Raw genomic sequence first — 57,671 nt, 5'->3', positions numbered from 1 at the left:
GCCGGAGTCGACCATATTTCCACCTTCCGTAAACTGCATGTTTTTCATCAAAGTGATGAACGCGTGCTGGTGATCCAGAGCGCCGGAAATCTGGCGACCACACAAAGCATTATCAGCCTGCTGCATCGCCGCTGCTTAGACGATGAGCGGGAAAACCTGCTGAACGTGAAGTCGCTGTACGATGCCGCCAGCCTGCTGGGTGAAACGGTACGTGAAGTGATTGCACGGGACAGCGGCGCGAATCAGGGCGGCAACACGGATTTCAGCTGCAACCTGCTGCTCGGTGGCCAGATTAAGGGCGAAGGCCTGCGGCTGTTCCACATTTATCCGCAGGGGAATTTCATCGAAGCCACACACGACACGCCGTATTTCCAGATTGGTGAAAGTAAGTACGGCAAGCCGATTATCGATCGGGTGCTGAGCTACGACACCGCGCTGGATCAGGCGATGCAATGTGCGCTGATTTCGATGGATTCGACGCTGCGCAGTAATCTTTCCGTCGGCCTGCCGCTGGATGTGATGACCTATCCGACCGACAGCTTCAGTGCCGCGCAACAGCACCGCATCACCGAAACGCACCCGTATTTCGACATGATCCGCAAAGGCTGGGGCGAAGGCCTGCTGAGCATTTTTGGTCAGTTACCGCCGCTGAAACTAGACGAGTAAATCCGCTTCTGGCGGAGTGATATCTCACTCCGCTGCTTTATTTTCATCCATCTTCTGAACTATCTTCTTCTCGACCTCGAACGGGTCGATACCGCGCAGTTGCAGGCGGCGGAAGCGGATGATGTTAAAGCCGTTCATGACCAGAAAACTGCCTTCGATAAGCGATCCGCCAATCGAACCGAGCCAGATGTTGTGCACTACCCAGCAGCAGGTTGAGCACCACATAATGCAGCGCGTGGTCAGCCCGCTGGTGCGAAACAGCGCCCAGGTACTGACTACTGTCGCGCCGACCGGCAATAATTCTACCCAGTGATGGGCGCGGCTAAGCCCTAACACCAGCGTGAGCACAATGAAAACTACCATGATCCACTGGTTACGGGTGCGCAGTGAAATCAGCGTGCGCAGGGAATTCAGTAAGGCGCTCATGCCTGCGGGAGCTGCGCCCATCATCAGGAAATGCACGCCGATAATGGCGCTGTAGGCAGAAAGCTGTTGTTTGAAGCGACGGTCGCTGCGGTTGAAAAACATCGTGATGCCGACCACGAAGGCCACAACACCAATTGACTGGGCAAACCAGTAATACGTCATTTGTCAGGAGTCTCATACGTGGAGGTCTTGCGCTGCAAAAGCAAACGGCGCTTCATAACTGAAACGCCGTTTCATCCTAACGATAAACCTGAGCGGTTACAATGTGACACCGCTTTTAAAGATGGCTAATTCACGGAAATCATTGAGTTCGTTTTTGGCTTTGCGGCCATCGGCGATCGCCACGATCAGATCCACAAATTCACCCAGCAGCTGATCCATACTTACATCGTGGATCAGTTGTCCGGCATCGAAATCGATCCAGTGCGGTTTTTTCGCCGCCAGTTCGCTGTTGGTTGCCAGTTTCACCGTCGGCACAAAACCACCGTATGGCGTACCGCGGCCGGTACTGAACAGCACCATATGGCAACCGGCACCCGCCAGCGCACTGGTGGCGACGGCATCGTTACCCGGCGCACTCAGCAGGTTCAGCCCCGGCGTGGTGAGACGTTCGCCGTATTTCAGCACGTCCATCACCGGGCTCTGACCGGCTTTCTGCGTACAGCCCAGCGATTTTTCTTCCAGCGTGGTGATACCACCTGCTTTGTTGCCCGGAGACGGATTCTCGTAAATTGGCTGATTATGTTCGATGAAGTACTGTTTGAAATCATTCACCATGTGAACGGTTTTCTCAAACGTGCCTTCATCGCGGCAACGGCTCATCAGAATGCGTTCCGCACCAAACATTTCAGGCACTTCTGTCAGCACGGAAGTCCCGCCGTTGGCGATCACGTAATCAGAGAAACGCCCCAGCAGCGGGTTAGCGGTGATGCCTGACAAGCCGTCAGAACCGCCGCATTCCAGGCCAAATTTCAGCTCGCTGAGTTTGCCCGGCTCGCGTTTATCGTCACGCATCACGGCATACAGCTCGCGCAGACGTTCCAGTCCTGCTTCCACTTCGTCGTCGAATTTTTGCAGCGTCATGAAACGCACACGCTCTTCGTCAACGTCGCCAAGCGTTTCACGGAATACATCCACCTGATTGTTTTCACAACCGAGGCCGATCACCAGCACTGCGCCCGCATTCGGGTGGCGCACCATGTTTTGCAGCATGGTGCGGGTGTTCACATGGTCATCACCCAGTTGCGAGCAACCAAACGGATGCGTAAACAGGTAAACACCGTCGGTGCCTTCCGCATCATTGGTTTCTTTCAGGAAACGTGTCTGGATCTGACGGGCGATCCCGTTGACGCAACCAACGGTCGGGATCAGCCACAGTTCATTACGGATCCCGACCTGACCGTTTTTACGGCGGTAGATTTGCACATCACGATCCGCCATCTGTTCAGGTACAGTGGCGAAATCAGGCTGATACTGGTATTCGTCCAGATCGCTGAGATTGGTTTTGCCATTTTGCGAGTGAATATGCACACCCGCCCCGATGTCCGCCAGCGCATGCCCGATCGGCAAACCGTATTTAACAATGTTTTCCCCGGCCGCAATCGGGCGCAGGGCAAACTTGTGACCACGCGCCACAGGCTGAGCCAGAACAACGGAATACCCGCCCGCTTCAACCTGCTCGCCCGCGTCGATATCGCGCAAGGCCACAGCGACATTATCAGCGGTATGAATTTGAATGATACTTTGCATAGTTGCTCTCTTAGCTGTAAGCCGCCAACGCATCACGCATGCCGCGATCATCAATCGCCTGCAATTGCTCGGTCACTTTCGCCGTCAGACCCGGCACGGTATTCAGGTCACGTCCCCAGTGTTCTTCATCAGCCAGCACAGTTTCGACCAGCCCGATTAACGGCAGGCTGCCGTTACGCACATCACTCCACAGGCCGGAGAAACGGCTCAGCCAGTGTGCATCGTCCTGCAGCGGATAAACTTCTCCGTTACGCTCACCACGGTAAAACGCCAGCAACGCCGCCAGTGCAAAGGTCAGACGCGGAGGCAGAAGCTGATTCTTCGCCTGGCTCGCCAGCAGTTGCGGCAAAATACGGGTGCGGTATTTGGTCATGCCATTCAGGGCAATCGACAGCAACTGATGCTGAATGAACGGATTGCGGAAACGACTGAGCACCGCCTGCGCAAACGACGTCAGTTCATCCTGCGGCAGGTCCAGCACCGGCGAGATTTCCTCGGCGATCGCCAGTTCGACGAAGCGGCTGATTTGCGCGTCATTCATCGACTCGCCCACAGTATTCAGTCCTGCCAGGAAGGCTACCGGCACCAGCGCGGTGTGCGCGCCGTTGAGGATTGCCACTTTGCGTTCTTTGTACGGTTTGATGTCATCAACCAGACGGATGTTCAGCGGCAGTTTGTCCAGACGCAGTTCCTGAGCCAAACTTTTTGGCCCCTGGATCACGAACAGGTAGAAGTGCTCCGCGCTGTCAAAGAAGCTGTCCTGATAGCCCAGTTCTTCCTGCAGGCTGTCGACCTCACTGCGCGGATAACCGGTGACGATACGGTCAACCAGCGTTGAGCAGAATGTATTGCTGTTTTCCAGCCACTGGGTGAATGCCGCCGGAAGCGCCCATTGTTGCGCGTAACGCAGCACCAGTTCCTGCAATGCCTCGCCGTTGTAGTCGATCAGTTCGCAAGGCAGCAGAACCCAGCCTTTATCAGCCGCACCGGAGAAATGCGTGAAACGTTCGAACAGCAAACGGGTCAGCTTGGCCGGGAAACTTGCCGGAGGCGCGTCTTCCAGACGATCGCTCTCGACATAGCTGATACCGGCTTCGGTGGTGTTGGAGAACACGAAGCGGATATTCGGGTCGCGGGCCAGCGCCAGATATTCATCAAACTGATGGTAGATATTAATTTCACGGTTAACAGAACGGATGATGCGGGTATCACGCACCGTTTCACCCTGCTCGTTCAGACCGCTGATGATGGTCGTATACAGACCATCCTGAGTGCTCAGTGAAGGCGGAAAATCAGTATCAATCGGGCGCACCACTACGATACCGGCATCGAGATCAGTATGTTCATTCAGCAGGTCGATTTGCCAGTCAACAAACGCACGTAAGAAGTTACCTTCACCAAATTGAATAATTTTGTCCGGGTGCTGACGGCCAGGGAAGTCACGGCGATTTAACCTTTGCATCTCACATTCACCTTAATTTGCTCAGACTCCGGTCTTTGAGGGCGGAAAAATTGCCCCGTGGCCGTCGTTCTTTGTTGGGATAATTATTTGTTATTTATGATTTTGTTTCAGGAGCGCAGGGATCTGCGCTCCGTTACTGTTTAGTGATGACTGCTTAGTTCATGCAGATCAGTTCAGTTCGATCTGGAAATACTGTTTGGCGTTGTCGAAGCAGATGTTTTTCACCATATTGCCCAGCAGTTCGATGTCTGCCGGTGCTTCGCCATCTTCCACCCAGCGACCGATCATCTGGCACAGGATGCGACGGAAATATTCATGACGCGTATAGGACAGGAAGCTGCGGCTGTCGGTCAGCATGCCGACAAAGCGGCTCAGTAAGCCCAGGTTGGCAAGCTGTGTCATCTGACGTTGCATGCCGTCTTTCTGATCGTTAAACCACCAGCCGGAACCGAATTGCATTTTGCCCGGCATCCCTTCGCCCTGGAAGTTACCGACCATGGTGCCGATCACTTCGTTATCACGCGGGTTCAGACAGTACAGAATGGTTTTAGGCAGGCCACCGGCCAGACCCTGCGCGCCCAGCAGTTTTGACAGCGGTTCTGCCAGCGGCTGGTCGTTAATGGAGTCGAAACCGACATCTGCGCCAATCAGCTGGAACATACGGGTGTTGTTATTGCGCAGCGCGCCAATGTGATACTGCTGTACCCATTCACGACGCTGATATTCAGAAGCCAGATACAGCAGAACACCGGTTTTGAACTGAGCAATTTCTTGCGCTGTCGGCGTTTCACCGTTCAGACGACGGGACAAAATACCGTCCAGCGTCGCGTCATCCGCTTCGCCGTAAACGACCACGTCCAGCGCATGGTCAGAGACTTTGCAACCGTGCGCCGCAAAGTGATCCATACGCTTTTTCAGGGCATCACGCAGATCGCTGAAACGGGTAATGGAGACATCTGCCGCCGCTTCCAGTTTCTTCATGTAATCGACGAACGTGTCCGCTTCAATGTTGAAAGCTTTGTCCGGGCGCCAGCTTGGCAGCACTTTGACATCAAAGCTGGGATCTTGTGCCACCGCTTTATGATGTTCCAGAGAATCGATCGGGTCATCGGTAGTGCCGACCATTTTCACGTTCATCTGTTTCATGATGCCGCGGGCAGAGAAGTCATCCTGCGCCAGCAGTTCGTTACCGCGTTCCCAGATTTCGCCCGCAGTAGACGGGGAAAGCAGTTTACCGGTGATACCAAACGGACGGCGCAATTCAAGGTGCGTCCAGTGGTAAAGCGGGTTACCGATAGTGTGAGGAACCGTTGCAGCCCAGGCGTCAAATTTCTCGCGATCGCTGGCATCACCTGTACACATACGCTCAGGCACACCGTTGGTACGCATCGCGCGCCATTTGTAGTGATCGCCTTTCAGCCAAATGTCATACAGGTTTTTAAATTTGTAGTCCTGTGCAATCAGCTCAGGCGGCAAATGGCAGTGGTAGTCGAAAATTGGCTCATCTTTCGCATAGTCGTGATACAGGCGACGTGCGAATTCTGTGTCGAGAAGGAAGTCTTCCGTTAAAAACTGCGCCATCTTAGGTTCCTCATCATGAATTCTGTAGAGTTATCACTCAATGGTGCGAAGTTATCACACCAATTTAGATTGTCGTCCAGCTCTTTTTAGGGGGTTAACCCTGCCGAAGCGGGCGATCCGAGACTATAAAAACCCACTAACTCTCTGTAAAATAATAGCGTTAAAGCTATAAACCGCTGTGACCTATTATCCTCACAATCAGAGTGTCATTTTGTGATGTCACTCAAACTTTAAATCTGTATGACAAGTTAATTCGTACCAGATATGACAAAACAGCGTTTTGCCCCTTACTCATTTACCGCCTGCGCTTCATATCGCGCCAGAAGCCTGCTTCTCAGGGCTTTGTTAATGCATTTTTACACTTACCGACAACTTATCAGTCATTTTGGAAAAACAATCCTGTTCATTAACTGTTCAGATTAAATGTGATCATTCGGTAAAGTTGTTACACCAATTACGTTTCGATAATTTCGTTATCTTTGTTAATCACTTTCTGAAAAATGTGAAGCGCATCATGTTAAATGCACTTTTCATTGTAAAATCAAGTAAATAACTCTGTAGTTAAAAAAGTTAAGTAACCACACAATATAAATGTGGTTTTGTGATGTCATTCAAATTTTAAATCTGTATGACAAGTTATCTTTGCTTCGCCCGGACAAGAGCGTCAGAGATTACCTGCCACGTCCTTTCGCTGTTGCCCGGGCAAATCACTTCCCGGGCTCAATCAGACCATGGCGAAGCATTCTTTCTGGTGTCCAGGACGTTCATCGGATCCAAACGCACAAATAACAATAAAGCAGTGCGTCAAGCATCGGGCAGCTCCCAGTGAAATCTTCTGGCGGCGTGGTACCCGGAAAACGTTAAGGAAAGCCAGAACCCCACGCTTATTCAGGTGGTGCGAAAAACGCCCTGACAGCCTGTCGCTGTCATCGCCGGATTATTTACTGGGAGAGAGTTAAATGGCTAAGATTAAAGGGTTACGCTGGTACATGATCGCGCTGGTTACCTGCGGCACGATACTGGGTTATCTGACACGTAACGCTATTGCCGCCGCAGCACCTACGCTGATGAGCCAGTTGAACATCAGCACACAGCAATATTCTTACATTATCGCCGCCTATTCCGCCTGTTATACCCTGATGCAGCCGGTGGCGGGTTACGTGCTCGACGTAATGGGCACCAAAGTCGGTTACGCGATGTTCGCTATCATGTGGGCCATCTTCTGTATGGCAACGGCGCTGGCAAGCAGCTGGGGTGGCCTGGCTATCGCCCGTGGTGCGGTCGGTATGGCCGAAGCCGCCATGATCCCTGCCGGTCTGAAAGCCAGCAGCGAATGGTTCCCGGCCAAAGAGCGTTCAATTGCCGTCGGTTACTTCAACGTCGGTTCCTCTATCGGCGGGATGATTGCGCCACCACTGGTCGTCTGGTGTATCGTGATGCACAGCTGGCAGCTGGCCTTCATCATTACCGGCGCGTTAAGTCTGGTCTGGGCACTGGGCTGGCTGGTGTTTTATAAGCATCCTAAAGATCAGAAGAAACTCAGCACAGAAGAACGTGATTACATTCTGGAAGGTCAGGAAGCACAGCATCAGACTGACAACGGCAAGAAAATGTCTGCCATGCAGATCCTGCGTAACCGTCAGTTCTGGGGCATCGCGCTGCCACGTTTCCTGGCTGAACCCGCCTGGGGGACATTCAATGCCTGGATCCCGCTGTTCATGTTCAAAGTGTATGGCTTCAACCTGAAAGAAATCGCGATGTTTGCCTGGATGCCGATGCTGTTTGCTGACCTCGGCTGTATCCTGGGCGGCTATCTGCCACCGTTATTCCAGAAATACTTCAAAGTTAACCTGATCGTTTCCCGTAAAATGGTGGTCACCATGGGTGCGGTTCTGATGATTGGCCCTGGCATGATCGGCCTGTTCACCAGCCCTTACGCAGCCATCGCTTTACTGTGTATCGGTGGCTTTGCTCACCAGTCACTGTCCGGTGCGCTGATCACATTGTCTTCTGACGTGTTCGGTCGTAATGAAGTGGCGACAGCCAACGGCCTGACCGGGATGGCGGCCTGGATGGCAAGTACCATGTTTGCTCTGGTGGTGGGTGCGCTGGCCGATACCATTGGTTTCAGCCCGCTGTTTGCAGCGCTCGCGGTCTTTGACCTGCTCGGTGCAATCATCATCTGGACTGTTCTGCAAAACCGCTCAGCAGCAGAAGTGGCTCCGGCTCAGCTCAAAACCGCAAAAGCCTGATCCATCGTATTAAAGCCCGGTAATGCTTTTACCGGGCTTTGCTATTTTCTGACATTTCTCCAAAGCCTTTCTGCCCAATGCACGGTGCAACAGCCTTTCGTAAATCGTATACTGGCACTTGTATAATAAGTTCACAGGTCTGTCCGACACTTACTTCTTACAGGTTTCACTACTTTAAAGAGCACTCATATGGAATCCACAGACACCAGACGTCTATACCAACAACTGGCTGCTACGCTCAAGGAACGCATCGAAACAGGTTTGTACCCGGTTGGTGAGAAGTTACCGGCCGAACGTCTGATTTCCGATGAAATGGATGTCAGCCGCACCGTGGTGCGTGAAGCGATTATCATGCTCGAAGTTGAAGGTTACGTGGAAGTGCGTAAAGGGTCGGGCATTCATGTCATGTCAAACCAGCAGCGCCATCTGGTGGTGCCGGATTGTGGTAGTGAGTTTGGAACCTCCGGTCCGTTTGAGCTTTTACAGGCACGTCAGCTGATAGAAAGTAACATCGCTGAATTCGCCGCGACTCAGGTGACGAAACAGGACATCATGCGTCTGATGGAGATTCAGGAACATGCGCGGCAGGAAGACCGTTTCCGTGATTCCGAGTGGGATTTAAAATTCCACGTGCAGGTTGCACAGGCGACGCAAAACAGCGCACTGGCGACCATTGTTGAGAAGATGTGGAGCCAGCGGTTACACAATCCTTACTGGCGCAAACTGCATGAGCATATCGATGAGAAGTCGATTGAAAGCTGGTGCGAAGATCATGACCTGATCCTGAAAGCGCTGATCCGCCGTGATCCGCACGCAGCAAAACTGGCGATGTGGCAGCATCTGGAAAACACCAAGCAAATGCTTTTCCGCGCCACAAGTGATGATTTCGAGTTCAACGTAGACCGTTATCTGTACTCAGAAAACCCGGTCGTGCATCTCGATCCTCCTGCGCTTAACACCAAATAATTCCCTTTAAGGCAGGTTAATTCCCCCAACCTGCCGTTTTACACTTTCTCCTCTCTCGCCCGCAGAACCTGTCAGACACTGTCGAGTAGTGTCAGCCAATGTAAAACCCTTTCCCAAACGCGCTTCAGACTTAAATGATCGGCCTCAACGCGCTATATTTACCTGTCTGAGCTATTGGTATTTTGTTACAGTTAGACCACTTTTTTTACCCGTTTGAGCTGCGTTTCAGAAAGCAAAATGACGCGTAAATACAATGCCATTAAAATTAATTGGATCTGAAACAACGGCATCAGAACAAAGAACCCGCCAGGGATTTGGCTCCCCTATCAGCCAGGCAGGCAGCGTCGAGACAATTTCTCCGCTGATGCTTTTGCTGACTCACTGAAAATGATGGAGTTTCACAAGACAGATGGAAATTATCACCTCGCTCATCGATGCCCTCTGGCAACAGGATTATAAAACCCTCGCAGACCCTTCACTGGTCTGGGCGCTGTACCTGATTTTATTCATGATCATTTTTTTGGAAAACGGCCTGCTTCCTGCGGCTTTTTTGCCCGGTGACAGCCTGCTGATCCTGGTCGGTGTTCTGATAGCCAAAGACGCGATGAATTTCCCGTTAACGTTGTTCCTGCTCACCAGTGCGGCGAGCCTGGGTTGCTGGCTCAGTTACGCGCAGGGAAAATGGCTGGGGAATACGCGAATAGTACAAAGCTGGCTGGCACATCTCCCCGTGCATTATCACGAACGCGCGCATGCTCTTTTCCATAAACACGGCCTTTCGGCGCTGTTAGTTGGCCGTTTTCTGGCCTTTGTCCGGACACTCTTGCCAACGATTGCCGGCCTGTCAGGACTGAGCAACAGTCGTTTTCAGTTTTTCAACTGGGTCAGCGGCTTGTTGTGGATCCTGATCCTTACCTCGCTCGGATATTTCCTCGGTAAAACGCCGCTGTTCCTCAAGTATGAGGATCAGGTCATGAATTGCCTGATGCTGTTACCAGTGCTGTTGTTAATCGGCGGACTGGTGGGATCAATCGTCGTGTTGTGGCGCAAAAAACATGCAGATCGTCAGAACAAAGGTAAGAGCGCATCATGAGCCAGAGGCTGAAAAGCCGGTCATTCATCTGGCCGGGGATGCTGATGCTGGTCGCGATTGTGGCCATGTTCGGACTGGCATTATGGCACCTGCCGGTGCCTGCCAGCGCACTGCAAATTCGCCCGGCCAGAACCGGGACGTCACTGCCTGACGGATTTTATGTTTACCAGAGCCTCAGTCAGCGGGGCATCCATATCAAAAGTATTACGCCGCTCAATGACGGGCTGGTGGTTCAGCTTGATTCTTCATCTGAGCGCAAACTGGCAGAAGAAGCCTTGCAGGATATTCTGCCGCCGGGATTTATGATTCAGTACTACGAACAGCCGACCGCAAAAGCGTGGATCCATAAACTGGATCGCGACCGTCTGAAATTTGGGTAATTCCCTTAGCGACAAAAGGGGATTCATCTGATATCGCCGCTCATTCGGCGGTGATATCATTCAAAGCGAGTTATTCACTCAACTAATCATTTGGGAAATTAAGTGCCACACTCACTTAATCATTAAAAGGAAGCTACAAGATGAAACTGACATTAACCGCCCTCGTTTTCGCCCCTGCCCTGTTGTTCACCACGGCCAGCTTTGCGGCATCGCAGCCAGAAACCTGCGCCACTAAGCAAAACGAAATCCAGAAGCAAATCGACGAAGCTCGTGCGCACAACAATCAGAACCGTGTAGACGGACTGGAAAAAGCGCTGCGCGAGAATAAAGAACATTGCACCGAAGCCGGTCTGCAAGCTGAAAAGCAGAAAAAAATTGAAGAAAAACGTGAAAAAGTCGCAGAACGTGAACAGGAGCTGAAAGAAGCTCAGGCGAAAGGCGATCACGACAAAGTCACCAAAAAACAGCATAAACTGGACGAAGCGAAGTCTGAACTGAAAGAAGCTGAGGCGAAGTAATCCTTTCTGCCAGAGTCGATTTCCGTAGTTCGATTTACCGCGATATAGCGGATTTTTCAGGGTTTCTGTGGGTGTTAACAGATAATTCGTATTTGCGATAACCTGAATATCCGCTATGTTAAAAGTTCGAATCAGTTAACGTATGGAGTGACTTACACATGGCTAGTAATACATCAGAACAACTGCGCGCTGAACTCAAGTCATTGGCAGATACGCTGGAAGAAGTTCTTCAGACCTCTACCGATAAGCCGAAAGCTGAACTCGATAAACTGCGTGGCAAAGCAGAATCCCTGCTTAAAGATACCCGCGAACGTCTGAGCGATACGGGCGATAAGATTGCCTATCAGACTAAAGAAATTGCCGGTAAAGCCGACGATTACGTACATGAAAAACCCTGGACTGGCGTTGGTATTGGTGCCGCAGTCGGCGTTGTCATCGGCGTTCTGTTAGCCCGCCGCTAATTATGGCCGAGCCAATTAAACCTGCACCACAAGGACCAGGAAAAGGGGTGTTTGACATCGTTTCACGCATCGCTACTGTTATGGTGAGCATTGTTGAATCACGTGTCAGACTGGCCGTTATCGAGCTGGAAGAGGAAAAGGCCAATATTTTCCAATTACTGCTCATGGTCGGCATTACCCTGATACTTACCGCTTTTGGTCTTATGAGTTTGCTGGTGGTTTTATTCTGGGCCATCGATCCGGCCTATCGTCTTACGGCGATAGCCACGACGACGGGCGTATTGCTGCTTCTGGCAGTGATCCTTGGCGCAATGACGCTGGCGAAAGCCAAACGCTCCACGCTGCTCAGCCTCACCCGCAAGCAACTGGACGTTGATCGCGCCCTGCTGGAAAAGGATGATGAGCAATGAGTATTCCGGACCGCGCTATCGAAAAAGTCAGACTGCTGCGCAAAATTGAGCGTCAGCGTGGCGAGCTTTCTCAGGCCGGTTCTGACTGGCTGGAGGCCACCGCGAAAGTAGATCATTACTGGGTAAAACTGGTGGATATGCGTAAATATCTGGTCGTGGGCTCAAGCCTGCTGGCTGTTTATGGTATCCGCCATCCCAGTGCGGTTGTCCGCTGGTCACGGCGTGCTTTTGGCATCTGGGGCACCGTCAGGTTGTTCCGTAAAACTATCGGCAACAAATAGCCTCAACCTCCTTCTGTTAAAAGGGCTGATTGGAAAACAATCAGCCCTTTTCTTTTTGAATAACAATCTCTCAGCTGTTCAATTTATTTGAAGCATTCCAACAGTTTTACTTGCTAACAAAGCGTAACCATCCGACTTATTATCTCGTCATCAACTGATGCGGTAACGGCATGAAACATTTTCTGACCGGACCGGTAACATTTTAGCCCGCCTTGGGCATATTAATCTGGAGTAGAAAATGAATAAGTTACAAGACACTGCTTTGCTGGTTGCCCGTATTCTGATGCCAATCCTGTTCATCGTTGCAGGCTGGGGCAAAATCAACGGTTACACCGCGACTGCGGGTTACATGACGTCTATGGGCGTGCCAAGCTTCTTCCTGCCACTGACTATCCTGCTTGAATTCGGCGGCGGTCTGGCGATTCTGTTTGGTTTCTTCACCCGTACTACGGCGCTGATCACTGCAATCTTCACCATTCTGACTGCACTGATTTTCCACACTGATTTCGCACAGGGCGTGAACCAGATGATGTTCATGAAAAACCTGTCCATTGCCGGTGGTTTCTTCGTACTGTTTGCTTCCGGCCCGGGCGCATTCAGCATCGACCGCCTGATCAAGAAAAACTGGTAATTGCCCCGGCACCAGGGAGCAACATCCACGCTATAATTAAATAAGACAAAAGAGTGACCTGCAGGGCGATGTGATTTATCACCTCGCCCTTTTTTATTAGTTATCTGTAAATCTCGCCTGAATCATTCGGGTTACGGCTCGAAGGATGACGGGGAAGGAGGAAATATGGGACAACTCGTCAATGGCGTTTGGCAGGACACCTGGTACGACACCAAGTCGACCGGCGGTCATTTCAAACGTTCAGCAGCACAGTTTCGCAACTGGATAACGCCGGATGGCTCGCCGGGCGAGCACGGCGTGGGCGGTTTTGCCGCTGAGCGTGACCGCTACCATTTGTATGTTTCACTGGCCTGTCCGTGGGCGCACCGCACATTATTGATGCGTACGCTGAAAGGGCTGGAAGAGTTTATTCCGGTTTCTGTCGTGCATCCGCTGATGCTGGAACATGGCTGGACTTTCGGCACTGATTTCCCGGCGGCAACCGGCGATGATTTGTATCATCTCAACTACGCCTATGAGATCTATCTGCGGGCGCAGAATGATTATACGGGTCGCGTTACCGTGCCGATCCTGTGGGATAAAAAACAGCAAACCATCGTCAGCAATGAATCCGCCGATATCATCCGCATGTTCAACAGCGCGTTTGATGCTGCGGGCGCAAAAGCCGGAGATTATTATCCCGGGGCGTTACGTCCGGCGATTGATGAGATTAATGAGTGGGTCTATCCGCAGATCAACAATGGTGTGTATAAGGCGGGTTTTGCGACGTCTCAGGACGCTTACGATGAAGCGGTTGACGGTGTTTTTGCCGCGCTGGAACGGGCCGAAGAACTGCTGAGTAAGCACCGTTATCTCACCGGAAATCAGCTGACTGAAGCCGATCTCCGTTTGTGGACCACGCTGGTGCGGTTTGATCCGGTGTACGTTACGCACTTCAAGTGTGACCGCTACCGGATCAGCGATTACCCGAATCTGTACGGTTTCCTGCGCGATATCTATCAGATGCCGGGCATTCGTGACACGGTGGATTTTGCCCATATCCGTAATCACTATTACCGCAGTCACGCAACCATCAACCCTTACGGCATTATCTCGACCGGACCGGCACAGGATTTAGAGTCTGAACACGGCCGCGATACGCGTTTTTGATTGAGTTCTGCGCCTTCCCCTTTCATAAGGGGAAGGACAGTTTACTTTACTTCCCGCGTCGCCAGTAACTTTGGAATTTCACGCAGGAACCAGGCTTTTGCCTCGCCCATGCTGTCACGGCGCCACGCCATGATGATGTCCGTCTCGCGGTTATATTCCGCACTGACCACCCGCAGACGCCCTTCCTCGATATCTTTCTCGACCATTGGATAAGGCATCGTCGCCACGCCTAATCCTGCCAGCAACGCTTTGCGTTTCTCTTCAATGGTACTGACGGTCAGGCGCTGCTGTTTATCCAGCAACTGAACGGTGAGCACCGGACGCTCACGGGCGGTATCCGCCACGGCAATGCCACGGTATTTCACCCGGCTGACGTCAGATAAAGGCTCAGCTTCCAGATGGATGGGATGGTCCGGCGCAGCAACATACACGCTGACCAGTTTGTAGAGCTTGCGGCTGTTAATTTCGGTGGAAGAGCGGAAATGCATATCGGGCGCGATGACGATATCCGCACGCCCCTGCTCGAGACGCTCCCACGCACCGGCCAGCACTTCCGTTATCAATGACACCTGCGTATTGGCTTTCAGCGCCAGCTTTTCAATCAGCGGGAACAATTGCGCAGCCGGCGATAAAGCCTCACACACGATAGTGATGTGGGTTTCCCAGCCGCGCGCTAAGGCTTCGGCATCGACGGTCAGCTTATCGGCTGCTTCCAGTAACACACGTCCGCGTTCGAGCAGCATCCGGCCTACGTTGGTGAATTTTGTCCGATGACCTGAACGGTCAAACAGCACCACATCCAGCTCCTCTTCCAGCTTCTGCATGGTATAGCTCAATGCAGACGGGACGCGGCCCAGCTCGTCGGCGGCAGCTGCAAAACTGCCCCGGCGGTCAATGGCATCCATGACCCGTAAGGCTTCCAGTGTGAGTGCGCGATCCTTAGCCATTCTTTTCTCTTTCAGGAAATTTGAATATAGCGACCAGATTAACTGGCTAACAATCACACGTCCAGACGCTTACCATTTATACATCGAAATTTTTAAGAGAGGCGACCGCCATGATCACCAGCAGAACGGCAAAAGAGTGCGGTACCGCTGACTTTGGCTGGCTCCAGGCACGGTATACATTTTCCTTTGGCCACTACTTTGATCCGAAGCTCATGGGCTATGCGTCACTGCGCGTCCTGAATCAGGAAGTGCTGGCGCCGGGTGCCAGTTTCCAGCCACGTACCTATCCGCGAGTTGATGTTCTGAATATCATCCTGCAGGGCGCAGCGGAATATCGCGACAGCGCAGGCAACAGCATCCGGGCGCAAGCCGGTGAAGCGGCATTATTATCGGCACAGCCCAATGTCAGTTACAGCGAACTGAACACCAGTGCCAGTCAGCCGCTAACGCGGATGCAGTTGTGGCTGGATGCTTGTCCCGAGCATGAAAATGCACTCACCCAGAAAATGACGCTGCAGGACACCACGCATTTTCTGCTGGCCTCACCGGACGGTGAAAAGGGCAGCCTGCAACTGCGGCAAAACGTGTGGATCCATCACCTTGATTTAGGGGCGGGTGAGCAAATCACGCTGCCAGTGCGCGGACCTCGCGCCTATTTGCAATCGATTCACGGACAGATAGATGCACAGGGTTCGGCCAGCCGCGAGCTACAAAAACTGGCCTGTGGTGATGGCGCATTTATCCTTCAGGAAAACAGTCTGACGGTTTCCGCCATTACACCGTTACGCGCACTGCTAATTGATATGCCTGTGTGACGTTTCAGGAATACGGGGAAAATAAAACGCCGCGCAGGGTAATCTGCCCGGCGTTTTTAAATGCTTAAATAACATTATTTCGTAAAAAGAGTTACGAAAATCCGTAATAAATGACGCATCTCACAGCAGTCGTTACCCGATAGAATCACTCGAAAAAACGGGTTGAGAGATCGAATTTAAACCCACCTATATTATTGATAATCCTGTACAAAACCTTCATTACCTCATAGAAAAGCCAACCCAGAATGATCACTCAAATTTATATTTACAAGTCAGGCAATGACTATATTTATAATATTCATCAAAATGATCATAATATTAACACACCCCAACAGCTCATATAGATTGCATTTAATTCGTTTGATCCGATTTATTATATGTACGCATTCTTTTTTTTGCTCTATGATTTCCAGCGCTGGTTAACGGGATTGATTTTTTATAAAGGGAATGGCCATGAACTACTGCCTTTAAAACGTTAGTAATAACATTAAGACGTTAGTCTATATATTTCTTATTTATAAGAATCTTGCTCTATCCCAGCGGGATCGTATTACTACGTGATTTATAAAATTTATTTCAAGCCTAAGGATTAAGGTATGAAAAATGCAATTACTGCATTAAAGCGTAAAGCAAATCAGTATCAGGAACTTAAAAAACAGCGTGGTGTTACCTTACTGGAAATCATCATAGTTCTGGGCATTATCGGTATTATTGCAGCCGGTGTAGTTGTGTTGGCTCAACGTGCGTTCTTCACTCAGGATATTACCGACCTGAGTGATAACACCAATACCATCCATGTATCCGTCGTCGATGCGTTTGGGAAAGATGGGGTTTATCCAGTAGGTGGCGCAGCTGCTTTAGGTTTTGCGAATGAAAACGCACTGAAGACTGATGCTACAGGCGATATTCTTTCTACACTCTATAAGTTGGGTAAAATTTCGAATGGCGAAGCCCGAAATGGTATTTCTGGTGACTATTTCGAAATCCGCGGCGTAGCAACATCCACTACTACTGGAGCGCCTTTGAAAGGTTTCTATGTATCCGTGAATGGGCTTGATATGCAAGAGTGCCGTGCTTTTGTAAGCCAGGTTGCTGCTGATTGGGAATATGTTGAAATCAGTTCTGCAGCAGCAGGGGCATCACCTGCTGCTCCAACGAGTCTTGCTTCTCCTGCCCTCTCAACACGTCCAGTGACTACAAACATGGTGGGTATTCTGAAAAGCCTCGACGTACCAACAACTCCACCTGCTGATCTGACGACTGCTGATTACTCTATGGTTTGTGCAAATAGCAGCACAAACGCAGTGATCCTGGGTAGCCGTTAATTTATCAATAACTAACTCCTCCTCTTTTTTGGAGGAGTTAGTTTATATACAGAACCACATGGTAAGTAAAATGTCCGCGACGAGTAATAACAAAGGCTTCACACTTTTAGAAATGATTATCGTCATGGGGATTATGGGGATTATCCTCGCTACTTTTACTGTGTATAAAAGAAAACAGATTGAAGCGATTGCTCGGGAAAATCTGACTAATATTATTGTGAGCGAAATCTATGGTGTATTGAAGTTTGCAAATGAAGATTATATTTATGTTGATGAAGATAAAGATGGTGAAGCTGACGCTGGAACTCTCGAAAACCCACTTTACAATAAAAATTATGTAACATCTGGCGATCAAAAAAATAAAACCTACAGCCAGCGCACATCAAACATGAAAATTACAGACACATTGAATACTGATTATTACATGCAGTGGGATAACAGCCAGTCTCGCGGCTATTTTACCAGTAAGGCATGCGGAAGTCCTGCTGGCAGAACTGCGGATGCCACTTTCTTCAAAGAATATATTCCTTGTAATCAACCAGGAGGCAACGCTGATCGCAATGTAGTCCTTGAAAGGGTTGATTTAGTCGGCGATGACATCACACATACGATCAATCGTATTGATTTTATTGTGGCTTATAACCCCGGACATAGTGAAAAGAAGGATATTGATAAGTTCTCAATAGAAAATTTCTCTTCAGCGTTTAGCGAATCATTTTCTCATTATGGACTGGTCTATTCCCATGGCGAAATGATTTACCGCTCCTCAGCTAAAAGCAGCACAGCCGAAAATTATGGCAAGGGCTGGAATTTACTCAAGATCAATGGTGCATCACCCACTGATAATGCAGTTCCTTTCGGTAGCCTGGGTACTTATATACAGGATATTCCTAATAATATAGAGCAACTTGGCATACGGTTTAGTTTTGAGGCTGGAGTCGGGAAGTATCTGAAAGCCGATGGTTCAGTGGGTGCAAAAAAATTATGTTGGAACTACAAAGAGAATTTGATGGCACATTGCCTCGAGACAGAGAACGGCTCAGGACGCAATCAGGATGAGGGCGTGATGCATCTGACGGCTAAAAACGCGAATAATCAGATAGTCACAGGTACGTTGATGGCCAATGTCATTTTTGAAGGTGAGGCATTTGACCCGGAAAAAGGGAATGTCGTCGCATTAATGACCAGCCCGGTGGTTTCCTACCAATCCTTTGGCAATAAAAAGGACACCGGTACTAATGATGTCATTGTTAATGACCCGGATAATTACAATAAAAAAGTCACTGATGAACCAGGCCACATCAAGCTTCCCGTACAAACTTGCCCTCAGGCTCCGCCCGATCCCGCTGATCCGCAGAAAGTGCCGCGACAGCTTTACCCAAGAATGGCTGCCGCCATTTCTTCTATAGCGGCTGATGTGGGTAAGCTGGAAACATCAGAAGGCGAAGATGAAGACGGTGGAGACTTCACCGACTTTTCCAATAGTGAAAATAACCGGAGAACCACTACAGGTGTATTGGATCATTTAAGTGGCGTCGCCGTGCAAGTGAATTTTATTAATGATGATGCCAACGGTGATTACTGGGTGATCAGTGCAACCAGCGGTGTTTTTGACAATGTGACAGGGCAAGGTGTTAGCGTTATTAACCCGAGTTCACTTTCCGTTGTACTGACCTCATGGTGTAGTTCGATAAAACAACCAGAGTTAAATGATTCCATACCCATGCCGCCAAATTGATTGAATATCGCCAACGGGTTGTAAGTATATTTTTGAAAATTTCAGGATGAAGAAAATGAAAATTAGATTACTGGGATAGTTTATTACTTTATTACTGTCCCTCGGGCAATTTGCTCAGGCAGCGGTTAATGCGGACTTAAACCTGACGCCCGTTCCCGCAAATATCTCGCCAGAGACACCACACAATCCTTTCTCTGGTGGAGAGAAAGCCGCTACTTCACCTACTACTACAACGATGTTGTCGCCCGCACCGGTTCCATTGACATTCCCTCTGACACTCAATAGTGGTGAACTTTTGAGTCAGGGAATTAAAAAATGGGCAGAAAGTCTGGGATATAAGCTTCTCTGGCAGAGCAAAAATGATTATTTAATTTATAGCCACATCATTCTCGCCGGTAAAGATGATGACGAAGTACTGACAGAGCTAGGCAAGCTATTTTCTTCTGAAAACTATGGGTTGATTATAAAAAACTATCAGAAGAATCGTGTACTAATTATTGATGATATGTAACTGAAAAGTTCAGGATAGGGATATGAAAACCAAAATTGGATTTATGATATTGACTCTTCTTTTGCAGGGCTGCGCGGGAAGTTTTAATAAACACTTTTCACGCAGTAATGTTAAAGATGCCTTGCCGGGTGCGACGTCCGCAGATGAAATGAAGGTCAAACCGTATATTAAATATGACACAGCTTATTTAGGAAAAAAAGTTGACTACAGCTCAACACGTCAGCACTTGCTTGCTAAAAAAGTCGCCATAAACTCTTATGAACCTACAGACCTGAACACCGTTCTGGATGTTTTATTGGCACAAACAGGAGTCAGCCATAGGATTAATTTAGACATCCCGGGTGTAAAAGGTGCCGATGCCGGAAAAGTCAATGTTGAAGCACATAGCATTAATTTCACTGGCACCTTTGAGGAGTTTATGCGCTATGTCTCTGCCCTTTATGATGTTAAAACCTATCTGGATGAGAATAATATTCTTAAGATTGATGCGTTCAGTGTTTATGCTATTAAGCTTGATTTTTACGGCGAAAATAACAAATTCGAAGCCAGCCTGGATTTATCCAATGACGCAGTCAGCAGTGGTGGCCTGGCAGGGAAATCTGAAACTAAATTTGAATCCTCTTTTTGGGATGACGTTGAGAACATGGCAGAAAAATATGTTTCAAGCGGCATGTACAGCATATTTAAAGATGCCTCAATTGTTACGCTCACCGGTCGCCCGTCAGAATATAAGGTATTGAGTGATGTATTAAAAAAATACCAGGATGATAATAACCGTCAATTCGTCGTGACTTACAAAATCTTCACTCTTAATAAAGAAAAAATGGAAGAATATGGTGCCGGCCTGAATATGTCTTACGTTGATGGGGGCAGCAGCGTCATAATCGATACAGCAATAATGGATATGCTGGGAGGGGGCATGACCATCGCGGGCGGAGCTGATCGCGCACTGAGCATCGACGCTAAACTGAACGCACTGTATTCACTTACCGGGAGCAAAGTGCTGCAGAGTGGTTCATTTGTAACACGGAATAACACCCCAATCCCGCTCAATATGACCAATTCTCAGCACTATGTCTCCGGACGTACACGGACGGTGAATAAAGACAGCGGTGATGAAGATGTCGAGATCGAAACAGCTGAAATAATCACCGGCACCAGTTTTATTATCACTCCGCGTGTCATGACGGATGGCCGTGTGGAAGTCACCAGTGGATTTACCAAGAGCCAGTTAAACTCGATAGATGTATTTGATACCGTTCAGTTACCTAATGTGACAACGACGGAAATGTTTAACTCCACGGCGGTTAATCCTGGCAGTTTACTCATGGTTGCAAAATATGAAATGAACGAACTGAGTAAAAATAAACAGTACCAGATGTTGGGTTATGGACAAAGTACTGAGGACAATGAACATACCGTTGTCATGGTCGTAGGAATTGACTATTACCGTGCGCCTTTAAATCGTTAATTTATTGAGATGGCTATCATGTTAAATACATTGTCACGTAATAATATATTGACAGGGTTAATCTGGGAACCATCCGGTCACGACAATATGGATGCCGGTTATATGAGATGGATGGTGAATATACGTCGAAGTCACCGCATGTATGTTTACCGCGTACAGGATGAAGCTAATACAAATGAACTGATTGGCTATTCTTTAAAGACAGCACCGGGCTGTGAATCTTTTGCAGTTCATCTCCGAAACCTTTACGGCGATGGTATTTATCATTTCGATGCAGGTGATCATAAAATTTATCTGTTAATGATTATGGATGGCATCATCATTAGTGGAAGTGACTGCGTCATTACAGAAAATTTTTTTACTGAAATCGTGGAAACCTTACCCACATCGAAATACTCACGACTACAGGTATCGGAAATCACGCCGGCACAACTGGACTGCATTGCTGAATCATGCAAAGAAAATCAACTAATTTATAAAAGAAGACAAAGGCTGTTCTGGTCGGGTGTTGCCTGTGGCGTATTAATTCTGCTCATTGCATCTTCAATATTTTTGTACAGTATAATTTCTGGATGACGATATGATAAAGGGACTTAAATTACGCAAAAATTCCCGGCCTGTTTCCCGCAGAATCAAAGCTGGAATTGCCATCGGAGTGCTATTACTCCTCATTGCCGGCGGTATTGCAGGCTGGTATTTTTTTGCTTATGAACCCGCGCAACAACGAGATGAGATAAAACGTCGCGAAGCGCAGCAGTTAGCTAATGACATAAGTACGGTTGATAAATTCTATTTGAGTAATTTGTCAGGCGGGAGCATTTCCAAATTTACAACATTAGCTGCAGAGATTTCCAAAAGTCAGCGTATTCTGTCTGATTTTAATTATGTCAATGAAGTCTATACCTGCGATGCGAAAAATTGTTCGTTCAGCTATCAATTAAAAAAAGGTAGCGTGTTTACGCTCGCACAGAAAATATTTTTTGATAACGTTTATACTGCCAGTTTTTCAGATACTTCCATTGATTTCGCAGGAATTAAATCAGGACTGGATAACAACCCGATATTGTCTGCATACAAGAATAAAAAGGATATTTATCCGCCCTCTTGCGGTGATGTGCTGAACTATCTTTATTCTTATAACTCAGTATCTGACCCCAGAAAAATCGTGAAGATTGTCTCGCCACCAGGCTCTGCTGTACAGGCTATCGAAAATAAAATAGCAGCAAAAGGGAGGGGGAAAAATTATGGGATTAATGTACTGAGTTGGGAAATGGAAATCCCTAAACAGTCTAAAAACTATATGGCGCTATTGTACACCGCCAGCCTGTTAGAGAGACAAGCTTTCAGGGATGCTTTCATCATCCAAAAAATAGACAGCGTTAAGGATAATAAAATTACAGGAGTTATGGTATGCAAAACAGGAAATTAATAATAACTGCACTGATGACTTTGTTTTCTTCTGGCAGTTTTGCCGATGACATTCAAGCCACTGGCGAGAATGCCGGGGGACTTCCTGCGCCCATTCAGGAGCATATATCGAGGTTGATGGAAGATGACGTAGCGTTTAATCAGGCCGAGCATCAGCTTTCACAGCAGCTGACACTCGCCAAGTTGCGCCTCGAAATGGCGAAAATAAAAAGTGAGGCGGCCGAGCTGACACAAGGGCCAATCCTCAATATGAATAATGAATCTGCGGACAAAGATATTCAACCCACACCGTTACCTGCCGCCGCAGAGCCCAGAGTTATGATGTTATCGCAGATTGCGGGCATCACCCAAGCCGCGGTGGCTGTAGGTTCAAAAACCGTATTTGTACGTATTGGCGAAATTTTTACGGCGAACGGTAAGCGCTATGCTGTCCATCAGGGCAGTAACGCGCAACAGTCATTTGTAAGGGAAGTCTCCCGGTGATCCTGGATTTCATACGGCTTACGGAGGATTCCATTCACAGTGGCGAATGGATTTTTGCTGAAATTGAAGATCGTATGCTGATTGCCCGCTCGGGTACGCAAGAGTATCTCGTTTCTCAGCGTTCATTAATCGAAGAGCTGCATATTCTGCAGTATGAAGTTCGTAAGATGAATGATATCCATCATCATAAGATTGCCGGGATCGGTGGGGTCACCGAGGCCGTGTATTTCAAAATCTATGAACTGGTTTCTTTGCAGAAACTGAGTCGTGTCGCGCTGGATATTAGTGAAACGCAGAAAGAGCTCGAAGCCATACTGATTGAAGCCGTGAATATGGGGGCCAGTGACCTTCACATCACACGCAATGATATTCTTGCGCAGCTGGAGGTTCGGGTTAACGGTATGCTGTTGCCCATGATGCAGATGCCTGCCAGCAAATGTGATGAGCTGGTATTCGTCCTGTACAACGTACAAGCCAGTACCCGCGATACCACCTGGAACCGCACTATTCCGCAAAGTGCCAATATTCTCTACACACTCAATGCGTTAAGTTTTCGGTTCCGCTACGCGCACTTTCCGATTTTTGGCGAAACGAACGATTGTTATCATGCCGTGCTGCGAATTATTCCTTCCGGATTGTCAAAAAGTGCAGTCGCCAATCTTAATAAACTGGGCATATCGAACGAAGAATTAGACGATCTCAAAAAGATCCTCAGCAACCCTTATGGTGCCTATTTTATTGCAGGAACCACGGGGTCGGGGAAATCCACAACATTGAAGAACCTGATGGAGTGGTTACAAATCAATCGTTATGGCAACAAAGGGTGCTTTCTCACGGTTGAGGATCCTGTCGAATATCAGATATACGGAGCGAAACAAAGCTCAGTGGTCAGTGTTGAAGGAGGCGGCTTCCATTCAGCCATCAAATCAGCATTGCGACGTGATCCAGATGTTCTGATGGTCGGCGAAATCCGCGACACCATATCTGCCAACGCTCTGGCCGGAGCTGTGGAAAGTGGTCACTATTGTTTCACCACAGTTCATGCGGGGAATATTGTCTCCTTATTACAACGCTTATCTGCCATGGGTATCACCAGCGATAAGCTTTCCACGCCAGGATTCATTGCCGGACTGCAATGTCAAAAACTTGTCCCCGTTATTTGCACCCATTGTCATCGCCCTGTCGATATATCATTCGGTGGGGAACTGATGTCTCTGTACGAGCAATATGAGGATGGCTGCGAGAGATGTAAATATACCGGCATCAGTGGCAGGCAACTGGTGATGGAATATATGCGACCAACCTACGATGAACTGGCTGCAATATCTAAGCAAGAGTGGTTGCAGGTTTATACCTTGTGGCGGGAGAAACGCCTTTCGGCACCAGGAATGAGCGAAGGATTTGAAATAAAAGAAAAAGTATTTGCTGAGGTTCTGCGAGGTCGGGTGTGTGCGACATGGTTCAATATGGAATTTGGCGATGTAGATAAAGATAACAGAGAGATTATCCATGGCAAAGTTCGGTAAAAAACAAAGGCTTTTTCTTTATAAGTTCTGTGCTGACATGATAAGCACAGAACTGCCGCTTTACGACTCATTGGTCAAACTTCAAGTCGAGGGAAAAAACCTCCTGGGTTCAGCTTTTTCGAAGAATATTGGCGTATTAACTAACAATATGAAAGCTGGTCTTACAGGGGCTTCTATCGCCGTAATGTTTAAAGGCCTTGTTCCGCAGAGTGAACTGAGTGTAATTAATGCAGCCGAGCAAAGCGGAAGCCTTGCTGATGGATTTATGACGTTAGTTAATGTCATAAACTATAACAGCGAATTGAAGAGTAAACTCATCTCGGCAGTGCTTTTTCCGGTCATTATGATAATTTTGTCTCTTATTGTTATTGCGGGGTACTCAATGAAAGTATTCCCTGCTTTTGAAGGTGTGGTTCCTGTCAGCAAATGGCCGGGGATCACACAATCATTGTATTCATTCGGAAATGCTTTAGTCGCGGGCTTGTGGATTTATATACTCATTGTTATTTCAGCAATCGTTTTTTTTATAAAGATGGTCATCTCAAACGTTAGCGGCAAACTTAGAAATCAGGTGCTCGACCGGATACTGCCTTTCTCAACGTATAAACAAATTGTGGGATCTATTTTTTTAAACAATCTGGCACTAATGTTGAAAAATGGCATCCCTTTAAATGATGGCCTCGGGATTACTTTATTAAACTCTAACCGATGGTTAAAGCACCATATAAACATTATGCGCGAGAACATGGCGACCGGACTCGGTTACGGTGAAGCGCTGAACACCGGATTATTTGGACCTGAAACGCTGCTGAATATTAGTTTGTACGCCGAATTACCATCGTTTAATGAAGTACTGAGTTCCGTCTCGGCTAAATCCCGTGAACATGTTCAGGAATATATAAAAAGGTTATCCGGGGTATTGAAGTCACTCTCCACGTTGATACTGGGAGGATGTGTAATTTGGGTTTTTGCTGCCCTTTTCGCTCTGTCGGACACCCTTGGGAAAATGGGTTCAAGCGGCTCTTTTTAAAGGATTATACCATGAGAAAAATAACGCTTATTTTCGCAACACTCTGTTTGCTGCCGATCAGTGCATTCTCTGCAACGATACCTCAGGGTGGCGTTTTCAAATTTACTGAAGCTGATGGTGGTGGCGGAGCCGCACACCCCCTGGACATGCCGCTGGCATTGCCTGTTGCCAATTTTTTTGGTTATGCAGTGAGTGGCAATTCTTATTATTACGATGAAAAAAGTTCCTCTCCGATCGCTGTCAATATTATGTATATCGAATCAGATGACATGCAAATCCCTGCATCACGATTGCCAGAAATCACCGATGACAATTATGATTTTTCACAACATTATCTCCCCTATACGTCAGGTGATAAATACAGTTGGGTCAGCGGAGGTAAGGAAGGCGACTGGGGATTGCCCATTTTCAATGCGAAACCTTATATAAAAAAAGATCCGTTCCCGGCGATTACCGCCTGTTCCGGGACGCCGGCGACACTTAAAGAACAGCGTTACAAATGTAAGCCTGGCATGACCTCAGGCTCCCGCACACTTTCTTTATACGATGAACTTCTTGATGTTGCGACAAAACAAAATAAGAGCCTGTGGGTTGGCACCCTGGTTTTTCCACGCGCTTCTGCAGGTCCCGAAGGTTCTACCAGTAATATCGGTACAGGTGGCGACGGGCATGAATTAGTGGTTTACCTTCCGCACCGACATATGTCACTGATCCATGTGGAGGCGATATTACTGGAAGGAACGTCGGGTATGCATCAGGTACTCACTGCCTGGACATTAAAAAGTAATGACGGCGAAAACTTCACCTATTATAAAGGGCCTGAGGGTAACAACCAGAGCCATTATCCCGCTCCAGCATTTGTCTCAACCGGAAACCCTGCTGCCTTTAATGGTTTCATGGGCATAGGATTACTGAACCAATATGAGAATGAATCTGTTCCTGTTACTGAGGTTGCTGCGATTCATACACGTATTGGAGGAGGTTTGAAATGGACAAGTCTTTGGTATGACGCATTGGGATGGGCACGTGGAGGAGATATTTTCATGTGTATGAACGGGGTGAAAGGTGAAAATTCAATAGATGACTATACCGATTTGTTAAATTTTGAATACCCGGATTATTTTTTAAAAACAATTATTAAGCAACAGAATAGGTACTCCCTTCCTGAGGGTAGAAAAGGATTCAGGTTTGAGGAAATGTTTGATAAACCACCGACATCTAATAATGCCTATATATGTGACACCAAAGGCACTCAGTTATTTTCTTCACGTCTTAGGGTCTATACGCCAACGGGAGGGCCTGACACAGCCACGGACTTTATGGAATTACATACTGACGTCACACCGCGATAAATAATAACTTAAATAGCAAGAGATTATTATGACTCTATTTTATCAGTGGTTTTATCCCACCATGGCATTAATTTTCGGCCTGTTTATTGGCAGCTTTATTAATGTTTTGATTTACCGGTTGCCGTTAATGCTTTTTGCACAATGTAGTACTGAACCCGATGCTGTCAACGTCAGCCTCTGGTGGCCCCCTTCACATTGCCCGGCATGTGGTGCGCGGGTTTTGAAGCGTGACAATATTCCGGTTCTGAGCTGGTTATGCCTGAAGGGAAAATGTCGCCATTGCGAAAGTGCAATTTCTGCACAGTATTTAATTTCCGAAATTCTGTGCGCAATCGTCTTTACCGGCCTGGCAATTATTGCTCTGCCGCAGTTCACAGAAGTTCAGATTTGCAGTTTCTTTCTCTATTTCTGTCTGCTCTACAGCTTGTCGGTGATTGATTTTCAGCATCTGATTTTGCCAGACAGTCTGGTTTCTTTACTGCTATGGAGTGGTTTACTCTGTTCAGTATCAGGTATCACCGATATCGAACCCCGCTCTGCTATTTGTGGCGCGGTGGCCGCATGGCTATTACTTTATGTCGTGATGGCGGCCTATGAGAAACTGCGCGGGCGTGAAGGGCTGGGCTATGGCGATGTCAAACTGTTAGCTGCAATCACCGCCTGGCTGGGAATGGAAAAAATCCCGGAACTGATTATCGGGTCGGCGGCCTCAGGAATGATGGTGTATCTGCTCTGTACACTGCTGAACCAGCGCCGTTCGCTGGAAAAAGATAATCCCACCTCAGAAAAGCATTACATCCCCTTCGGCCCTTCAATCTGCATGGCCGGACTGGTGATATTTTTTATTGAGCAACTTTAAACTATGCACCGGATACTGCCTTTCCTGCTGCTCATTCCGTTGTTTGCACAGGCTGCTGGCGATGCCGCAGTCACGCTGGCATTGATTCATGCTACGCGTTCCGATGTGGAGGTAAATAATGATCATTTTTCTCCGACGACGCTACTTACGGCCAGAAAGGAGATAACATCAGAAGCAAGTAAGCTGAAAACTGGATCCCCATCAATTCGCTACCCGCATTTTCTCTCACCAATGAATATTCCTTTGCGGGTCACTTCCGCATTCAGTCTGCGCTGGCATCCCATCATGCATCGTTTCTCCCGGCATGAAGGCACTGATTTTGCCGCCCCGCCGTTAACACCGGTATTCGCCACGGAAAAAGGGATTGTCGTGGAAGCGATGTATCATCCCACCGCCGGTAATTACGTGGTAGTAAGCCATCCGCAGGGGTGGAGAAGCCGCTACCTGCATCTGACCAGACTTAACGTTATCGCCGGACAGAAGATAGAACGTGGCGATATCCTCGCTTTTTCAGGTAATACCGGACGCAGCACGGGGCCACATTTGCATTTTGAGTTGATATATCAGGGACAGGCAATGGACGCGGCGAAGCTGCTTTCATCTTCCGATGTTTCATACAGGCAAGCTGCCGACGTCAGTGTTTCGACAATTTCCGTACCCAAAATTATGCTGGTGACTGAAATAGCCGGTCAGGAAAAAGTGATGGTGAGGTATAACGGAAAAACAGTCTATGCCAGTGCTGATCAGAGAGTTTTCGGCGATTATAAAGTGATTTTGAAGAATGGCAGGTACCGGTTACAAAAAATGTCCTGAAGAGAACAAAAGAGAAGTGGGTGTATCCCAAATGATGACGGGAAAAAGACGAAAGCCCGCGTAGTGTTAACTACGCGGGCTTTCTTTTGACGAGGGAGTTGACCGTTAAGCCGGGTTCTGTCGTGGACAGTCATTCGTCTAGGCCAGCAATCGCTCACTGGCTCAAGCAGCCTACCCGGGTTCAGTACGGGCCGTACCATGTGAACCCCTATTTGGCCTTGCTCCGGGTGGAGTTTACCATGCCACGAACTGTTGCCAGCCGCGCGGTGCGCTCTTACCGCACCCTTTCACCCTTACCTGATCCCACTTGCGCGGGCCATCGGCGGTTTGCTCTCTGTTGCACTTGTCGTAAGCTCGCGCTTCCCAGGCGTTACCTGGCACCCTGCCCTATGGAGCCCGGACTTTCCTCCCCTCCTTCTGTCTCCCCCGAAAGGGACGGCAAAGAAGCGGCGACTGTCTGGTCAACTCCGCGGCGGATAATAGGGTATTACGCCCTATTTGTCACCCTCTTGCTCATCAAGCGCGTATTTATACAACGCATTCTTTTTCACGCCGTGGATTTCCGCGGCCAGCGCGGCGGCTTTTTTCAGTGGCAGTTCTTTTTGCAGTAACGCCAGTGTGCGTAAGGCTTCCGCCGGTAACGCTTCGGTATCGAGTTTATGGCCTTCAACAATCAGCACCATTTCACCGCGTCTGCGCGTTTCAACTTCCTGTACCCAGGCCAGCAGTTCGCCCACAGGCGCACCGTGAATATTTTCCCAGGTTTTAGTCAGTTCGCGCGCCAGCACCACATAACGCTGCGGCCCCCACACTTCCACCATATCCTGTAAACTGTCGATCAGACGGTGAGTCGATTCGTAGAAAATCAACGTGCGCGGCTCTTCGATTAATGCCTGTAACGTATCTTTACGTGATTTGGTTTTGGCCGGCAGAAATCCTTCGTAACAGAAACGGTCAGAAGGCAAACCTGCGGCACATAATGCGGTGATCGCCGCACAGGCACCCGGTAACGGCACCACACGGATACCTGCCTCACGACAACGACGCACCAGGTGGTAACCGGGATCGTTGATAAGTGGCGTACCGGCATCGGACACCAGCGCAATGGTCTGGCCTTCCTGCAACTTTGACAGCAAATGCTCGGCTTTCTGCTGTTCATTATGATCGTGCAGCGGGAACATTTTGGCGGTGATCGCGAAATGTTGCAGCAGCAATCCGGTATGGCGGGTGTCTTCTGCGGCAATCAAATCTACACTGTTCAGTACGGCCAGCGCGCGTTGGGTAATATCCCCTAAATTGCCAATTGGCGTCGGTACGATATACAGCGTTGAGGCAGAAATATCTGCTTGATCGTCTTGATTCATTGTTTCATCCGGATTGCCGATTTAATATTGAGCATCTTGAAAAAACATCACTGGAAACTGAATGCCTTCCTCAATGACCTTTCGTACCCGTTCGGGACGTTTACTCCCTGCCATTATCGTGGCTATGCTTCTCGCCAGCTGTTCCGGTCAGGCACCACAGGCGCCGACAGAAAGTGTCCAGGGTGCAGCGTCCGGCAGCTCTGACTATTTTCTGCAACAGGCACAGCAAAGCGGTGATGATAACAAGGCTGACTGGCAATTGCTTGCAGTGCGTGCCCTGATACGTGAAGGCAAAGTGCCGCAGGCCGCTGAACAACTGGCTAAAGTGCCGCAAAATCTGACCGCCGCACAAACTCTCGAGCTACAACTGACCAGCGCTGAAGTGCAGGTCGCGCAGAAAAACGTTCAGGCCGCGGCCACCAGCCTGAGTAAGATAGACCCGACCAATCTGACCAACGATCAGAAAGCGCGTTACTACCAGGCGCAAATTGATGCCAGCCAGGGACGGACCAGTCTCGGGTTGATCCGCGCATATATTGCACAGGAACCGCTGTTGCAGGGCAAACTGCATCAGGACAACATTGACGAGACCTGGACCGCGCTGACGCAAATGTCCGCGCAGGACGTCAACAGCATTGTGATTAATGCTGATGAAAACACGTTGCAGGGATGGCTGGATTTACTGAGCGTCTGGCAGAGTAACAAGCAGGATCCTGATCTGCTGAAAGCCGGGATCAAAGACTGGCAGCGTCGTTATCCGGTAAATCCGGCAGCGAAAACCCTGCCGACTCAGCTGAATAATGTGCTGAGCTTCCAGCCAGCCTCTACCGGCAAAATTGCGCTTTTCCTGCCGATGAGCGGTCCGGCGCAGGTTTACGGGAATGCGATTTCGCAAGGTTTCAACGCGGCAATGAACGGTCAGTTAAGCCAGCCAGCGCCGCAAACAGCGCCTGCTGATCCGAATGCACAGACACAACCACCGGCAGACCCGAACGCGGCGGTGAGTACTTCTGCACCGGATGCCAGCCAGCCGCAAACCGATCCCGCTCAGGCTCAGCCGGCTGCAACCCCAGCTGCGCCAGCGCCTGTTGCCAGCAGCAATGCGCAGGTGAAAGTGTATGACACCAACGGCCAGCCGCTGGCGGCGCTTCTGACACAGGCTCAGCAGGATGGTGCCACACTGGTTATCGGCCCGCTGCTCAAAGATCAGGTCAACGAACTCTCTTCAGATCAGACTCCGCTGAATGTTTTAGCGCTTAATCAGCCAGAAACTGAGAAAAACAGCCCGAATATCTGTTACTTTGCGCTCTCGCCGGAAGACGAGGCACAGGATGCTGCGCGCCATATGTGGGCGGAGCAAAAACGGTTGCCACTGTTGCTGGTTCCACGTGGCAACTTTGGTGACCGTATCGCGCAGGCTTTTGCTAACGAATGGCAGAAGCTGGGCGGCGGCACCGTTCTGAAACAAGGCCTCGGCTCAGGCAGTGAATTGCGTTCTTCTATCGGCAGCGGTATCCGCCTGACCGGTACGCCGGTCATCGCCAGTAATGCTGCCGCACCGGCACAAGCACAGGGCGTGACGATTGGCGGGATCACTATCCCGGCTCCGCCGACCGATGCGCAAATTACTCAGGGCAGTTCAGGCGGTGCAGTGGATTCCGTTTACGTTGTGGCCACGCAGAGCGAACTGACGCTGATTAAACCGATGCTCGATCTCGCCGTAAATGGTCGCGTACATCCTTCCGTTTATGCAAGTTCCCGCAGCTATCAGGCAGGTGCCGGCCCGGACTATCGTCTGGAAATGGAAGGCGTGCAGTTCAGCGATATTCCATTGCTGGCGGGCGGTAACCCGGCGCTGATGCAGCAGGCCACCGCTAAATTTGGTAATGACTATTCGCTGGTTCGCCTCTACGCGATGGGGATTGATGCCTGGAGTCTGGCAAATCATTTCTCGCAGATGCGCACCCTGCCTGGCTTCCAGGTTTCCGGCAGCACCGGCGACCTGAGCGCCAATGAGAATTGTGTTATCCATCGCAAACTGCCTTGGCTGCAATACCGTCAGGGCTCGCTGGTGCCGGTTTCTTCATAAGAGAAACCCGGCCGCGCCGCTGAGACGGGATCGTTCAGCCATAACAAGTACAAGGACGTACTGATGAAATCTTTTTTATCTAAAACGCGGGCATGCGGCGATAAGTACGAAGCCTTTGCCCGTCGTTATCTTGAAAGAGCCGGGTTAATCTTCGTGGCGGCCAACGTGGCCTGCCGTGCAGGTGAGATTGACCTGATCATGCGTGACCAGCAAACCTGGGTGTTTGTAGAAGTCCGCTACCGGCGTAACGCTGATTTTGGCGGTGCGGCGGCCAGCGTGACCGTTCAAAAACAGCAGCGCCTGTTACGCGCGGCGTCTTTCTGGCTTGCAGGAAAGAATGCAAGCTTTGACACATCATCTTGCCGTTTTGATGTTTTTGCCATCACCGGCAGCCAGGTAGAATGGCTGCGTGATGCATTCAATGCGGAATAAATATTACGACGACTGACTGGACGAAAACCCGTGCTGGATAGAATCAAAGTCTGCTTTACAGAAAGTATTCAAACTCAGATTGCAGCGGCAGAAGCCTTGCCTGACGCGATTTCACGCGCCGCGATGACGCTGGTGCAATCGCTGCTCAACGGCAATAAAATTCTGTGCTGCGGCAACGGCACCTCTGCGGCGAATGCTCAGCATTTTTCCGCCAGTCTGATTAATCGTTTTGAAACTGAACGTCCGAGCCTTCCTGCAATCTCACTATGTGCAGATAACATTGTGCTGACCGCGATTGCTAACGATCGACTGCATGAAGAAATCTATGCCAAACAGGTGCGCGCCTTAGGTCAGGCGGGTGATGTTCTGCTGGCTATTTCTACCCGCGGCAACAGCCGTGATATTGTCAAAGCCGTTGAAGCAGCGGTGACCCGCGATATGACAATTGTCGCATTGACGGGTTATGACGGCGGTGAACTGGCGGGTTTACTGGGGCCTCACGATGTTGAGATCCGTATTCCCTCCCATCGCAGCGCCCGTATTCAGGAAATGCATATGCTCACAGTTAACTGTCTCTGTGACCTGATAGATAATACGCTGTTCCCACACCAGGACGATTAAGGAGATCCAATGAAGGCGAGTCCTCTCTTTGCTGTATTGTTAAGCGCCCTTCTGTTACAAGGCTGTGTTGCTGCCGCCGTGGTTGGTGTGGCTGGCGTGGCCACCAAAACGACCACTGACCCGCGTACTGTGGGCACTCAGGTTGATGACAGCACTCTGGAAGCCCGTGTTTCCAATGCCATCAGTAAAGACAAACAGCTGAAAGATGAAGCCCGTGTTGTGGCGACTGCCTATCAGGGTAAAGTTCTGCTGACCGGCCAGGCTCCGACGCCTGACATGGCTGCCCGCGCCAAACAGATTGCTGTGGGTGTAGACGGTGCGACAGAAGTGTATAACGAGATCCGTACAGGCAAGCCAGTCAGTATGGGCACTGCTTCAACGGATACGTGGATCACCACCAAAGTTCGCTCTCAGTTGCTGACCAGCGATTCGGTGAAATCCTCTAACGTGAAAGTGACCACTGAAAATGGTGAAGTCTTCCTGCTGGGTCTGGTCACTCAGGAAGAAGGTAAATCGGCGGCAGGCATTGCGGCTGGTATCAGCGGTGTTAAACACGTCACCACGGCGTTTACTTACGTTAAATAATGGCGTGAACGCAATAACGAAAAAGGACAGCTCAGGCTGTCCTTTTTTATTTCTCAAAAACGTCAGGTGCTAATGAAGCTTATGCTCTTGCAGGAAAGACTCGCCGCCCAGCTGGCTCATCTGGCGCAGTATCCACTGCTGACGACGCAGCACATAAGCGGAAGGCGCATTCACTTTGTACAGGTGCGGATTAGGCAACACCGCTGCCAGCAACGCCGCCTGAGAAGCCGTAAGGCGGCTGGCCGGTTTATGGAAGAAATGCTGCGAAGCCTGTTCCACACCAAAAACGCCGTCACCAAATTCCACGATATTCAGATACACAGTGAGTATCCGGCGTTTGGTCCACACTGTTTCAATACCGACGGTCAGGCCCGCTTCAAGCCCTTTTCTCACCCAACTGCGGCCATCCCAAAGGAACAGGTTCTTGGCAGTTTGCTGGGATAACGTAGAGGCACCGCGCATTTTGCCGCCATCTTTATCCAGAACGGACTGGATTGCATCCACATCAAAACCCCAGTGCTCAGGGAATTTCTGATCTTCAGCAGCCATCACTGCAAGCGCCATTGGTGAGGAAATCTCACTCATCGGCACCCAGTCTGAATGTGCGACATAGCCAAAATCACCGGTCAGCCAGGCTGAAACCTGCCGCTCCACCATGACTGCGGACAAAGGGACCGGCAGAAATGAAAAAAGAAGAATGCCCGCTACCCATAAGCAGAGTAACAGTATCAGCGAACGTTTCAGCCATAAGGCCGGCTTGCGCAAAAGGCCCTTTCGAGTAATTTTATTCATTTAACGCTTTCCACAACACATCCGACCATCTAATCAATCTCGAGAATAATCTGCAAGTTCAGGCTAGCGAAATGCAAATTAATACTGCTAACAATTGAGCAATATGAATGAAACTTTTGCTTACATTCAGAGCGGAAAATTCCTATTTACCCACTACCATCAAGGAGTTCCGGAAAACTGCCTGAAATTCCTGCTTTTTTCATGCCGATGCATTTTTAAACGACAAAGTAAAAAGTTTGTGAAAAGATTTGCAAACAATACGTAAGCAAGTCTTATGTATATCGATTGGGAAAGTGAATAAATTCTCATCGATTATTCCACATCAGGCGAACCCCCTAAGCCAAATCCGCCACCTGTAAACCATAACAAATCAGCAGTGTGTACGTCTTTTTCACAGACAAAAAATGCAGTAACCTAAGTGAAATTTTTTCATTTGAAATAAATTCCAGATCTCTTTCGTCCACGAAAATAGCATTTAGGAAAAAATCACCCATAACCGATGAATTACAATCATTTACCAGTGATTTTGCATTTTAGACAACCGGTTTCATAGCCGGTTATGTTGCAAAATCACTGGCTAAACAGCCTGTGATTGTTCACTTCCATAAGTAAAATTGCATGTCACCAGTACAACATCAGTAGGGTTCATTTGTATTCTGTCAAAAATCCTGCGATAAAGGCTTGATGTTTTGTATAGACAAAGACTAATCTACATCACAGTTTTTAATGAATGTTGTAACAGTTCTGCTTATATTTGTTATGTTGATTGCTACAGGATGTATTAGACTTTAAGACTGAATTCCAAGACCTGCGAAAACCGAACCCTAAAAACTATCGTGGGTTACCTCTTTCCCTGGTGTTGGCGCAGTATTCGCGCACCCCGGCCTCGGCTGGGGTTATTTTTTTTCAGCGTTTGCTGTCCAGTCGCGTAACACTTTGATGTCATTGCGCCACTCGGCCTTCAGCTCATCAATCCATTCTTGTACGTTATCCCACCACGCCGGCAGCGTCGGGGTCTGAATCTGTTGCGCCAGTTGCTGTAAATGCTTCAGGCCAACGGAACCCGCAGCACCTTTGATTTTGTGCCCTTCCTCTGCAATGCCTTTTTGGTCGCGCGCCGTCATGTTTGAATCGAGAACCGCGAGATAACCCGGCATCATCTTTTCAAACATATCTGCACTTTGATAAATCAGTTTCGCGCCCACCAGATCGATGTACTGCTCAAGCATGGCGGTATCAAGCAACGATTCGCTGTCTTTCATCACTACAGGCTCCTTTTCTGAAACGGAAACTTCAGGCTGATGATCCCAAAACTGCTGGATCATCGCAGTCAGCGCGGAAACAGACAGCGGCTTGCTCAGCACGTCGTCCATTCCTGCATCAAGATATTCTTTTTTGTCTTTCAACACGTTCGCCGTCAGCGCAATCAGCGGCGGCAGATGCTTACCGGCGTAATCAGTGCGTAACTTACGGGCGATATCCAGACCGGTCATATCCGGCAGCTGAATATCCAGCAAGACCAGATCAAATTCGTCAGGATCAAACATCTCCAGCGCGTCGTGCCCGTTCATGGCCACTTCTACGCTGTTGCCCAGTTTCTCCAGCACCGAACGCGCCACTATGACGTTCAGCTCGATATCTTCCACCAGCAGCACATGCAGCGCCGGGAGTGGCATATCTTCTTCTTCGTCCACCTGTTCTGCCGGTGCATCAAGTTTAGGCGCACGCACGGTGAGCGTGAAGCTGGAGCCCTGACCCGGCACGCTGCTGACAGTAATATCGCCGCCCATCGTCTGTGCCAGACGTTTGGATACCGCCAGCCCGATGCCCGTACCGGTCGCCGGTTTGCCGCCGTTCTGGTCTTTCACCTGATAATACATGGCGAAAATTTTGTCCTGCTCGTCCTGCGGGATCCCCATCCCGGAATCGCGCACCACAAAACGCAGCATATCGTTCGGCTCGTAATGGACACTCAGGACAATTTCGCCTTCACGGGTGAACTTGACGGCATTGCCGATCAGGTTCCACAGGATCTGGCGCAGGCGCGTGCCATCCGTGGTGATGCTGCGCGGCAGTGGCAAATCCGGTTCCATCACAAACTTCAGCCCTTTCGGCTGCGCCAGCAGACCGGAGAGGTTTTCCAGATCTGACAGGAATTCCGTGAAATCCACCGGCTGATTATCGAGCTGCACTTTGCGGCGCTCGATTTTGTCCATTTCGATAATGTCGTTGAAGATATTGCCGAGCGTGATCGCACTGACGTGAATTGTTTTCAGATAGCTGTGCTGTTCTTTGTCCAGCTCGGTATCGAGCAGAATGCGGCTCAGCCCGACAATGCCGTTAAGCGGCGTACGCAGCTCGTGGCTGATCGTGGAGATAAAGGTAGTCTTCTCACGGCTGGCATTCTCTAACGCGTCCTGATAGCGCTTACGCTCGGTAATATCGCGACCAAAGCCCATCAGGCCATGTCGTTTACCGATACGGTCATAGAACGGTACTTTACGCAGTTCAAAGCAGGCTTTGCGCCCGTCCGGATAGACCAGCCATTGTTCGTACGTCAGGGAAACGTTGTGACGGAATACCTTCTCGTCGGTTTCGACCACTTTCTCGGCGATGTCCGCAGTATAAACGTCGTTGGGAGTGAGGCCGATCAGCTGCTTCTCGCTTTTACCGGTCAGCAATTCCATCGCCCGGTTACAGCCGGAGAATTCTTTGTCTTCGTTGCGGTAATACACCAGATCTGGTGAGGCATCGAGGAAAGAGCGTAATAATGCAGATTGCTGGCTCAGTTCGATCTGTGCCTGTTCACGATGCTGCATTTCCAGTTTCAGCTTATCGACCACTGCCAGACGCGCTTCTTCCGCTTTCACACGGTCGGCAATTTCCTGATTCAGCTGCGTAATGTTGTCTTTGAGCTGCTGATTCAGTTCGAGGTCGCGATGGCGCATCTCTTCCAGCTTATCCACCAGGCGCGCTAAACGCTGACGCGACTCTTCGAGCTGCTCAACCACCACCGACAGGAAGTAGACTGCCCAGGGGGTGATCAGCAAACCAAAGAAGATGGAACGAACGACGTCGATACTTTCCACCTGCCCGCGCAGGAGCATGGTGACGGCCATCTGGACAATCATCGCCAGCACCACCAGCGCAGAGGCCAGCAGCAGTGAGAATCTCACCAGCCCCAGCTTGACCATCAGATCGACATAATACTGCGCTAAAACCCGGATTTGCTTCATAACGGTTCCCTTAAAACGAAGACGCCTGAATCATACCGCAAAACCTCCCCGGCGTGATGGCGGGGTCATCATTGAGCGTGAAGTTTGTGAGATGCACCGAACAAGGGCTGGTCATGGTGCAATGCAGGAAATAAGGGCAGAGTTATTGACTATTTTACAGGGTGATATTATTAATATCGGCCGGCTTTATCAGGCTGATAAAGTCGCCAAATGCCCTGTGGCTAACATCTTTTCCTTTAATCCTCCGAATTCTTTCCCTCTCGGCGCTTTTGGCGCAGGCATAACTATTCATTATTACTGCAAATAAAGTCATTCCCGGCAATATGAATAATTCTTATTACAAACCCCGCTCAGACACATTATTACTGTCACGTTAAAAACAGTGACAAACCGCATGCCCGCAGAGTTTTCCAGTATAAAATACTGGTAATTAAGCACCTGCCAGCACGGTGCGGAGATCTGAAGCTTTTCCTATAGTGAGTCAGCTCACACTTTGCACGCTTTACCACACCGATATTATGCCATTAAAAAGGCAATCTAATTTTTATATATCAATGAGTTAAACTCTTTTATATCACTTTTAATATAAGTTAATTCGCCATTTGACCTGATGGGGCTTTCTCGCTAAGTTGGGAGTCCGCTGGAAGCAATCTCGACGGGTGAGCAACTCGTCATATTTATGCAGTAATTGAAGACTCCCTCATTAAAACAAGTCAACCACCACTTGTGAGAACCATCACGAGAGGCCTTTGACGGAGATGTCCGGGCAATCAACGCACCGCAAGAGTGCGCGAAATTGCGGACAAACTCTGTGAATAAGACCGCTCGCGATTGGTGTGAGAGTCTCGCAGAGCCTGGGGAGGTTCACGTTATGTTGTACGATAAATCCCAAGAGAGGGACAACTGTGGTTTCGGCCTGATCGCCCATATAGAAGGCGAACCTAGCCATAAGGTCGTGCGTACTGCAATTCACGCACTGGCCCGTATGCAACACCGTGGCGCGATCCTTGCTGACGGCAAGACCGGCGACGGCTGTGGCCTTCATTTACAGAAACCTGATCGCTTCTTCCGCATGATTGCCGAAGAACGTGGCTGGCGTCTGGCGAAAAACTACGCCGTGGGCATGTTGTTCCTCAGCAAAGATGAAAAAGAAGCTGAGGCGAGCCGCCGCATTGTAGAAGAAGAATTGCAAAACGAGACGCTGTCCGTGGTGGGCTGGCGTGACGTTCCGACCAATCCGGACGTACTCGGTGAAATCGCGCTTTCCTCCCTGCCTCGTATCGAACAAATTTTTGTCAACGCGCCTGCCGGATGGCGTCCGCGTGACATGGAGCGCCGCCTGTATATGGCGCGCCGCCGCATTGAGAAACGCATTCAGGATAAAGACTTCTATGTGTGCAGTTTCTCCAACGTGGTCACGATCTATAAAGGCCTGTGTATGCCTGCGGATCTGCCACGCTTCTATTTAGACCTGGCCGACCTGCGTCTGGAATCAGCCATCTGCTTGTTCCACCAGCGTTTTTCGACCAACACGGTGCCGCGCTGGCAACTGGCTCAGCCTTTCCGCTATCTGGCGCACAACGGCGAAATCAACACCATCACCGGTAACCGCCAGTGGGCGCGTGCCCGCGCGTACAAATTTAAAACGCCGCTGATCCCCGATTTGCAGGACGCGTCGCCTTTCGTGAACGAAACCGGTTCGGATTCCAGCTCGCTGGATAACATGCTGGAGCTGTTCCTGGCCGGCGGGATGGACTTGCTGCGCGCCATGCGTTTGCTGGTGCCGCCAGCCTGGCAGCAAAACCCGGATATGGACGACGACCTGCGCGCGTTCTTCGACTTTAACTCCATGCACATGGAGCCGTGGGACGGCCCGGCCGGTATCGTGATGTCAGACGGCCGTTACGCCGCCTGTAACCTCGACCGTAACGGTCTGCGCCCTGCGCGTTATGTCATCACCAAAGATAAGCTGATCACCTGTGCGTCCGAAGTCGGGATCTGGGATTATCAGCCGGACGAAGTGGTCGAAAAAGGCCGCGTCGGACCGGGTGAACTGATGGTGATCGACACCCGCAGCGGCAAGATCCACCACTCCGCGGAAACCGATAACGACCTGAAAGGCCGCCATCCTTATAAGCAATGGATGGAGAAAAACGTTCAGCGTCTGGTGCCGTTCGAAGACCTGCCGGAAGATCAGGTCGGCAGCCGCGAGATGGAAGACACGTTACTGGAAACGTTCCAGAAACAGTTCGGCTACAGCAGCGAAGAACTCGATCAGATCATCCGTGTACTGGGTGAAAACGGTCAGGAAGCCGTTGGCTCAATGGGCGACGACACGCCATTCGCCGTGCTTTCCAGCCGTCCGCGTATTGTATATGACTACTTCCGTCAGCAGTTTGCGCAGGTCACCAACCCGCCAATCGATCCGCTGCGTGAAGCGCACGTGATGTCTCTGGCGACCAGCATTGGCCGCGAGATGAACGTGTTCTGCGAAGCCGAAGGTCAGGCTCACCGTCTGAGCTTTAAATCGCCAATCCTGCTGTGGTCTGACTTTAAACAGCTCACCACGCTCGACAGCAAACACTATCGCGCTGAAACGCTGGACCTGACTTACGATCCGAGCGAACAAAACATGGAGCAGTTCGTCCAGAAACTCTGTGACGAAGGCGAACAGAAAGTGCGTAACGGCGCGGTTCTGCTGGTGTTGTCTGACCGCAATATCGCGCCGAACCGTCTGCCGCTGCCTGCGCCAATGGCCGTCGGCGCGCTGCAACTGCGTCTGGTTGAGAAAAGCCTGCGCTGCGATGCCAACATCATTGTTGAAACCGCCAGTGCCCGCGACCCGCACCATTTCGCCGTACTGATTGGTTTCGGTGCGACTGCGGTTTACCCATATCTGGCCTACGAAACGCTGGCCAAACTGGTCGATACGCAGGTTATCGAGAAGAAATACCGTGAAGTGATGCTGAACTACCGTAACGGCATCAACAAAGGCCTGTACAAGATCATGTCCAAAATGGGCATTTCAACCGTTGCCTCTTACCGCTGCTCAAAACTGTTTGAAGCGGTCGGTCTGGCGAAGGATCTGTGCAACACCTGTTTCAACGGCGTGGTCAGCCGTATCGGCGGTGCCGGTTACAGCGATTTCGAACAGGATTTGCTGAACCTGTCCAAACGTGCGTGGCTGAAACGCAAAACACTGGATCAGGGCGGCCTGCTGAAATTTGTCCACGGTGGCGAATATCACTCCTATAACCCGGACGTGGTCACTACCCTGCAAGCCGCAGTGAACAGTGGTGATTACGACGATTACAAAAAGTACGCCAAACTGGTTAACGAACGTCCGGTTGCCACACTGCGTGACCTGCTGAAGGTGACACCAAAAGGTCAGCCAATCCCTGTGGATCAGGTTGAACCGGCGGAAGGTTTGTATACCCGTTTCGATACCGCAGCGATGTCTATCGGTGCGTTAAGCCCGGAAGCGCATGAGTCTCTGGCTGAAGCGATGAACAGCATCGGCGGACGTTCGAACTCCGGCGAAGGCGGCGAAGATCCTGCGCGTTACGGCACTAATAAAGTGTCCCGTATCAAACAGGTGGCTTCCGGTCGTTTCGGCGTGACACCGGCGTATCTGGTGAATGCTGACGTTATTCAGATCAAAGTCGCACAGGGTGCAAAACCAGGCGAAGGTGGTCAGTTGCCGGGTGACAAAGTGACGCCATACATCGCGAAACTGCGTTATTCCGTGCCGGGCGTGACCCTGATTTCTCCACCGCCGCACCACGATATTTATTCTATCGAGGATCTGGCACAGCTGATTTTCGACCTGAAACAGGTCAACCCGAAAGCGATGATTTCGGTGAAACTGGTGTCTGAGCCGGGCGTCGGCACTATTGCGGTCGGTGTGGCGAAAGCCTACGCGGATCTCATCACTATTGCCGGCTACGATGGCGGCACCGGCGCAAGCCCGCTGTCCTCGGTGAAATACGCCGGTTGTCCATGGGAACTGGGTCTGGTGGAAACACAACAGGCACTGGTCGCCAACGGCCTGCGTCACAAAATCCGTCTGCAGGTGGATGGCGGTCTGAAAACGGGCCTCGACATCATCAAGGCCGCGATTCTGGGTGCAGAAAGCTTCGGTTTCGGTACCGGACCGATGGTCGCGCTGGGTTGTAAATACCTGCGTATTTGTCACCTGAACAACTGCGCAACAGGCGTGGCAACTCAGGACGACAAACTGCGTCGCAACCATTATCACGGCCTGCCAGAACGCGTAGTGAACTACTTCAAGTTCATCACGCAGGAAACCCGTGAAATCATGGCCGAACTGGGCGTCAGCCAGCTGGTGGATCTGATTGGTCGCACCGATTTGCTGACTGAGCTGGACGGTTTCACCGCCAAACAAAACAATCTCGACCTTTCTGCGATGCTGGCGACTGCCACGCCGCATGAAGGCAAAGCGGTGTACTGCACCGAAAGCAACCCGGCGTTCGACAAGGGTCAGCTGAACAAAGACATTCTGGAACAGGCCGCGCCGCACATCGATTCTAAGCAGAGCAAAGCGTTCTACTTTGATATCCGCAACACTGACCGCTCTGTGGGTGCAATGTTGTCAGGTGCAATTGCTGAGAAACATGGCGATCAGGGCATGGCGGCTGATCCGGTGCGTATTAACTTCAATGGTACCGCGGGCCAGAGCTTCGGCGTCTGGAACGCAGGCGGCGTCGATTTAATGCTGACCGGCGACGCGAATGACTACGTGGGCAAAGGCATGGCCGGTGGCCGCATTGCCATCCGTCCGCCAATCGGTTCCGCGTTCCGCAGCCACGAAGCCAGCATCATCGGTAACACCTGTCTGTACGGCGCAACCGGCGGCAAGTTGTTTGCAGCGGGTCGTGCGGGTGAACGCTTCGCAGTGCGTAACTCCGGTGCGATCACCGTCGTCGAAGGCATTGGCGATAACGGTTGTGAATACATGACCGGCGGTATTGTGTGTGTGCTGGGTCGTACCGGCGTCAACTTCGGCGCAGGCATGACCGGTGGTTTCGCTTACGTTCTTGATGAAGACGGCGAATTCCGCAAACGTGTTAACCCGGAGCTGGTTGAAGTCCTGGAAGTGGCCGAACTGGCTATCCATGAAGAGCATCTGCGCGGTTTGATCATCGAACACGTACAGTTGACCGCATCGACCCGTGGTGAAGAAATTTTGGCGAACTGGCCGGAATGGGCGCCTAAATTTGCCCTGGTAAAACCGAAGTCCAGTGATGTCAAAGCATTGTTGGGTCACCGTAGTCGTTCCGCAGCTGAGCTGCGGGTACAAGCGCAGTAAGAGGTTAAGATGAGTCAAAACGTTTATCAATTTGTCGACTTACAGCGTGTTGATCCGCCGAAAAAAGCGCTGAAGATCCGTAAAATTGAGTTTGTGGAAATTTACGAGCCGTTCTCAGCAACTCAGGCTGCATCGCAGGCAGACCGCTGTCTGTCCTGTGGTAACCCTTACTGCGAATGGAAATGCCCGGTTCACAACTACATTCCGAACTGGCTGAAGCTGGCGAACGAAGGTCGCATCATGGAAGCCGCCGACCTCGCGCACCAGACCAACAGCCTGCCGGAAGTCTGCGGACGCGTTTGCCCGCAGGACCGTCTGTGCGAAGGTTCCTGCACCCTGAACGATGAGTTCGGTGCGGTGACCATCGGTAATATCGAGCGCTACATCAACGACAAAGCCATCGAGATGGGCTGGCGTCCGGATATGTCTCATGTGCAGCCAACCGGCAAACGTGTGGCGATCATCGGTGCAGGTCCGGCAGGTCTGGCTTGTGCCGACGTGCTGACCCGTAACGGTGTGAAAGCGGTGGTTTACGATCGCCATCCGGAAATCGGCGGCCTGCTGACTTTCGGTATTCCGGCCTTCAAGTTGGAAAAATCAGTGATGACCAAGCGTCGCGAAATCTTCACTGAGATGGGTATCGAATTCCAGCTCAATACGGAAGTCGGCAAAGACATCACCATTGATGCGCTGCTGGCGGAATACGATTCTGTGTTCCTCGGCGTTGGCACTTATCAGTCCATGCGCGGTGGTCTGGCGAACGAAGATGCGCCGGGCGTGTACGATGCCCTGCCGTTCCTCATCGCTAACACCAAGCAGCTGATGGGCTATGATGACAGCCAGGAAGAGCCTTACGTGACGATGGACAAGAAACGCGTCGTGGTGCTGGGCGGTGGTGATACCGCCATGGACTGCGTGCGTACGTCAATTCGTCAGGGCGCAACCCATGTGACCTGTGCGTACCGTCGTGATGAAGAGAACATGCCGGGCTCGCGTCGTGAAGTGAAGAATGCGCGCGAAGAAGGTGTGGATTTCAAATTCAACCTGCAACCGCTGAGCATCGAACTGAACGATTCAGGCCGCGTATGTGGCGTGCGTATGGCGCGTACCGAACTGGGCGCACCGGATGCACATGGCCGCCGTCGTGCAGAAATCGTGGCGGGTTCCGAACATGTGATGGAAGCGGATGCCGTGGTGATGGCGTTTGGTTTCCGCCCACACAAAATGGAATGGCTGGCAGCCCATGACGTCGAGCTGGACACGCAGGGACGTATCGTAGCCCCTGAAGGCAGCGACAACGCCTTCCAGACCAGCAACCCGAAAATCTTCGCCGGTGGCGATGCGGTTCGCGGTTCCGATCTGGTCGTCACGGCGATTGCCGAAGGCCGTAAGGCAGCAGAAGGCATCATGAACTTCCTCGAAGTCTGATCTGGTCTGTCGTAAAAACGGGGCTGCCAGCGATGGCAGCCCCGTTTTTTTTAACCGAACGCAATCAGTACAGGCGAAATGAGAGGCCCATGAATTCAGGGCAATAAAAAACCCCGCGAATATCGCAGGGTTTAAGCGTAAAACCGGGCTGAGTCGGGTTGTTATTTCACAACACGCAATGCCGGGCGACCACCGCGTGGCGGAGCCGGCGGCTCATCATCCGGATCTTCTTCAGCCACATCTGGCAAATCGCCATCAATGACTGACATGGTCGGCTCTGTCGGCTCATCCGCGCTCAGGTCGCCGTCAAAGGCGCCTTCAGCTTCATAAGCAGGTTCAGGTTCGAACATGGTACCGGCACCGTTTTCACGGGCGTAAATCGCCAGAACGGCAGCGATCGGTACAAATACGTTACGCGGCACGCCGCCAAAACGGGCGTTAAAGCGTACATCATCGTTACCCAGTTCGAGATTGCCGACAGCACGCGGCGCAACGTTCAGAACGATTTGTCCGTCACGCGCAAACTCCATCGGCACCATCACGCCAGGCATCGTCACGTCAACCACCAGATGCGGGGTTAACTGGTTGTCGAGCAACCAGTCATAAAAAGCCCGCAGCAGATAGGGGCGACGCGGAGACATGTCGGTCATCTCCATACCTTAGCCTCGGGTATGCAAACGCATTTCGCGCTCTGCTTCGGTCAGGGAAGCCAGGAAAGCATCACGTTCGAAGACGCGGGTCATGTAGCCTTTCAGCTCTTTAGAACCGGCACCTGACAGCTCAATGCCCAGCTCTGGCAAACGCCAAAGCAGCGGAGCCAGGTAGCAATCGACCAGGCTGAACTCTTCGCTTTTGAAGTAAGGCATGTACGAGAAGATTGGCGCAATCGCCAGCAGCTCTTCACGCAGTTGCTTACGCGCAGCGTCCGCTTCAGTCGCAGAACCTTGCTCAACTTGACGCATCAGCGAATACCAGTCGTTTTCGATGCGGTGCATCATCAGACGGCTCTCACCACGGGCAACCGGATAAACCGGCATCAGCGGTGGATGCGGGAAACGCTCATCAAGATATTCCATGATGATGCGGGATTCGAACAGGGTCAGCTCACGATCAACCAGCGTAGGCACGGTGCGGTAAGGGTTGAGGTCAATAAGATCCTGCGGCAGGTGATCCATCTCAACCTGCTCGATCTCGACACTGACACCTTTTTCCGCCAGTACGATACGTACTTGATGGCTAAAAATGTCGGTCGGGCCGGAAAACAGCGTCATTACCGAACGTTTGTTGGCAGCGACAGCCATGAAAACCTCCAAGTTTATCTAGAATATTACAGCGAGTTATCGCCAGCCTGCAGTTTTTGTCCCGTAGTTTCATAGACAACCATCGGCAAGGCGAACCCAGCCAGGAAGCGCGGCAACGTCAACTGCTCGGCGAATAGGCACAAAAGTGTGTGATAGTTTACCAGATTTTACGCGGGCTGTGGTGGACGGTGAGACGATTTCGTGGGGAATTGTGTGTCAGGAGATCATTTCCCCTGCGATTGCTGAAAAAAAGGCATAAAAAAACCCGGTGAAGCACCGGGTTTTTGACGCTGATTTTCGTGCCGAAGCACTGAGCTGCAAAGCAGCAGAAAATTAACGTTTGGAGAACTGAGGACGACGACGTGCTTTACGCAGACCGACTTTCTTACGTTCAACCTGACGAGCATCACGAGTAACGAAGCCAGCTTTACGCAGTTCGCCACGAAGATTTTCGTCATATTCCATCAGTGCACGGGTAATACCGTGACGGATAGCACCAGCTTGACCGGAGATACCACCACCTTTAACGGTGATGTACAGGTCGAATTTCTCAACCATGTCGACCAGTTCCAGTGGTTGACGAACTACCATGCGGGCAGTTTCACGACCAAAGTACTGTTCCAGGCTACGCTGGTTAATTACGATGTTACCACTACCCGGTTTGATGAAAACACGAGCGGCGGAGCTTTTGCGGCGACCAGTGCCGTAGTATTGATTTTCAGCCATTGCCTATAATCCCGAATTAAATGTCAAGAACTTGCGGTTGTTGCGCCGCATGAGTGTGCTCGTTACCCGCGTAAACTTTCATTTTGCGGTACATTGCACGACCCAGCGGGCCCTTTGGCAACATGCCTTTAACCGCGAGTTCGATCACGCGTTCAGGACGGCGAGCGATCATCTCTTCAAAGGTCGCTTGCTTGATACCACCGATGTGGCCGGTGTGATGGTAATAAATCTTGTCGTTACGCTTGTTGCCGGTTACAGCAACTTTTTCTGCGTTCAGAACGATGATGTAATCACCAGTATCAACGTGCGGAGTGTATTCCGCTTTATGTTTGCCACGCAGACGGCGAGCCAGTTCAGTGGCCAGGCGACCTAAGGTCTTGCCGGTAGCGTCAACTACGAACCAGTCACGTTGTACGGTTTCCGGTTTAGCTGTAAAAGTTTTCATTAAAAGCTTACCCAATTAAAGTTACACGTTGGCGAACACCCAAACGCCTATATGTTTTTATAAACCACATAAGAACCCAGGTTTATAAAATAAGTATTGGAGGTTCACACGACCATCGTCCAGCAAACCTACCCCTTCGAATAGCCAATGCTGGCACTTATAAAGTTTCGGGAAAAAAACTTTGTAGTAACGTGGGGTCGCAAGATTATAGAGAAGTCTCCTGCAAAGATCGAACCCTTTTTCGACGAAAAGGAAGATTTCCTTCACGACAGCAGAAGGGTTCGCCATGCAGAATGTACTGCGTGTTCTTATATCACAAATCGAGCAAAATATAATCAGCTAAAAATCACGGCAGATGCGGTCGCTTGAGGTATTCCTCACTTTGCATTTCCTGCAGACGGGACAGGCAGCGCTGATACTCGAATTTCAGCCGTTCGCCCTGATAAATCTCAAACATCGGTGCCGCAGCAGAAACCACCAGTTTGACATGACGCTCATAAAACTCATCCACCAGAGCCAGAAAACGTCGCGCCGAATTTTCATTGTCCGCCTTCATCACCGGCACATTGTGCAGCAGCACGCTGTGATAGATTTTTGACAGCGCAATGTAGTCGAGCTGGCTGCGCGCCTCTTCACAAAGCGTATGGAATTCTATCGCCAGCACGCCATCGACGGCGGCAATCGCCCGCATCGGGCGGTGATTCACTTCCAGCGTGACCGCCTCAGTACCCGCCGAACCGCTGTGATTACCGGTCAGTTTTCCCAGCATACTTTGCATGGCGGCCGTCGTATCCCCGCCCGCCGGAGTCAGCCATAAATTGGCCTGAGTCAGCGTACGCAGGCGGTAATCAATCCCGGCATCCACATTCAGGACATCGCAATATTCTTTAATCAGATCGATAGCTGGCAGGAAACGCGCGCGTTGCAGGCCGTTCCGGTAAAGCGAGTCAGGCGGAATGTTGGACGTGGCGATTAACGTGATCCCACGTGCGAACAGCGCCTGTAGCAATGTCGCCAGCAGCATCGCGTCGGTGATATCCGAGACAAAAAACTCATCGAAACACAGCACGTCGGTTTCCGCTTTGAAACGGTCGGCAATCACTTCCAGCGGATCTTCCTGCCCCTGGAGCTGCGTCAGTTCTTCGTGAACGCGCAACATAAAGCGGTGAAAGTGGAGACGAAGTTTGCGCTCGCCCGGCAGACTGTGGAAAAACAAATCCATCAGCCAGGTTTTGCCGCGCCCGACGCCACCCCACATATATAAGCCCTGAACCGGGCGTTGCGTGGTTTTTGGCGCACTTTTGCCAAACAGTCGCCCAAGCAAGCCACCCCGGCTGGTCGCAGGTTCTGCCGCCGGACGGGAAGATAAGGCCTGATAAATAGCGTCGAGCTGGGCAACAGCCTGTTTCTGAACCGCGTCCGGCTGGAACTCGCCAGCATCAACGGCGTTCTGATAAACGAAAAGTGGTGATTTGGGTTGCATCTTAGTTAACGTCCCTGAGAAAAAAATTTTAAGTTTTTCACGTCGTTTAGCCGCTTTTTTGCCGTAGGTTCGCCGCTTTTCCCGGCTGTCTGTGTGCTAAAAAACCATCAGACGGCAGCGATTTTCCCGGCAGGATTCCACTCTGACAAGGTTAACGGTTATAGTGGAGCTATTGCATGACGAATGCGTGTGACAATTACGTTAAAACCATTGTGTAAAAAAGTTAAGTCATAAAAGTTACGTGAAAAAGCCCTGCGGGACAACGAAGTCAAAATAGGAGTCATTATGACCTGGGAGTATGCACTCATTGGATTAGTGGTCGGTATCGCGATTGGTGCGGTAGCGATGCGCTTTGGTAATCGTAAATTACGTGATCAACAAGTCATGAAAAACGAACTGGAGAAAAGCAAAGCCGAACTCGACGAATACCGTCAGGAGCTGGTGGGTCATTTTGCCCGCAGCGCAGAGTTGCTCGATAACATGGCGACAGATTACCGTCAGCTTTATCAGCATATGGCGAAGAGCTCCAACAATCTGCTGCCTGATATGCCAGAGCAGGATAATCCGTTCAACTATCGCCTGACCGGTTCTGAAGCCGATAACGATCAGGTGCCGGTACAAATGCCGCGTGATTATTCTGATGGCGCATCGGGTTTGTTGCGTGGCGAGCGTCCGGTTCGTAAATAACAGACGCTCCTGCCTGCATTATACTCTTTATGCAGGCGTATTTACGGCACATGTTCCGTGCATGTGCCGTTCTCAAGCCCCTTCCCGTGCAGTGAATCATCGTTCTATTGTCCATAACTGACGTCCCTTACAGAAAGCGAGAGAGTTATCGTGATGAAGAAAAAGTCATTTTTGCTCAGTGTGTTAGCTGTTAGCCTTGGATTAACTTTCGCTTCTGCGCCTATGGCGAATGCTGCTTTACCGACACAAGTTCAGGGACAACCTTTGCCAAGCCTGGCACCGATGCTGGATAAAGTGCTGCCGGCCGTCGTGGGCGTTCAGGTTTCCGGCACGCAGCCGCCAAGTGCGGATGTGCCACCGGAATACAAATTCTTCTTTGGTCAGCAAGATCCAGAGCCAAATGCAGGGCCACAGCCTTTTGAAGGTCTGGGCTCGGGCGTTATTATTGATGCCGCTAAAGGCTACGTGCTCACCAACAATCACGTCGTGAATAACGCTGACAAGATCAGCGTTCAGCTCAACGATGGCCGCGAATATAAAGCCAAGCTCATCGGTAAAGACGATCAGTCTGACATCGCCGTCATCCAGCTGATCGATGCGAAAAATCTCACACAAATCACCATGGCTGATTCAGATAATCTGCGCGTGGGCGATTTTGCGGTCGCCGTCGGCAACCCGTTCGGGCTCGGTCAGACCGTGACGTCCGGTATTGTGTCTGCTCTCGGTCGCAGCGGCCTGAACCTTGAAGGGCTGGAAAACTTTATTCAGACCGATGCCTCGATTAACCGCGGCAACTCCGGCGGTGCCCTGCTCGACCTGAAAGGTGAACTGATTGGCATCAATACCGCCATTATTTCTTCCCAGGGTGGCAGCGTTGGTATCGGCTTTGCTATCCCGGTGAATATGGCGAAAAACCTCAGCCATCAGCTGATTGAATTTGGCGAAGTGAAACGTGGCCTGCTGGGGATCCGCGGCAGTGAAATGACGGCGGAACTGGCACAGGCATTTAAACTCGACAGCCAGCGTGGCGCATTCGTCAATGAAGTGCTGCCTGATTCGGCGGCAGCAAAAGCCGGGATTAAATCCGGTGACGTGCTGGTCACACTTCAGGGCAAAAAGCTGAGCAGCTTTGCAGAATTACGTGCAAAAGTCGGTACCGCCGGTCCGGGCGTTACGATGCAGATTGGTTTGCTGCGCGATGGCAAACCGATGACCGTGAACGTCACGCTGGATAAAAGCCCGGCCGTGGAAGTCAGCATTGAGAAACTCAATCCTGCCTTGCAGGGTGTGACACTCAGCGATCCGGCAGATAAAAATGCTAAAGGCGTGCATGTCGATGACGTGAAGAAAGGCACACCGGCTGATCAGATAGGTCTGCAAAAAGACGATGTGATTATCGGCGTAAACCGTGAGCCGCTTGAGAATCTTGCCGCCTTCCGCAAAATTCTGGAAAGCAAACCGGACCTGATTGCGCTGAGCATTGTGCGTAAAGGGCAGAATATCTACTTATTCATGCCGTAAAGCGTTGAAAATCGGACGCAGGTGCTGCTGCGTCCGATTAACTCATGCTATTCTTCCCTCACTTTTTATCTCGCATCCCATACACCCATGTTTGTTAAGCTATTGAGATCCGCTGTTATCGGCCTGATTGTTGCTGGCATTTTGCTGGCGGCGGTACCTATGTTGCGTAAAAACATCACAGACCCGCTGTTCGAACGCAATTTCACCCAAACCAGCGAAGAACCTGTCAGCTATAACTCGGGCGTTCGTCACGCGGCTCCTGCCGTCGTGAACGTCTATAACCGCAACATGGGCAACAGTTCGCAAAACGAACTGGCCATTCGCACGCTGGGTTCCGGCGTTATCATGAATGACAATGGCTATATCCTGACCAACAAACATGTCATTAATAATGCCGATCAGATCATCGTGGCGCTACAAGATGGCCGCGTATTTGAAGCCTTGCTGGTGGGTTCTGACAGCCTGACTGACCTGGCTGTACTCAAAATCAACGCCGGTAATCTGCCGGTGATCCCGATTAATTCACACCGGACTCCGCATGTCGGTGATGTCGTGATGGCGATTGGTAACCCGTATAACCTCGGGCAGACCGTCACACAAGGCATTATCAGTGCCACCGGTCGTATCGGTCTGAGCCCGTCCGGTCGCCAGAACTTCCTGCAAACCGATGCCTCAATCAACCAGGGGAACTCCGGCGGTGCGCTGGTGAACTCACTGGGTGAGCTGATGGGGATTAATACGCTGTCATTTGACCAGAGTAATGACGGTGCGACGCCGGAAGGCATTGGCTTTGCAATCCCGACAGCGCTGGCCACCAAAGTGATGGGCAAGCTTATTCGTGATGGTCGCGTCATTCGCGGTTATATCGGCATCAGCGGCCGCGAGGTATCGCCTCTGCACGGGCCGAACAGCGGACTGGATCGCATTCAGGGGATTGTGGTTAATGAAGTCACCCCGAACGGTCCGGCGGCAAATGCGGGTATGCAGGTGCGCGATGTGATTGTTAACGTGAATAATAAACCGGCTGTTTCCGCGATTGAGACGATGGATCAGGTTGCGGAAGTCCGCCCTGGCACGGTGATCCCAGTTAAAATCATTCGGGACGGCCAGCAGCTGACCTTGCAGGTCACCGTGCAGGAATATCCTGATCACTGATAGCCGTTGAACACACAAAAAAAGCCGGAAAGGTCTCCCCTTCCGGCTTTTTTATTGCGTCAGGCTCAGGAATTACTCGCCTTTAAAACGCTCGATTTTTGCACCCAGCTGACGCAGTTTATCTTCGATACGCTCATAGCCACGATCAATGTGATAAATACGGTCAACGACGGTCACGCCTTCTGCGATACAACCGGCCAGAACCAGGCTGGCGGAAGCGCGCAAATCGGTCGCCATCACCTGAGCGCCAGACAGTTTTTCAACGCCATGACAAATCAGAGTGCTGCCTTCGATTTCAGCGTGAGCGCCCATACGGATCAGCTCAGGAATATGCATGAAACGGTTTTCGAAGATGGTTTCAGTGATAACACCTGTGCCTTCAGCCACCAGGTTCAGCAGGCTGAACTGTGCCTGCATGTCAGTCGGGAAGCCCGGATGCGGCGCAGTACGGAACGTTACCGCTTTGGCACGTTTGCCATGCATGTCGAGACTGATCCAGTCTTCGCCCACTTCGATTTCAGCGCCAGCTTCACGCAGTTTCGCCAGAACGGCATCCAGCGTATCAGGACGGGCTTCACGGCAGACAATTTTGCCACCGGAAATCGCCGCCGCCACCAGGAAAGTCCCGGTTTCAATACGGTCAGGCACTACGCGATAAACACCGCCACCCAGACGTGCAACGCCTTCGATGGTAATTCTGTCGGTGCCCGCGCCGGTGATTTTCGCGCCCAGCGTATTCAGGAAATTCGCAGTATCAACGATTTCCGGCTCACGTGCGGCGTTTTCAATAATGGTGGTGCCTTCGGCCAGTGTGGCGGCACTCATGATGGTGACTGTCGCGCCAACGCTGACTTTATCCATCACGATGTGTGCGCCTTTCAGCCGACCGTCTACGGACGCTTTCACGTAGCCTTCTTCCAGCACGATCGTTGCGCCCAGTTGTTCCAGACCGGTGATGTGCAGGTCAACAGGACGTGCGCCGATAGCACAACCGCCCGGCAGGGAAACTTCGCCACGACCAAAACGCGCCACCAGCGGACCCAGCGCCCAGATGGAAGCACGCATGGTTTTCACCAGATCGTACGGCGCACAAAACTCGTTTACCGCACTGGCATCCACAAAGACCGAACCGTTACGTTCGATTTTGGTGCCCAGCTGGCTCAGCAGTTTGATGGTGGTATCGATATCTTTCAGGTGAGGAACGTTCTGGAGTTCAACAGGTTCTTCAGCAAGCAGTGCGGCAAACAAAATAGGAAGTGCTGCATTTTTTGCACCAGAGATAGTGACTTCGCCGCTTAGACGAGTCCCACCCTGTACACGAAATTTATCCATTATGACTGCTCTCTATTCATTTAAACGACAGGTCAGATATGAGGAAGCTGCCGGAACTCCGGCAGTCTTATAAACCGCTCAGTTTACGGTCACGCGCCCATTCTTCAGGGGTATAAGCCTTGATAGACAGTGCGTGGATTCGGTTGTCGGCGATGTATTCCATCAGCGGGGCGTAAACGGTCTGTTGTTTTTTCACGCGGCTCATGCCATCAAACATCGCACCAACGACAATGGCCTGAAAATGACTGCCATCGCCAGTAATGTGGGCTTCGTCCAGTGCCAATGCGTTCATCAGCACATCTTTAATTTCACTCGTTTCCATAGGGGATCTATTCTTCTGAAGAATCATAACAGCCCGATATCTTATAGGGATCGGCGCAATTCTTAAACCACGAAAAAGCCCCTGAGCAAGAGTTTCGCACAGGGGCTTTGGAGAGCGTCAGGCGACGGTACGTCTTCAGCCGCCTAACTTACCGGAACTGCTGGCTTATTTGCTCAGGCAGCCGGAATAATGTCCTGCAGATTGTAGAGCGCAATCAGAGTATTCAGTCTGTCGGTGATACCAGCCACCGTCAGAGAAACGCCCTGCTGGCTGGCCTCTTCACGCAAATGCACTAACAGCGCCAGACCGGAAGAATCCACACGCTCCAGCCCGGAAACATCCAGACAGGTAATCCCGGACATCAGCTTTTTGCGCGCATCCCAGAAGGGGACCAGCGTTTCGCGATCCAGTTCACCGTGCAACGTCAGTCGCGGCGGCTGCGATTCCCAGCGCAATGCTTCACTCATTTTTTATCCAGGGTAATCGGTTCTGCAGCAGCTTGTTTCAGACGCGCAGTCAGACCATCAATCCCTTTCTGACGCAGGATATCCGCCCATTCGTTTTGCTTGGTCGAAATCATACTGACGCCTTCGGCGATCATGTCGTATGCCTGCCATTCGCCGGTACGGCTGTTTTTACGCCACTGGAAATCCAGACGTACTGGCGGACGACCGTTCGGATCGGTAATGGTCACGCGGATAGCAATGATGTCTTTATCTGCGTAAGACTGTTCCGGCTGTACGGTATAATTCTGGCCGTTGTACATCGCCAGCGCCTGACCATAAGCCTGTTGCAGATAGTCAGAGAACGCGGCGAAATACGCCTCACGTTGTGCAGGGGTCGCCTGTTGATAGTAGCGACCTAACACCAGCGCACCGGCGTATTTGATCTGCACGTACGGCAGCAGTTCTTCACGCACGATCTGGCGCAGGTAGTTAGGATCCTGCTTGATTTTCGGCTGTTCGGTTTTGAGGCGGGTGAAGGTTTTGTTCGCCGCTTCATTCATCACGCTGTAAGGGTTGGTTTTATCAACCGCGGCATTGGCCAGCGGAGCCATAACCACCAGCAGTGCGGCGATCACTAAACGTTTAAACATAATCATTTCCTCTTTGATGGAGAATCCGTAGTAGCAAGTTCTTAATGAGCAGCCGGTTGTGGAGCCGTGTTAGCGTCTGGCGCAGGGGCAGAATCGCCCGCGGGTGCTGCGGTCGCAGACCCTGCATCCGGATCCGCTTTCCCGTCGCCGCTCTTATAAAGGAACTGGCCAATCAGGTCTTCGAGAACCAGCGCCGATTTGGTGTCCTGAATGACGCCACCGTTTTTAAGGATAGTCGTTCCCATGTCAGGGTCTTCAAAACCAATGTTCAGCGCCAGGAATTGCTCGCCCAGTAAACCCGAGGTGCGGATAGCCAGCGTACTGGTACTCGGGATCTGGTTGTACTTCTGGTCAATATCCATTTCTACGCGTGGGGAATAGTTTTTATCAAGCGATATGCTGCTGACGCGACCAATCACCACACCGCCGACTTTGACCGGAGAACCGCTTTTCAGGCCGCCGATATTGTCGAAGTCCGCAGAAATGCGGTAAGTCGGGTCAGAGCCGATAGAACGGATGTCGGCCACTTTCAGGCACAGGAATAACACCGCAATCAGTGCGATGATCAAAAATGCGCCTACCCAGATTTCACTCTTTTTCGTTTGCATGGTTTAATTTCCAAACATCAGTGCTGTCAGCACAAAATCCAATCCCAGCACCGCCAGTGACGAATGCACCACAGTACGTGTCGTTGCCCGGCTGATCCCTTCGGACGTCGGTATCGCATCATAGCCATTGAACAACGCAATCCAGGTCACGGTGATAGCGAAAACAAGGCTTTTAATCAAGCAGTTAAGCAGGTCAGTCCGCCAGTCTACGGAAGTTTGCATCGCTGACCAGAAGAATCCGCTATCGATGCCTTTCCAGTCCACGCCGACCAGCGATCCGCCCCAGATCCCGACTGCGACAAAAATCGCCGTCAGCAGAGGCATGGAAATCAGGCCAGCCCAGAAACGCGGTGCCACAACGCGGCGCAGCGGATCGATAGCCATCATTTCCAGACTGGAAATTTGCTCGGTGGCCTTCATCAGCCCCAGCTCAGCGGTCAGGGCTGAACCCGCACGACCAGCAAACAGCAGCGCCGTCACCACAGGACCCAGCTCACGCAGCAGGGAAAGCGCCACCATCATACCGAGGCTGGCCTCAGCGCTGTAGGTGGTTAAAATCAGGTATCCCTGCAAGCCCAGTACCATGCCGATAAACAGGCCGGAAACCAGGATGATCAGCAGGGAAAGCACGCCAACGCTGTAGAGCTGCTTGATCAGCAGCGGCCATTGTTTGGCAAATTGCGGCTTACCGACCAACGCCCGAAAGAGCATCAGACCGGCACGGCCAAAAGACGCACAGGTGTTTATTCCACGGCGCCCGACAGAGGCTAAGGCCCTATTTATTTTCAAAACAAGGTACATTTATCAGGAACTCCATTATCCGAGCAGCTCGGTTTTGTAATCACCGGCAGGAAAACGGAAAGGCACCGGTCCGTCGGCAATACCGTCGAGGAACTGGCGAACTCGCGGATCAGGGTTATTTTGCAATTCCTCTGGTGTACCTTCAGCAATGACATGCTGTGCCGCCACAATATACGCATAATCCGCAATACTGAGTACTTCAGGTACGTCATGAGAGACGACGATACACGTCACGCCCAGCGCATGGTTAAGTTCATCGATAAGCTTCACCAGCACGCCCATAGTGATCGGATCCTGACCCACAAAAGGCTCATCAAACATGATGAGTTCCGGATCAAGCGCAATCGCACGCGCCAGCGCTACACGACGCGCCATCCCGCCAGACAACTCAGCAGGCATCAGGTCGCCGGCACCGCGTAACCCTACCGCTTCGAGTTTCATGGTCACGGTGCTGCGCAGCAGTTCTTCCGGTAATTTACTGTGCTCACGCAACGGAAATGCCACATTCTCGAACACGGTCAGGTCAGTAAACAATGCACCGGACTGAAACAACATGCTCATTTTCTTGCGGGATTCGTACAGCTTACGGCGTGACAACGTCGGAATGTTGTCTCCGTCGAACCAGATTTCCCCACGACTGGGCGCAAGCTGCCCGCCGATCAGGCGCAGCAAGGTGGTTTTACCGATCCCCGAAGGCCCCATAATGGCGGTGACTTTGCCGCGTGGCACGGTCATATTGATCTCTTCGAAAATGGGACGATCGCCGCGCACGAAGCTCATGCCCTTGATCTCAACCAGATTCGATTCGCTTTGACTCATTCAGTTTATCCCTTCGGAATACTTTCGCTAAGAATACGTCTGACCCAGATGGGGTGTCGTATAACTTTGGTATTTTTACAAAAACTTACCCCGGTTTCGTTACCAAAGTTGCCATCGTTTTACTTTTCCGCCCCAGACGGTCAAAATCGATGAATTATCATTTTAAATTAAAAGCCTTCATCGTCTAACATACAGGAACCTGCAGGCCTTGTTTTCAGAGAAAATGTTGCCTTAGCTCATGTTGACGAAGGAATCGCCTGCCTGCAAAGGCAACGAACCTCGCATTATACCCAATAAAGGATGTTTCATGCTTCTCGCTATCGTACTGATGATTGTCGGCTTGTTACTGTTAGTTTACGCCGCCGATCGTCTGGTGTACGGAGCCGCAGTGTTGGCACGCTCAATAGGCATACCTCCGCTGGTGATTGGCATGACCGTCGTCGGCGTCGGAATATCTCTCCCGGAACTGGTGGTTTCTACCACAGCCGCCATCAATGATCAGATGGATTTGGCCGTCGGAAACGCAATTGGTTCGAATATCATTAATATTCTTCTGATTTTGGGCGGTGCAGCCCTGATTCATCCACTTTCCGTTCGTTCTGATATATTACGCCGCGAACTCCCTTTATTGTTACTGGTCACAGCACTCTGTGGTTTTGTGCTAAGTGACGGAGAACTCAGCCGGTTTGACGGCATTCTGCTGCTGGCCAGTGCCGCCGTGTTTATGATGCTGGTGATAAAAATCGCCCGCGCGGCCGAAAAAGAAGGGCTGGATACGCTGACGTACGAACAGATGTCCGAACTTCCTCAGGACAGCAGCAACACCGTGGCATTTCTGTGGCTGGCACTGGGCTTTATCATCATGCCGCTGGCGTCGGGCATGATTGTCGACAACAGTACAGTGATTGCCCGTTACTTTGGCGTCAGCGAACTGGTGATTGGCCTGACGGTCATCGCCATCGGCACCAGCCTGCCGGAACTCGCGACGTTTATCGCCGGTGCCATTAAGGGCGAAGATGATATCGCACTGGGCAATATCATTGGTGCGAATATTTTTAATACCTGTCTGGTGCTGGGATTACCCGCGCTGGTTGCGCCAGGCTCGTTCAACCCGGACGCGTTTCATCGCGATTACTGGGTCATGCTGGCGGTCAGTATCGTGCTTTCCGGGCTGTG

General features: G+C 50.7%; 54 protein-coding genes and 1 other RNA gene (2 of these 55 cut by a window edge). 34 read left to right on the top strand and 21 right to left on the bottom strand.

The window, feature by feature from the left end; all coding sequences use genetic code 11:
• Positions 1-666 carry the 3' portion of a proteasome-type protease gene (locus CKQ54_RS05910; RefSeq protein WP_113876745.1) on the top strand. It extends 66 nt beyond the left edge of the window, so the window shows 666 of its 732 coding nt (coding positions 67-732); its start codon lies off the left edge, out of view; its stop codon occupies positions 664-666.
• 24 nt (positions 667-690) lie between these two features.
• Here the strand turns inward: CKQ54_RS05910 and CKQ54_RS05905 are convergent, their stop codons facing one another.
• The 4 genes from CKQ54_RS05905 to uxaC all read right to left on the bottom strand — a co-directional run bounded on the left by CKQ54_RS05905 (position 691) and on the right by uxaC (position 5,884).
• A complete protein-coding gene (locus tag CKQ54_RS05905; RefSeq protein ID WP_113876744.1) occupies positions 691-1,254 on the bottom strand; it encodes a YgjV family protein in 564 nt (187 codons plus the stop codon).
• Positions 1,255-1,350: 96 nt separating this feature from the next.
• Positions 1,351-2,841: a UxaA family hydrolase gene (locus tag CKQ54_RS05900; protein WP_120162135.1), complete on the bottom strand. Its 1,491-nt coding sequence runs from the start codon at positions 2,839-2,841 to the stop codon at positions 1,351-1,353.
• A 10-nt stretch (positions 2,842-2,851) separates the two neighbouring features.
• Complete coding sequence (locus tag CKQ54_RS05895) at positions 2,852-4,303, bottom strand: tagaturonate reductase (protein ID WP_120162136.1); 1,452 nt, start codon at positions 4,301-4,303, stop codon at positions 2,852-2,854.
• 168 nt (positions 4,304-4,471) lie between these two features.
• The gene (uxaC, locus tag CKQ54_RS05890; RefSeq protein WP_120162137.1) at positions 4,472-5,884 is read right to left on the bottom strand and encodes a glucuronate isomerase; all 1,413 of its coding nucleotides are present in this window, start codon (positions 5,882-5,884) and stop codon (positions 4,472-4,474) included.
• A 959-nt stretch (positions 5,885-6,843) separates the two neighbouring features.
• On the opposite strand from uxaC, the gene CKQ54_RS05885 reads away from it, so the two are divergent.
• From CKQ54_RS05885 to CKQ54_RS05840, 10 genes are all read left to right on the top strand, one after another.
• On the top strand, positions 6,844-8,136 hold the full coding sequence (locus CKQ54_RS05885; protein ID WP_120162138.1) for an MFS transporter: 1,293 nt from the start codon (positions 6,844-6,846) through the stop codon (positions 8,134-8,136).
• Between the two features lie 189 nt (positions 8,137-8,325).
• A complete protein-coding gene (exuR, locus tag CKQ54_RS05880) occupies positions 8,326-9,102 on the top strand; it encodes a transcriptional regulator ExuR (protein WP_120162139.1) in 777 nt (258 codons plus the stop codon).
• A gap of 409 nt (positions 9,103-9,511) precedes the next feature.
• Positions 9,512-10,195: a DedA family protein gene (locus tag CKQ54_RS05875; protein ID WP_112288092.1), complete on the top strand. Its 684-nt coding sequence runs from the start codon at positions 9,512-9,514 to the stop codon at positions 10,193-10,195.
• A complete protein-coding gene (gene mzrA / locus CKQ54_RS05870) occupies positions 10,192-10,575 on the top strand; it encodes an EnvZ/OmpR regulon moderator MzrA (RefSeq protein ID WP_112288091.1) in 384 nt (127 codons plus the stop codon). The genes CKQ54_RS05875 and mzrA overlap by 4 nt, the downstream gene beginning before the upstream one ends.
• Positions 10,576-10,715: 140 nt before the next feature.
• Entirely contained in the window at positions 10,716-11,093 is a 378-nt protein-coding gene (locus CKQ54_RS05865) for a DUF1090 domain-containing protein (RefSeq protein ID WP_120162140.1), read from the top strand.
• A 158-nt stretch (positions 11,094-11,251) separates the two neighbouring features.
• A complete protein-coding gene (locus CKQ54_RS05860; protein ID WP_013577208.1) occupies positions 11,252-11,554 on the top strand; it encodes an ElaB/YgaM/YqjD family protein in 303 nt (100 codons plus the stop codon).
• 2 nt (positions 11,555-11,556) lie between these two features.
• A complete protein-coding gene (locus CKQ54_RS05855) occupies positions 11,557-11,964 on the top strand; it encodes a phage holin family protein (protein ID WP_120162141.1) in 408 nt (135 codons plus the stop codon).
• Entirely contained in the window at positions 11,961-12,245 is a 285-nt protein-coding gene (locus CKQ54_RS05850; RefSeq protein WP_113876740.1) for a YqjK-like family protein, read from the top strand. The genes CKQ54_RS05855 and CKQ54_RS05850 overlap by 4 nt, the downstream gene beginning before the upstream one ends.
• Before the next feature lie 238 nt (positions 12,246-12,483).
• On the top strand, positions 12,484-12,876 hold the full coding sequence (locus CKQ54_RS05845) for a DoxX family protein (RefSeq protein ID WP_112288087.1): 393 nt from the start codon (positions 12,484-12,486) through the stop codon (positions 12,874-12,876).
• A gap of 165 nt (positions 12,877-13,041) precedes the next feature.
• Positions 13,042-14,025: a glutathione S-transferase family protein gene (locus tag CKQ54_RS05840; protein WP_120162142.1), complete on the top strand. Its 984-nt coding sequence runs from the start codon at positions 13,042-13,044 to the stop codon at positions 14,023-14,025.
• A 41-nt stretch (positions 14,026-14,066) separates the two neighbouring features.
• Here CKQ54_RS05840 and CKQ54_RS05835 read toward each other — a convergent pair whose 3' ends face one another.
• Positions 14,067-14,972, bottom strand: coding sequence for a LysR family transcriptional regulator (locus CKQ54_RS05835; protein WP_112288085.1), 906 nt, complete (start codon positions 14,970-14,972; stop codon positions 14,067-14,069).
• A gap of 110 nt (positions 14,973-15,082) precedes the next feature.
• Here CKQ54_RS05835 and CKQ54_RS05825 point away from each other — a divergent pair, with 110 nt between their 5' ends.
• From CKQ54_RS05825 to CKQ54_RS05765, 13 genes are all read left to right on the top strand, one after another.
• Positions 15,083-15,787, top strand: a complete 705-nt coding sequence (locus CKQ54_RS05825) for a pirin family protein (protein ID WP_120162143.1) — start codon at positions 15,083-15,085, stop codon at positions 15,785-15,787.
• 596 nt (positions 15,788-16,383) lie between these two features.
• Positions 16,384-17,112, top strand: a complete 729-nt coding sequence (locus CKQ54_RS25960) for a type IV pilus major pilin (protein WP_120162144.1) — start codon at positions 16,384-16,386, stop codon at positions 17,110-17,112.
• A 70-nt stretch (positions 17,113-17,182) separates the two neighbouring features.
• Entirely contained in the window at positions 17,183-18,850 is a 1,668-nt protein-coding gene (locus tag CKQ54_RS05815) for a prepilin-type N-terminal cleavage/methylation domain-containing protein (RefSeq protein WP_120162209.1), read from the top strand.
• 235 nt (positions 18,851-19,085) lie between these two features.
• Positions 19,086-19,361 (top strand): TcpQ domain-containing protein, encoded by a 276-nt coding sequence (locus CKQ54_RS05810; protein ID WP_279630497.1) that lies wholly within the window; start codon positions 19,086-19,088, stop codon positions 19,359-19,361.
• A gap of 22 nt (positions 19,362-19,383) precedes the next feature.
• Complete coding sequence (locus CKQ54_RS05805) at positions 19,384-20,832, top strand: type II and III secretion system protein (RefSeq protein ID WP_120162145.1); 1,449 nt, start codon at positions 19,384-19,386, stop codon at positions 20,830-20,832.
• An 18-nt stretch (positions 20,833-20,850) separates the two neighbouring features.
• Positions 20,851-21,408 (top strand): pilus assembly protein, encoded by a 558-nt coding sequence (locus CKQ54_RS05800; protein ID WP_120162146.1) that lies wholly within the window; start codon positions 20,851-20,853, stop codon positions 21,406-21,408.
• 4 nt (positions 21,409-21,412) lie between these two features.
• The gene (locus CKQ54_RS05795) at positions 21,413-22,261 is read left to right on the top strand and encodes a hypothetical protein (protein ID WP_120162147.1); all 849 of its coding nucleotides are present in this window, start codon (positions 21,413-21,415) and stop codon (positions 22,259-22,261) included.
• On the top strand, positions 22,243-22,743 hold the full coding sequence (locus CKQ54_RS05790; RefSeq protein ID WP_120162148.1) for a hypothetical protein: 501 nt from the start codon (positions 22,243-22,245) through the stop codon (positions 22,741-22,743). The genes CKQ54_RS05795 and CKQ54_RS05790 overlap by 19 nt, the downstream gene beginning before the upstream one ends.
• The gene (locus tag CKQ54_RS05785) at positions 22,740-24,269 is read left to right on the top strand and encodes an ATPase, T2SS/T4P/T4SS family (protein ID WP_120162149.1); all 1,530 of its coding nucleotides are present in this window, start codon (positions 22,740-22,742) and stop codon (positions 24,267-24,269) included. The genes CKQ54_RS05790 and CKQ54_RS05785 overlap by 4 nt, the downstream gene beginning before the upstream one ends.
• Positions 24,253-25,299, top strand: a complete 1,047-nt coding sequence (locus CKQ54_RS05780) for a type II secretion system F family protein (RefSeq protein WP_120162150.1) — start codon at positions 24,253-24,255, stop codon at positions 25,297-25,299. Before CKQ54_RS05785 ends, CKQ54_RS05780 begins: the two co-directional genes overlap by 17 nt.
• Before the next feature lie 11 nt (positions 25,300-25,310).
• Positions 25,311-26,651, top strand: a complete 1,341-nt coding sequence (locus CKQ54_RS05775) for a hypothetical protein (RefSeq protein WP_120162151.1) — start codon at positions 25,311-25,313, stop codon at positions 26,649-26,651.
• A 28-nt stretch (positions 26,652-26,679) separates the two neighbouring features.
• Complete coding sequence (locus tag CKQ54_RS05770) at positions 26,680-27,510, top strand: prepilin peptidase (RefSeq protein ID WP_120162152.1); 831 nt, start codon at positions 26,680-26,682, stop codon at positions 27,508-27,510.
• Between the two features lie 3 nt (positions 27,511-27,513).
• On the top strand, positions 27,514-28,323 hold the full coding sequence (locus tag CKQ54_RS05765) for a M23 family metallopeptidase (RefSeq protein ID WP_120162153.1): 810 nt from the start codon (positions 27,514-27,516) through the stop codon (positions 28,321-28,323).
• A 90-nt stretch (positions 28,324-28,413) separates the two neighbouring features.
• On the opposite strand, the gene rnpB is transcribed toward CKQ54_RS05765, so the two are convergent.
• Positions 28,414-28,792: RNase P RNA component class A (gene rnpB / locus CKQ54_RS05760), an RNA gene on the bottom strand.
• Positions 28,793-28,817: 25 nt separating this feature from the next.
• Positions 28,818-29,687, bottom strand: coding sequence for a 16S rRNA (cytidine(1402)-2'-O)-methyltransferase (rsmI, locus tag CKQ54_RS05755; protein ID WP_112288072.1), 870 nt, complete (start codon positions 29,685-29,687; stop codon positions 28,818-28,820).
• A 61-nt stretch (positions 29,688-29,748) separates the two neighbouring features.
• Between rsmI and CKQ54_RS05750 the strand changes: the two genes are divergently transcribed.
• The 4 genes from CKQ54_RS05750 (at position 29,749) to dolP (ending at position 33,414) form a co-directional block, all read left to right on the top strand.
• Positions 29,749-31,776, top strand: coding sequence for a penicillin-binding protein activator (locus tag CKQ54_RS05750; protein WP_120162154.1), 2,028 nt, complete (start codon positions 29,749-29,751; stop codon positions 31,774-31,776).
• Between the two features lie 63 nt (positions 31,777-31,839).
• Positions 31,840-32,208, top strand: a complete 369-nt coding sequence (locus CKQ54_RS05745) for a YraN family protein (RefSeq protein ID WP_120162155.1) — start codon at positions 31,840-31,842, stop codon at positions 32,206-32,208.
• Positions 32,209-32,238: 30 nt separating this feature from the next.
• Entirely contained in the window at positions 32,239-32,829 is a 591-nt protein-coding gene (gene diaA, locus CKQ54_RS05740; protein ID WP_013577230.1) for a DnaA initiator-associating protein DiaA, read from the top strand.
• Positions 32,830-32,838: 9 nt separating this feature from the next.
• Complete coding sequence (gene dolP, locus CKQ54_RS05735; protein ID WP_112288390.1) at positions 32,839-33,414, top strand: division/outer membrane stress-associated lipid-binding lipoprotein; 576 nt, start codon at positions 32,839-32,841, stop codon at positions 33,412-33,414.
• 69 nt (positions 33,415-33,483) lie between these two features.
• Here dolP and mtgA read toward each other — a convergent pair whose 3' ends face one another.
• Both mtgA and arcB read right to left on the bottom strand, forming a co-directional pair.
• Positions 33,484-34,206: a monofunctional biosynthetic peptidoglycan transglycosylase gene (mtgA, locus tag CKQ54_RS05730; protein ID WP_120162156.1), complete on the bottom strand. Its 723-nt coding sequence runs from the start codon at positions 34,204-34,206 to the stop codon at positions 33,484-33,486.
• Positions 34,207-35,102: 896 nt separating this feature from the next.
• Positions 35,103-37,442: an aerobic respiration two-component sensor histidine kinase ArcB gene (gene arcB / locus CKQ54_RS05725; RefSeq protein ID WP_120162157.1), complete on the bottom strand. Its 2,340-nt coding sequence runs from the start codon at positions 37,440-37,442 to the stop codon at positions 35,103-35,105.
• An 871-nt stretch (positions 37,443-38,313) separates the two neighbouring features.
• On the opposite strand from arcB, the gene gltB reads away from it, so the two are divergent.
• Entirely contained in the window at positions 38,314-42,771 is a 4,458-nt protein-coding gene (gene gltB, locus CKQ54_RS05720) for a glutamate synthase large subunit (protein WP_112288387.1), read from the top strand.
• Positions 42,772-42,780: 9 nt separating this feature from the next.
• Positions 42,781-44,199 (top strand): glutamate synthase small subunit, encoded by a 1,419-nt coding sequence (locus CKQ54_RS05715; RefSeq protein WP_095924435.1) that lies wholly within the window; start codon positions 42,781-42,783, stop codon positions 44,197-44,199.
• Between the two features lie 161 nt (positions 44,200-44,360).
• On the opposite strand, the gene sspB is transcribed toward CKQ54_RS05715, so the two are convergent.
• From sspB to zapE, 5 genes are all read right to left on the bottom strand, one after another.
• On the bottom strand, positions 44,361-44,855 hold the full coding sequence (gene sspB, locus CKQ54_RS05710; RefSeq protein ID WP_112288385.1) for a ClpXP protease specificity-enhancing factor: 495 nt from the start codon (positions 44,853-44,855) through the stop codon (positions 44,361-44,363).
• Positions 44,856-44,858: 3 nt separating this feature from the next.
• Positions 44,859-45,500, bottom strand: coding sequence for a stringent starvation protein SspA (gene sspA, locus CKQ54_RS05705; RefSeq protein ID WP_112288384.1), 642 nt, complete (start codon positions 45,498-45,500; stop codon positions 44,859-44,861).
• Between the two features lie 333 nt (positions 45,501-45,833).
• Positions 45,834-46,226: a 30S ribosomal protein S9 gene (gene rpsI, locus CKQ54_RS05700; RefSeq protein ID WP_013577238.1), complete on the bottom strand. Its 393-nt coding sequence runs from the start codon at positions 46,224-46,226 to the stop codon at positions 45,834-45,836.
• 16 nt (positions 46,227-46,242) lie between these two features.
• Complete coding sequence (rplM, locus tag CKQ54_RS05695; protein ID WP_013577239.1) at positions 46,243-46,671, bottom strand: 50S ribosomal protein L13; 429 nt, start codon at positions 46,669-46,671, stop codon at positions 46,243-46,245.
• A 346-nt stretch (positions 46,672-47,017) separates the two neighbouring features.
• On the bottom strand, positions 47,018-48,154 hold the full coding sequence (gene zapE, locus CKQ54_RS05685) for a cell division protein ZapE (RefSeq protein WP_120162158.1): 1,137 nt from the start codon (positions 48,152-48,154) through the stop codon (positions 47,018-47,020).
• A 285-nt stretch (positions 48,155-48,439) separates the two neighbouring features.
• Here zapE and zapG point away from each other — a divergent pair, with 285 nt between their 5' ends.
• From zapG to degS, 3 genes are all read left to right on the top strand, one after another.
• Positions 48,440-48,841, top strand: a complete 402-nt coding sequence (zapG, locus tag CKQ54_RS05680; RefSeq protein ID WP_013577242.1) for a Z-ring associated protein ZapG — start codon at positions 48,440-48,442, stop codon at positions 48,839-48,841.
• A gap of 153 nt (positions 48,842-48,994) precedes the next feature.
• Entirely contained in the window at positions 48,995-50,362 is a 1,368-nt protein-coding gene (gene degQ / locus CKQ54_RS05675) for a serine endoprotease DegQ (protein WP_112288381.1), read from the top strand.
• An 87-nt stretch (positions 50,363-50,449) separates the two neighbouring features.
• Entirely contained in the window at positions 50,450-51,517 is a 1,068-nt protein-coding gene (gene degS / locus CKQ54_RS05670; RefSeq protein ID WP_112288380.1) for an outer membrane-stress sensor serine endopeptidase DegS, read from the top strand.
• A 72-nt stretch (positions 51,518-51,589) separates the two neighbouring features.
• On the opposite strand, the gene murA is transcribed toward degS, so the two are convergent.
• The 7 genes from murA to mlaF all read right to left on the bottom strand — a co-directional run bounded on the left by murA (position 51,590) and on the right by mlaF (position 56,495).
• Positions 51,590-52,849, bottom strand: a complete 1,260-nt coding sequence (gene murA / locus CKQ54_RS05665; RefSeq protein WP_112288379.1) for a UDP-N-acetylglucosamine 1-carboxyvinyltransferase — start codon at positions 52,847-52,849, stop codon at positions 51,590-51,592.
• Positions 52,850-52,916: 67 nt separating this feature from the next.
• Positions 52,917-53,171, bottom strand: a complete 255-nt coding sequence (ibaG, locus tag CKQ54_RS05660) for a BolA family iron metabolism protein IbaG (protein ID WP_013577246.1) — start codon at positions 53,169-53,171, stop codon at positions 52,917-52,919.
• 173 nt (positions 53,172-53,344) lie between these two features.
• A complete protein-coding gene (gene mlaB, locus CKQ54_RS05655; protein ID WP_112288378.1) occupies positions 53,345-53,638 on the bottom strand; it encodes a lipid asymmetry maintenance protein MlaB in 294 nt (97 codons plus the stop codon).
• Complete coding sequence (mlaC, locus tag CKQ54_RS05650) at positions 53,635-54,267, bottom strand: phospholipid-binding protein MlaC (protein ID WP_112288377.1); 633 nt, start codon at positions 54,265-54,267, stop codon at positions 53,635-53,637. The genes mlaB and mlaC overlap by 4 nt, the downstream gene beginning before the upstream one ends.
• A 41-nt stretch (positions 54,268-54,308) precedes the next feature.
• Positions 54,309-54,875, bottom strand: coding sequence for an outer membrane lipid asymmetry maintenance protein MlaD (gene mlaD / locus CKQ54_RS05645; RefSeq protein ID WP_120162159.1), 567 nt, complete (start codon positions 54,873-54,875; stop codon positions 54,309-54,311).
• Positions 54,876-54,878: 3 nt separating this feature from the next.
• A complete protein-coding gene (gene mlaE, locus CKQ54_RS05640) occupies positions 54,879-55,676 on the bottom strand; it encodes a lipid asymmetry maintenance ABC transporter permease subunit MlaE (protein ID WP_112288375.1) in 798 nt (265 codons plus the stop codon).
• Positions 55,677-55,691: 15 nt separating this feature from the next.
• Positions 55,692-56,495, bottom strand: coding sequence for a phospholipid ABC transporter ATP-binding protein MlaF (gene mlaF, locus CKQ54_RS05635; protein ID WP_120162160.1), 804 nt, complete (start codon positions 56,493-56,495; stop codon positions 55,692-55,694).
• A 307-nt stretch (positions 56,496-56,802) separates the two neighbouring features.
• On the opposite strand from mlaF, the gene CKQ54_RS05630 reads away from it, so the two are divergent.
• On the top strand, positions 56,803-57,671 hold the 5' portion of the coding sequence (locus CKQ54_RS05630; protein ID WP_120162161.1) for a calcium/sodium antiporter. It continues 109 nt past the right edge of the window; 869 of the gene's 978 nt are visible here — the first part of the coding sequence; it begins with the start codon at positions 56,803-56,805; its stop codon lies beyond the right edge, outside the window.

The organism is Rahnella variigena (assembly GCF_003610915.1).
In the GTDB taxonomy this organism is placed as follows: domain Bacteria; phylum Pseudomonadota; class Gammaproteobacteria; order Enterobacterales; family Enterobacteriaceae; genus Rahnella; species Rahnella variigena.
This window is presented reverse-complemented; position numbering and strand designations above follow the sequence as displayed.

What these genes read in the sequence shown, in the direction of transcription:
- sspA (WP_112288384.1), bottom strand. Translation starts at nt 45,500, where the DNA reads ATGGCTGTCGCTGCCAACAAACGTTCGGTAATGACGCTGTTTTCCGGC.
- rpsI (WP_013577238.1), bottom strand. Translation starts at nt 46,226, where the DNA reads ATGGCTGAAAATCAATACTACGGCACTGGTCGCCGCAAAAGCTCCGCC.
- CKQ54_RS05835 (WP_112288085.1), bottom strand. Translation starts at nt 14,972, where the DNA reads ATGGCTAAGGATCGCGCACTCACACTGGAAGCCTTACGGGTCATGGAT.
- CKQ54_RS05790 (WP_120162148.1), top strand. Translation starts at nt 22,243, where the DNA reads ATGCAAAACAGGAAATTAATAATAACTGCACTGATGACTTTGTTTTCT.
- CKQ54_RS05815 (WP_120162209.1), top strand. Translation starts at nt 17,183, where the DNA reads ATGTCCGCGACGAGTAATAACAAAGGCTTCACACTTTTAGAAATGATT.
- ibaG (WP_013577246.1), bottom strand. Translation starts at nt 53,171, where the DNA reads ATGGAAACGAGTGAAATTAAAGATGTGCTGATGAACGCATTGGCACTG.
- CKQ54_RS05875 (WP_112288092.1), top strand. Translation starts at nt 9,512, where the DNA reads ATGGAAATTATCACCTCGCTCATCGATGCCCTCTGGCAACAGGATTAT.
- murA (WP_112288379.1), bottom strand. Translation starts at nt 52,849, where the DNA reads ATGGATAAATTTCGTGTACAGGGTGGGACTCGTCTAAGCGGCGAAGTC.
- CKQ54_RS05765 (WP_120162153.1), top strand. Translation starts at nt 27,514, where the DNA reads ATGCACCGGATACTGCCTTTCCTGCTGCTCATTCCGTTGTTTGCACAG.
- CKQ54_RS05780 (WP_120162150.1), top strand. Translation starts at nt 24,253, where the DNA reads ATGGCAAAGTTCGGTAAAAAACAAAGGCTTTTTCTTTATAAGTTCTGT.
- CKQ54_RS05850 (WP_113876740.1), top strand. Translation starts at nt 11,961, where the DNA reads ATGAGTATTCCGGACCGCGCTATCGAAAAAGTCAGACTGCTGCGCAAA.
- exuR (WP_120162139.1), top strand. Translation starts at nt 8,326, where the DNA reads ATGGAATCCACAGACACCAGACGTCTATACCAACAACTGGCTGCTACG.
- uxaC (WP_120162137.1), bottom strand. Translation starts at nt 5,884, where the DNA reads ATGGCGCAGTTTTTAACGGAAGACTTCCTTCTCGACACAGAATTCGCA.
- CKQ54_RS05885 (WP_120162138.1), top strand. Translation starts at nt 6,844, where the DNA reads ATGGCTAAGATTAAAGGGTTACGCTGGTACATGATCGCGCTGGTTACC.
- CKQ54_RS05775 (WP_120162151.1), top strand. Translation starts at nt 25,311, where the DNA reads ATGAGAAAAATAACGCTTATTTTCGCAACACTCTGTTTGCTGCCGATC.
- mlaE (WP_112288375.1), bottom strand. Translation starts at nt 55,676, where the DNA reads ATGTACCTTGTTTTGAAAATAAATAGGGCCTTAGCCTCTGTCGGGCGC.
- mlaC (WP_112288377.1), bottom strand. Translation starts at nt 54,267, where the DNA reads ATGTTTAAACGTTTAGTGATCGCCGCACTGCTGGTGGTTATGGCTCCG.
- zapE (WP_120162158.1), bottom strand. Translation starts at nt 48,154, where the DNA reads ATGCAACCCAAATCACCACTTTTCGTTTATCAGAACGCCGTTGATGCT.
- CKQ54_RS05750 (WP_120162154.1), top strand. Translation starts at nt 29,749, where the DNA reads ATGCCTTCCTCAATGACCTTTCGTACCCGTTCGGGACGTTTACTCCCT.
- CKQ54_RS05800 (WP_120162146.1), top strand. Translation starts at nt 20,851, where the DNA reads ATGTTAAATACATTGTCACGTAATAATATATTGACAGGGTTAATCTGG.
- CKQ54_RS05840 (WP_120162142.1), top strand. Translation starts at nt 13,042, where the DNA reads ATGGGACAACTCGTCAATGGCGTTTGGCAGGACACCTGGTACGACACC.
- mlaD (WP_120162159.1), bottom strand. Translation starts at nt 54,875, where the DNA reads ATGCAAACGAAAAAGAGTGAAATCTGGGTAGGCGCATTTTTGATCATC.
- degQ (WP_112288381.1), top strand. Translation starts at nt 48,995, where the DNA reads ATGAAGAAAAAGTCATTTTTGCTCAGTGTGTTAGCTGTTAGCCTTGGA.
- CKQ54_RS05845 (WP_112288087.1), top strand. Translation starts at nt 12,484, where the DNA reads ATGAATAAGTTACAAGACACTGCTTTGCTGGTTGCCCGTATTCTGATG.
- CKQ54_RS05855 (WP_120162141.1), top strand. Translation starts at nt 11,557, where the DNA reads ATGGCCGAGCCAATTAAACCTGCACCACAAGGACCAGGAAAAGGGGTG.
- sspB (WP_112288385.1), bottom strand. Translation starts at nt 44,855, where the DNA reads ATGGAGATGACCGACATGTCTCCGCGTCGCCCCTATCTGCTGCGGGCT.
- CKQ54_RS05770 (WP_120162152.1), top strand. Translation starts at nt 26,680, where the DNA reads ATGACTCTATTTTATCAGTGGTTTTATCCCACCATGGCATTAATTTTC.
- CKQ54_RS05745 (WP_120162155.1), top strand. Translation starts at nt 31,840, where the DNA reads ATGAAATCTTTTTTATCTAAAACGCGGGCATGCGGCGATAAGTACGAA.
- dolP (WP_112288390.1), top strand. Translation starts at nt 32,839, where the DNA reads ATGAAGGCGAGTCCTCTCTTTGCTGTATTGTTAAGCGCCCTTCTGTTA.
- rplM (WP_013577239.1), bottom strand. Translation starts at nt 46,671, where the DNA reads ATGAAAACTTTTACAGCTAAACCGGAAACCGTACAACGTGACTGGTTC.
- CKQ54_RS05795 (WP_120162147.1), top strand. Translation starts at nt 21,413, where the DNA reads ATGATAAAGGGACTTAAATTACGCAAAAATTCCCGGCCTGTTTCCCGC.
- CKQ54_RS05895 (WP_120162136.1), bottom strand. Translation starts at nt 4,303, where the DNA reads ATGCAAAGGTTAAATCGCCGTGACTTCCCTGGCCGTCAGCACCCGGAC.
- CKQ54_RS05905 (WP_113876744.1), bottom strand. Translation starts at nt 1,254, where the DNA reads ATGACGTATTACTGGTTTGCCCAGTCAATTGGTGTTGTGGCCTTCGTG.
- CKQ54_RS05865 (WP_120162140.1), top strand. Translation starts at nt 10,716, where the DNA reads ATGAAACTGACATTAACCGCCCTCGTTTTCGCCCCTGCCCTGTTGTTC.
- CKQ54_RS05715 (WP_095924435.1), top strand. Translation starts at nt 42,781, where the DNA reads ATGAGTCAAAACGTTTATCAATTTGTCGACTTACAGCGTGTTGATCCG.
- CKQ54_RS05805 (WP_120162145.1), top strand. Translation starts at nt 19,384, where the DNA reads ATGAAAACCAAAATTGGATTTATGATATTGACTCTTCTTTTGCAGGGC.
- mzrA (WP_112288091.1), top strand. Translation starts at nt 10,192, where the DNA reads ATGAGCCAGAGGCTGAAAAGCCGGTCATTCATCTGGCCGGGGATGCTG.
- rsmI (WP_112288072.1), bottom strand. Translation starts at nt 29,687, where the DNA reads ATGAATCAAGACGATCAAGCAGATATTTCTGCCTCAACGCTGTATATC.
- zapG (WP_013577242.1), top strand. Translation starts at nt 48,440, where the DNA reads ATGACCTGGGAGTATGCACTCATTGGATTAGTGGTCGGTATCGCGATT.
- arcB (WP_120162157.1), bottom strand. Translation starts at nt 37,442, where the DNA reads ATGAAGCAAATCCGGGTTTTAGCGCAGTATTATGTCGATCTGATGGTC.
- CKQ54_RS05860 (WP_013577208.1), top strand. Translation starts at nt 11,252, where the DNA reads ATGGCTAGTAATACATCAGAACAACTGCGCGCTGAACTCAAGTCATTG.
- CKQ54_RS05900 (WP_120162135.1), bottom strand. Translation starts at nt 2,841, where the DNA reads ATGCAAAGTATCATTCAAATTCATACCGCTGATAATGTCGCTGTGGCC.
- gltB (WP_112288387.1), top strand. Translation starts at nt 38,314, where the DNA reads ATGTTGTACGATAAATCCCAAGAGAGGGACAACTGTGGTTTCGGCCTG.
- mlaF (WP_120162160.1), bottom strand. Translation starts at nt 56,495, where the DNA reads ATGAGTCAAAGCGAATCGAATCTGGTTGAGATCAAGGGCATGAGCTTC.
- CKQ54_RS25960 (WP_120162144.1), top strand. Translation starts at nt 16,384, where the DNA reads ATGAAAAATGCAATTACTGCATTAAAGCGTAAAGCAAATCAGTATCAG.
- mlaB (WP_112288378.1), bottom strand. Translation starts at nt 53,638, where the DNA reads ATGAGTGAAGCATTGCGCTGGGAATCGCAGCCGCCGCGACTGACGTTG.
- CKQ54_RS05825 (WP_120162143.1), top strand. Translation starts at nt 15,083, where the DNA reads ATGATCACCAGCAGAACGGCAAAAGAGTGCGGTACCGCTGACTTTGGC.
- mtgA (WP_120162156.1), bottom strand. Translation starts at nt 34,206, where the DNA reads ATGAATAAAATTACTCGAAAGGGCCTTTTGCGCAAGCCGGCCTTATGG.
- CKQ54_RS05810 (WP_279630497.1), top strand. Translation starts at nt 19,086, where the DNA reads ATGTTGTCGCCCGCACCGGTTCCATTGACATTCCCTCTGACACTCAAT.
- degS (WP_112288380.1), top strand. Translation starts at nt 50,450, where the DNA reads ATGTTTGTTAAGCTATTGAGATCCGCTGTTATCGGCCTGATTGTTGCT.